Here is a 56,114-nt window from a genome sequence, read left to right on the forward strand (position 1 = left end):
GATACTGTCGGGTGAAGGAAAAATATTGAAGTGAAATCTCACTGAATATGACTGCGTTTTTCTGACCTCGGTTATTCGGGAGATGCTTCTCGACTGGGCTGGAAATGACGGGTGTAGGTTTGCAGTTGGCGACTTTCAGGTCTAAGGACAAAACGCTTGCAGATCCGGTAGGTGCTGCAAGGTTTAGCTCACCCGGCGTTTTGGACGTTGGCAGCAGTATGACTATTCATAAGCTCAGTTTCCATTGAACTCTTCAAACTTTTCAAAAAACGCATAGAGCGCTACACCGCCGGCAACCGAGACATTCAGAGAGTGTTTCATCCCGAATTGAGGGATCTCCACACTTGCGTCCAGGTGTGGGATTAAATCATCTCCAATGCCGGTGACTTCATTACCCAAAACCAGACAGATTTTCTTTGAAGGAAGTTTGTATTCGTGAAGAAGTGTGCTGGTGGTTGTCTGCTCCAGGCCGATAATTTGATAGCCCTCAGATTTTATTGATACAGCAGCATCAGTCGGTGATTCAATTTGCTTCCACGCTACATTCTCTTCGGCACCGATGGCGGTTTTGGTAATTTCAGGCCGGGGCGGGGTGGGGGTAAATCCCGAAAGCCAGAGCTCCTTAATCCCAAAAGCATCTGCCGAGCGAAATGTGGCACCTACATTGTGAAGGCTGCGGATGTCGTGGAGCCAGAGGATGAAGTGATCCTTGAGTGGGGGTGTTCGCTGAAGGTTTTGCTGTAAAATCTCTTTGGTTGTGAGCTTTTTCAAAACGGAAGAGTGATCGTGTGATTCAAGTTGCTTACCTATTGAGCAGTGAAGGTATTAAAAAATCATCAACAATATATCTTGATCAGATAATAAACTCTTTAATATTCAGAGTACGAAGCCCAACTAAAAAAAGCCTGCGAGGAATTGTCTCACAGGCTTTCTTATATGAATCATAAATTATCAAACAACCTATTCCAGATGACTTCGCAGCATCCAGGCTGTTTTTGAGTGGGTATTCAACCGCTGTGTCAGCAGGTCTATTGTGGCTTCATCTTCACCTTTTTGTGCAGGTTTTAAAGCTTCACGAGCGGTTCGTAACACTTGTTCGTTGCCAACAACCAAACGCCGAACCATTTCCATAGCATCGGGCTGATCTGCATCTTCTTCAATGGATGTCAGCTCACGGTATTCTTTAAATGTTCCGGGAGCTCTGAAACCAAGTGCCCGAATTCTTTCTGCTATTACATCTACTGCTTCGGCCAATTCAGAATACTGCTCTTCAAACTGCTCATGCAGTGAATGAAAAAATTTACCGGTAACATTCCAGTGATAGTTGTGTGTTTTCAAATACAACACATAACTATCGGCCAAAACTCTGGACAGTTCATTTGCAATCGCTCCCCGGTTCACGGTACTTATTCCAATATTTACTTCCTCTTTTACTCTTTCTTCAGTGGTTATCATATTCAATCTCCGTTGTTTTAATAGTTCCTATAGTTTTCGTTTTTCTACTTCAATCTATAAAAACAGTCATTATTTGCCATTGACATTTGTTAAGGAAACGTCTTGATTTTTCTCAAGGTTGATGTAATTTTTCCCTCATTTTCAGATCAGTATTACAATCCATTCAATTTACAATTGATATTCTCCCGCCATTTCGGGCTGATAAATAATTTTCATAATTTTCATTTTTGTTAAACCTGCCGGTACAAACCATTCGATTTCATCACCAACTCTATAACCAATCAACGCGGTTGCAATCGGTGAAAATATTGAAATTTTATTCTTAGCTGAATCAGCTTCATCCGGATACACAATCTGAATTTCGGTCTCTTTATTCTGATTCATAAACTTGAGCTTTACAATCGAATTCATTGTCACTATGTCGGGTGGAATTTCATAGGATTCAACAAGCAGTGCCGAATTAATTTCATTAAGTATACCATCGGCATCATTTTGAAAAACTGTTCTCTTATCCAGTGCTGAATTAAGGGCTTTCGTTATTCTTGTGTGATCAAGTTTTGTTAAAAGTATAGGATTCATGGCTATAAGTATGTTTAATATTAATTTTTGGTTTAAAGCTTTTGGATCAAAGGAATGTTGTTTTTTCAATCCCACAGATTTAATTGTATAAAGAGATTCGGTAAAAATTCTCATCTGCTTTTAGATCATTCCAAGTGATTTCAATGAATTCAGAAGGAAATACTTCAGTACCTACACAAGCTTGAATAACTAATGTTTCTTTAGCAGAAATTTTATAGTGATTCTCTTTCATTAAAATTCCCGGATAGTTGTCTACTTGAATTCCGTCTAAAATAATATTGACATTATTTGCATCAGCTTGTCCGGTATTTCTGATTTTGATTAAACCTGAATCAAAAATCAGATGAATTCTTATCCTTGCAAATTGAAATTGCTTGTTGCCATTATTTTGATCTTTTAATTTGTGGAGTTGATTTTTTATGGACTTGAGACTCAATGTCTTAAATCCAGCCTTAGATGTATTTTTTAATTTCATCGCTGGAGTCAAGGTCCGAGCACGTAATAGAATTAACATGATTGTTCAGAATAGTGTATTCATAATCATTAGTCCTTTATTTAATTTCGTAAACAGTGTGAGATATATTCATTTTTTCAGATTCAATACATGAATACTTCAAAAAGATTTCTATTATTTGTCATTAATTAAAAGTAATCCATCCCAAATCAATGAGATGGATTACAATTGTATTATCACTTTTCAGTGATTAGCCTCTAACATGTTCATCTAATTTTAAGCGGCATTCTCTTTCCTAGACTTTTTCCACTTTTTCTTAACTGGAGAGTCTTCTACAGCTTTCTTCTTCTTTTTTTGTTTTTTCTTTGGTGGTTTGTTTGGGTTTTTATCTCCCAAGTGAATAACCTCATCAGTACTCTTCTCATTTATATGTATACAAGCCAAATTCATTGAGCTGGTAAAACCAATAAGTGTTTCTTGGCAAATTATCTTACTATTTATTTTACATTTTAAGTTCGAAGTGTTTTCAAATTGAAAACTGTGGATGCTGAGTTTGAATTATTCAGCACATTTCTAATTTTTAAACTGCTGTACAGAGCTTTTAAACTGATTAACCTCCATAAGATTTGCACTTCTACTTTCAGAAATGGCAAATAAAAGGAATCAGTATTGTGGAAAAGCTGGTATTGAATATGAATGGAACTGATATTCACTTCAAATTATCAGCAAAAATTAGTGCATAATATCCTTTCCAACTGATAAGCAGGAACCGTACCCAATTAGATTTGTTTACCGGGTACGGTAAAAATGAGGTAGGTTACAATCTCTCCGAGAAATCTTTTTATCATACCTATCCCATATCTAATATTTAATTTCTTAAACGAGATGAGATTGGTGATCAATAGTATGAAACAACCAATCAGAATTGATATTTGAACCCTGGAAAGTTCCATTTTTTTACAAAAAAATTGCTTCAGATGAGTTTCTCTTATCCAATCATATCCCTATTTATATTAAAGAGCAAGTATATCTGGAAAGATTATATTGTTCATCAGACACAAATATGTAAATAAGATTAAAATATTGAGAGGTAAACATCATGTACACAGACCTTGCAGATGCGGTTGAATCACTTAAGGAACAGGGCTATACTCATGTTTTTGGGTTAGAAGAAGATTGTATTAAATGCAATTCATTAGAAACAGAATTTAACCCTGATGAACTGACAATCGTCGAGTCTCATTTTTTTGACCAGGGAACAGATCCGGGAAGTGAATCTAGCGTACATGCCATCACAACTGAATCAGGAGTTAAAGGATTGTTGATCGTTTCCTACGGCATGTATGTGGATCGGGCAAAGGCAGCCATCATCGACCAGCTTATAAAAAATTCGGAATAGAAAAGCCCGTGAGATTATCACAGGCTTAACTTCATGGTTTTAGAAATCTATCCCTCTTTCACGAGATCAGCTCCTTTTTCACCGATCATTAGAACAGCAGCATTGATATTTCCGGATGGTATGGTTGGCATCACCGAAGCATCAATCACCCGAAGGTTATTTATGCCACGAACACGCAACTGTGGATCAACCACGGCCAAATCATCTTTGCCTATACGGGCTGTTCCGCTGTAATGGAAGCCTGTGTTCCCATTTGTCCGTATATAATCAAGCAACCCTTCATCACTATTTCCGGCAGGCCCTGGTTCAATCTCTTCAACCATTAATTCCTGCGGCATCGCATCCGCAATTCGCTTGGCAATTTTCATGCCCTCTAAGATGGTGCGGACATCTTCCTCTTCACTTAGATGGTTAAAAAGAATTGAGGGACTTGCTTTTGGATCCGAAGAAGTAATTCGCACTCTGCCACGACTTTCCGGTCGGTTTTGGTACATTCCCAACCGGAATCCCGAGAATTTTGCAAGATCCCAGCCTTTGTCTCCTGGCATAAATGGAAGAAAGTGAAGGTGCAGGGCTGGGGCTTCCACATCCGGCCGGGTTTTTACATACGCGCCGGCAAGGGATGCGCCAATCGTTAGCGGCCCGTTACGCGGGCCGAGATAATAATTGATCCGGGCCAACATTTGCTGAAACATGGTTCCCACTTGTTTGTTTAAGGTGTATTTACTGGATGTTGTGTATTTGCGGTCTACCTGCATGTGATCAATCAGGTTTTCACCAACACCCTTTAGTTCGTGCACTATCTCTATTCCATTCTCCTTTAAAAGATCTGCAGGACCGATACCTGATAACTGAGCAGCTGCGGTGTTTGAAGAGCACCTGCACTCAAAATCACCTCACGTTTTGCTTGTGCATGATACAGTTCGCCATCACGTTCATAGCTGACACCTACAGCCGTTTTTCCTTCAAAATCAACCTTTGTGACATACGCTTCCGTAAGAATTGTGAAATTTGGATGCTTGCGATTTGGTTTGATATATCCAGCTGATGTGGATGAACGGCGTCCTTTCCAGGTTGCTAAATCCCAGTAGCCAGCTCCTTCAATGTTGGGGCGATTAAAGTCGTTATTCCTGGGAATATTCAGAGTGGTTACGGCTGTATCAATATACGCATCTGCCAATGGATTCTTCCATCGTGCAAGTTCCACTCCAATCGGGCCGTCACCTCCGTGATATTCATCTTCACCGCGATGATCACGTTCACTTTTTTTAAAATAGGGCAGTACATCGCGATAACCCCATCCATCTGCACCTTCTTTTTCCCAAGTATTGTAGTCGAATGATGATCCGCGAACATGCACGAGTCCGTTAATTGCACTAGATCCACCAAGCAGTTTTCCATGTGGTAACGGATACGTATTATTCTTTAAACCGGGTTCGTTTTCTGTTTGATGGTTCCACCGCATATACTTTTCGTTGAAAAGTATCTTGGCAAAACCCAGCGGAATTTTGGACCAGTAACTGTTATCCTCCGGACCGGCTTCAAGCAATAAAACTTCTTTGTCAGGGTCTTCTGAAAGCCGGGCAGCAACAATTGCACCGGCCGATCCGGCGCCTACAATGATATAATCATATAACCTTGCTATTTTTTGATCGGGATTTTTCATTTTCCATAATCTACCTCTTCACTTAATGTTAAATATTTATGCAATTATTTAACATTAAACTAAGAAGAGTGGCCGCTATTCTCCTTGACATCTGCTAAGAAAAACTCTTGATATATCTCAATAAAAAACCTGAAGTTTCTAGTTTCAGGCTTTTTCCATTCGTTTATGAGAATCAATTATTACTTCGCAAATAACCCATTACGGCTGAAAGGTGCATTTTCATCCAGTACAAAAAAGACCAGGTCGGAATCTTCCCTGCTGATTAGATCCAATTGCTCATCTTTGATTACGACTGAATCTCCCTTTTTAACAATTTCGTCACTGTTTTCAATTTTGATATTTCCGCTGAATACATATAAAAGACCGGTTTTGCCGTTTAGGTTTGGCGATTGCAGGGAGTTTTCTTTTTCAAGCCGCACATCATAAAAGAGTACTTCACTTCTGAATTTCATCGGGGCCTCCGAGCGTTCAGAGCCGGCAAGCAATCGCCATTGGTTCAGGCTATAGGTTTGGTCCGGTTCGTGAAACTGAATCATGGGTTTCAAGCCGTCTGCTTGGGGGCGGATGAAAATTTACAGCATTTCCACGGTTTCACCGCCTTCGCGAACTCCTTCTTCGTGGTATATTCCACTTCCGGCATTCATCAGCATGAAGTACTTGTTGTGGATACCCAGATCATTTTCATCACTGTCTTTGTGAAGCATGGTTCCTTTCCGCAAGTACGATAAAATCTCCTCGTTTTGATGCATATGCATCGGCACCAGGGCACCGGCTTCAAGTGTGGCATGTTCCAGCCGTCCGATCTGGGCAAGACCGTGGTCGTTCCATTCGGGAAGCAATCGGCCTAAGGGTAAAAATCGTGATGTAAAAGGCCCGCGGCTTACTTTTCTGCGCGTATTCGCCTTGGAGATATGAATCATTTTTCATCCTCCAATTCCTGCAGCAATCCTTCCAGATCCAGCGGCTCGGTAACCATCTTTACGGAACCATCGACGGTATATTCCCATTCTTGTCTGGGTCGATCACGGTAAAGTTCTACTCCATTGCCATCCGGATCGTTAAGATAAATGGCTTCCGAAACTCCGTGGTCACTGGCACCGCTGATAGGGTAGCCCTCATCGATTAATCGCTTTAGAATGATGGCCAGATCTTTCCGAGTGGGATACAAAAAAGCAGTGTGATATAAACCGGCACTATTTCGCGGTCAGGGCCGACCTCCTTTACTGTGCCAGGTATTCAAACCAATATGATGGTGATAACCGCCTGCCGATAGAAATGCAGCCTGATCGCCGTACATGGTAGTCAGATCAAATCCCAGTAGGTCGCGATAAAATTCAAGTGCACGATTCAGGACCGATACTTTCAAATGGACGTGCCCAATCGATGTTTTTGGTGGTGCTGTATAGTTCTCATTCATGATCTGTTTTTTTTAAAGAAAGAAAATTATGGGTTCACGAAGTTTTTGATGAATGTATCAAGTCCGGTAGGTTTGCGTCCAAGCAGCTTCTCCATATCATCAAAAGTGAAATCGAGTGCTCCGTTGACGAATGTCTCGGCGGTCATCACACTCATGGCAATTTGATCTTCAGGTAAACCGATTTCTTGCAGAGTTTTTTCAAATTCTGAAATAGGGACATCAGTATAGGTGATTTCCTTGCCGGAAGATTCACTTAGCAAGCCAGCAATCTCATCAAGGGTGTAGGCTTTGCCTGATGTAATTTCATAGATGCTGTTTTTATGTTTTCCGGAATTTTTCAGTCCGTTTGCTAATGCTTCGCCCATTTCTGAACGCAGTGCCAGGTTGATGGCTTTGCCATCTGATGGAAAAGCCCACTGTCCGGTTTCCATTGCATTGCCTAGGAATAGCGGCAGAAATTCCATATAAAAGGTGTTGCGGTAAATGGTATAGGGAATACCGGATTCCTGAATGAGCTTTTCAGTTTCGGCATGATCCGGCGAAAGCGGACTCAACTCTTTATCCGCTTGAACAATGCTCGTATAAAAAATCTGCTTTACATCCGCTTTCTTTGCAGCCTCTATGACGTTTTTGTGCTGCCCTATCCGTCCTTCCAGTGAGCTGGAAGAAATTAACAACAGTGTTTCAATTCCCTGAACGGCTTTTTCAATGGATGAGTAATCGGTATAATCACCGACCCTGATTTCCACACCTTTTTGTTTTAGTTCGGCACCTTTTTCTTCGCTTCGGACAAGTCCTGCAATTTCGGCATCGGGTTTTTTGTCTAGTAATAAATCAATGGTTTGAGTTCCTAAATGTCCGTTGGCTCCAGTAATGAGTATCATAGCAATTTTAAATCTTTATATGTTGAATATTCAGTTTGAAAGCAGTCTTTGTATTCAGGTTGTTATCTGCATTCCTAACAATTTTAATGGTTAATATGTGCCGGTTCTAGTTGGTTTAAGAGTCTGAGAGACCTTGAAACCGGCTGTTTTCAAAAGCTCTGAGATATTATGCAGGGCATCCTGATCATCACCGGAAATAATAACCCGTGGCATTAACCCTTGTTTTAATACCGTCACGATTTTGGAATAGGGAAGACGACTTTGTAATCTGTCGGATACGATTGGGCTATCTTCGTCAACATTGCCGTCAATATGCATTACGATTTTTTGAATAGCTACATTGTGTATTTTTTCAGCAATCTCCTTTTCATTGGCCTTTGGGATATCCAGAATAATGATGTCAGCTTCCCAGCTACATTCATATGCACAGTCCATGATCTTTACTTCTGCTTTCGGGTGCTCCGTATAGATCGTCTCTGCTAAAGAGTCTAATTTCGTACCAAATAGCAGCAGTCGATAATTTCCTGATATAATTCCCTTTGCAAGAGCAGAACCCAAATCTCCTCCGGCACCTATAATTGCAATCGTTTGTTTAGTAATAGGCATAGTGATTGTTCTGTTTGCAGTTCCATTTTGTACTACAAACTTACCTCATCACTACTTTCTTTCCATTGATATACGATAAGAAAATCTCTTGATATATGTCAAGAACAGGATTTGAGAAGCAGTAACTCAACCACTGAAATTTCCGCGTACCCAGCTCAGTGTTTCAGGGCTCATCCCCAAATAAGAAGCCACTAAATTTAATGGCACCCGGTTCATGAATTCTGGATTTTGTTTAATCAGGCGGGCATATTTCTCTTCTGCGGTGAGTCCCAATGCATTTTCCACACGCTGCTGAAGAGCTGCATATGCATTCTGAAGTATAACCCGGTGATAGCGTTCGTAGGAGGGGATTTCTTTCAGAAGCTTTTCATGATTTTCCCTGTCGAGCATAAGAAGTTCACTGTCTTCCAAAATCTCAATATTTAACCGGGTTGGTTTTGCTGTAAAGAAACTATGCAGGTTTGCCAACCACCAACCGGTGAATGCAAAACGAATGACATGTTTGTTACCTGATGAATCCACGGTGTATGAATAAAGAGAACCTTTCTCAACAAAAGCCAACTCTCTGCAAACATCTCCCTCTTGCAGTAGAAATTGCCGTTTGAGCATCCTTTTTGGGCGGAAATTGTTTTTGCACATTTCCCACTCCTCATCCGTCAGAGAAACGATTTCGTTGATGCTGCTTCGGAGCTGCTCATACATATTGATTCAGGTTTTTAATGGAGTAATTTTATATAAAATAAATAAAAATACCTGAACTGTGGTTACAATTTCAGAACGGAGTAGGATGGTCTACACTACGGCGCGTCGAATGAAGTCAAACAAATATTGTTTAAACTATTCAGTATTTACGAAGTAGAGTTCAGTAGGGTTATAGTTGAGAAATTGGCATGATGCATAAGCTCACGCAGGAAAAGCAAACCTGCGGCGAATTCTCGATTTTCCGGAATTCCGAGTAACTTAGCAGGTGTGCCGTATGCTACATCAGCAAGGCAATTAAAAAGACGCTCAACATCATCAACTTTAAAGTTTGATACATCCTTATCTGATGCAATTCCGGCAATTTTTTGGAACAATAGTTCGGATGTGACCAGAGTACGGTGAGCCGGCAATGACGGGATTACCGGCTCCAATTCATCTTCGATGCTTGCTATGGCAGCTTCAAGTTCAATCGCAGTTGCAGGTTCACTCTGTATATGATGTTTTATGTGCTGCATGGATCCCACTTTTAGATCCATATTGTTTGATTTTTTGATCACCCTGAGCATGATGTCATCATCTTTTAAAAAGAGAACGGAAAGAGGGCCGTCATTTAGGAGAGGTTGAATGATATGTTTTGAGAGGCTATCCATTTTGTAGTGCAACAACTTAAATATTGAGTAACCCCCCAAAGATTCTAAAATTTTGGGGGTCTTACGTTGACTAGAAATTTGTAGATTAAACCCGAATTTCAGGCAATCGCTTTTCGATCTTTTCCCGCTTTGATTCCAACCAAGGGGGAAGGATTAGTTTCTGCCCAAGTTTATCGGGTTCTTCATCCACATCATAGCCCGGTCCGTCCGTAGCAATTTCGAACAAGACACCGCCCGGAGACCGAAAATAGACCGAGTGGAACCAGTGCCGGTCGATGACATCTGAGGGATGAAGTCCCATATCGATGATTTTTTGGCGCAGCTCTTTTAGTTCGTCATCATCAGAAGCCCGAAAGGCAACATGGTGAACGATGCCTCGTCCGTTTGACGATGGTTTGTGTTCTCCTTCTTCGATAATGACTGAACCGCCGATTGGGGCATCCGTTGTGTAATGCCATCGATTCTCTTCCCGGGCGGTTTCCTCAAATCCAAACAGGTTTGTTAACACTTGTGCTGTTGATTCATGTTCACTCAAAAGGAGTGTAGTTCCGCGAAATCCCCGGATGCCATACTCGGCAGGCACAGATCCTTTTTCCCAACCGGGCAGTGAATCAACCTGTTCATCAAATACAAGCTCAAGCCCCATCAGGTCCGGATCTTTGAACCCGATCGCCTGTTGACCGAAACGGTCATACGGCCCGTCAAAATCGATTCCCTCTTCGCCAAAATGCTCAGCCCAATAATCAATTGAGCCGGATGGAACGGCTAAGGCTACCGTTACAGCTTCACCCAAACCGGGTTTACCCTGAATGGCCATCTGCCAGGGAAAAAAGGTTAGACCGGATCCCGGTGAGCCATTCGCATTTCCATAAAAGAGGTGATAGGTGCCGGGATCATCCTGATTGACGGATTTTTTAACAAGCCGCATTCCCAGCTTTTTAACATAGAATTCAGCATTCCGCTGGGCATCGCCGGAAATTGCTGTAATGTGGTGGATTCCTTTTTTGTTGGTTTTCATAATTTAAAGATTTAATACTGTCTGTTTAGTTTAATATTAAACTAATTACACTTGCGCTGGGTTCCATTGACATTTATCAATTTCATGAAACGTCTTCTAAAATATGGTGAGTTCGATTTTAGAATCTTGAAAACGATTCTCACTTCTAAGTGTTAAGGATGGACCTTTTCTATGCTTTTGCATTTATATTATATCGCTCTCTCGAAAAAATAAAAAAAGCAGATAAACTGGAAGGGATGCCTACTGTAGAATGTGTTGTATGATAGGAGATATTAGTTTTAGATCATTCGTCAATTTGATCGAGGTAACAATTTGAACGTGGATCTTCTTTTTAAAATCCAGTAGGGCTTGTTAGAATAAGAATATATCAAACTTATTTCTTCTTAGATCGCTTTTGATCATTAAATTCTGGAAGCCTTCCAAAATGATCCAGGTACATTGCAATGCTCACATACTCCTCTTTCAGACATTCCCCTTTCTGTTTCCAGTTAAAAACATGGTCATTCTCGGTTAACGGAAAGGAATTTACACAGATGTAAACCCTGCTGAAGAAATCCCGTACCTCTGTGTGTTTAAATCTAACGCGTTCAGCACCACCATGGACACCATTTATTCCTTCCATTGCTTTTTTGAATTGGTACAGTCTTCCGAGTACTCCCTTTTTGGATATAGAAACCCCTACATAAATGATCTCTTCGATGAAACGAAATGGTTGCCCCGAAATATCTTGATCAGACAGTGCAATGTAGTAAACCCCTGGTTGTTTAATTTGAGGTATTGTTCTTCTGCTTTTCCACTTTGTCCACTTCATGAATTACTAATTAACAGTGATTAAAATTATACGAAAGCATGCAAGAACAATAAAAAATTGATCAATCTAAAAAAATGATGCAACGATTTATTGGGAATATCCTTGAGCTGGCATCAGTCACAGTACAAATTGCCGTTGGGAAAACAGTGCGGAACATCCTATTTTTACATGTCTAAATAATTACCGAAAAAATTGTTCGATGGATAGCAGTAGAAATACTGCTATTTCTGTTTTAACTAAGTTAAACCGATGTAAATGTAAGTATGAAGAAAAATTATCTGTCCCAGGAAGGATACGAGAAGCTTGATAAAGAACTAAGAGATTTGAAAACCCGCGGCCGAAAAGAGATTGCAGAGGAGATTGCAGAAGCGAGAGCCAAGGGTGACCTGAGTGAGAATGCGGAGTACGATGCAGCAAAAGAGGCGCAGGGAATGCTGGAGAAACGAATCGCCGAGCTGGAGAACACTCTTGCCACATCAAGCATTATTGATGATAAAGATATCGACGACACCAAAGCGTACCTGCTCTCAACCGTCACTATTCTGAACAAGAAGACGAATAAGGAGATGAAGTACACGCTTGTTTCGAAGGACGAAGCGGACTTTAAAGCCGGTAAAATTTCCGTTGATTCACCGATTGGTCAGGGAATTCTCGGTAAAGAGGTTGGAGACGTTGTTGAAATCGACGTACCGGCCGGTACACTGGAACTGGAAATAAAAAAAATAGAGCGACTATAATATGAAAGTAGGAGTAATTGGAACCGGGTATGTAGGGCTGGTCTCGGGAACCTGCTTTGCCGACAGCGGCAACGATGTGATCTGCGTGGACATCGACGAGAAGAAAGTGGAGAGAATGCGAAACGGCGAAGTACCGATCTATGAGCCGGGCCTGAACCGTGTTTTTGACCGGTCGATCCGCGAAAAACGACTCTCTTTTACCACCGACCTGGAAGATGCCTTTCAGAAAAGCGACATCATTTTTCTATGCCTGCCAACGCCTCCGGGCGCCGATGGCCAGGCCGACCTGAGCTTTGTGCTGAATGTGGCTGAAGATCTGGGGGACCTGTTCAACAAGTACCCCGGCTACAAAGTGATCGTAAACAAAAGCACGGTTCCGGTGGGAACAGCTGATAAGGTTCGTGAGAAGATCGCGGCCAAAACCGATGCCGAGTTTGACGTAGTCTCAAACCCTGAGTTTTTGAGAGAGGGAGCCGCTGTGGAAGACTTTATGTATCCCGAGCGCGTAGTTGTGGGAACGAGCAGCGAGAAAGCGGCCGATATGATGAAAACCCTCTATGAGCCGTTTGTGCGCAGCGGGAACCCGATTATCATTATGGACGAGCGCAGCAGTGAGCTGACCAAGTATGCCGCCAACGCCATGCTGGCCACTAAAATCACCTTTATGAACGAAATTGCCAATATTTGCGAGCGCGTAGGGGCCAACGTGGATAATGTTCGCCGCGGAATTGGTACGGACTCACGTATCGGTAAGCGATTCCTGTTTGCCGGAATCGGGTATGGCGGAAGTTGTTTTCCGAAAGATGTTCAGGCGATTCACCATACGGCCGGAGAGCATGGATATGACTTTAAGATTCTGGATTCGGTGATGAAGGTCAACGAATCCCAAAAGGTCTCCATCGTGGAAAAGATGAAGAAGCACTACGGTGACTCTCTAAAAGGGAAAACCGTAGGCGTGTGGGGTTTGTCGTTCAAGCCGGAAACCGATGACATTCGCGAAGCACCCTCACTCTACATTACCGATGCACTTGGTAAGCTGGGAGTGAAGATGAAGGCGTACGATCCGGAAGCGATCGAAACCTTTAAGGAGGCGGCCACAGAGGATGCACTGAATAACATAGAGTTCGCCAGTGATCGCGATGCCGTTCTGGATGGTGTTGACGCCCTGGTGATCTGCACCGAGTGGAACGAGTTTCGCCGTCCGGATCTGGAGAACTTCTCCAAGATGATGAAGGAGCCGGTGATTTTTGACGGACGAAACCTTTACGATCTGGAGAGGGCAAAAGCAGCCGGCCTTACCTACATTAGCGTGGGACGGCCAAGCGTCAACACATAGTATTTAATACCGAGTGTATCTGGATAAAATCGGATACACTCTTTTTTTTAATTGTATAAAAACTCAAACCATTGAGTAAACGTGTTCTCATAACCGGCGGTGCAGGATTTTTGGGCTCTCACCTGTGCGACCGGTTTTTCAATGAAGGCTGGGATGTGATCTGTATGGATAACCTCCTGACCGGTGCAAAGTCTAACATTGCACACCTGATCGGAGAAGATCGCTTCTCGTTCATCAAACATGATGTAACTAACTACATTGTAGTGGAGGGCGATTTGGACCTGATTCTGCACTTTGCATCACCGGCATCACCCATCGACTATCTCGAGATGCCGATCCAAACGCTGAAAGTCGGGTCACTCGGGACACATAAGGCTCTTGGTCTGGCGAAAGCTAAAAATGCAAAATTCCTGCTTGCATCCACCAGTGAAGTATACGGAGATCCGAAAATTCACCCTCAGAATGAAGACTACTGGGGCAACGTGAACCCTGTGGGAACCCGTGGAGTGTATGATGAAGCCAAACGTTTTGCTGAAGCGATGACGATGGCCTATCACCGGTTCCACGGAATTGATACGGGAATTGTGCGAATTTTTAATACGTATGGTTCTCGTATGAGGTTGCGTGACGGACGCGCACTGCCGACGTTTTTTCGCCAGGCCCTGCAGGGGGAGCCGATTACCGTTTTTGGGGATGGTTCACAAACGCGCTCATTCACCTACGTGGACGACCTGGTTGAGGGAATTTATCGGCTGGCGATGAGTGATGAAGTCTACCCGGTAAATATTGGTAATCCGGAGGAGATTACGATTCTGGACTTTGCAAAAGAGATTATTGATATCACCGGAAGCAACAGTAAAATTGTTTTTAAAGAGCTTCCGGAAGATGACCCTCAAGTCCGGCAGCCCGATGTCAGTAAAGTTCTTAAGGTGCTGGATTGGGAACCGAAAGTGAGCCGCAGGGAAGGTTTGATGAAAACCATGAAGTATTTTAAGGAACAAGTTGGGTGAATTATGTCTAAAAAAAGACTGATTGATCTCTACGCTTACCGGATTATAAACGGAGGTGTTGAGTTTCTGCTCTTTAAACGTGCGAAGGGAAAAATCTATGAAGGGCAGTGGAGAATGATAGGCGGCAAGGTTCATCCCGAAGAAACATATTGGCAGGGCGCACTTCGTGAGCTGAAAGAGGAGACCGGCCTGACGCCGGTAACGTTCTGGACATTGCCATCGGTCAATACGTTTTATGAGCACAATAGTGACACCGTTCATCAAATCCCCGCATTTGCCGCGGAGCTTCAGCCGGATTCTTTGCCAAATCTGGATGATGAACATACCGAGTACAGGTGGTTTACGTTAAAGGAGGCAACAGAGCAGGTTACTTGGCCGGAACAGCAGAGGCTGCTTGGATTGGCCCACAGATTGATAACAGAAAATAAAATATTGAAAGATTGGCACGTCTCAATTCCTTCGTCTTAATTGCAGTTCTATTTACATTTTTTCTGATCCCGGCTGATTCCATCGGTCAGAGCCGAAGCTACGAGCTGATTCCCGCTCCCGATCTTTGGTACAACGATGTTGACGGCATTCGGGTGGGAGTTCGGCTGAAGGGACAGGTTCCCGGTACGTTTGAAGATGGACCTCACCGATTAGACGGAGGGGTCTGGCTTAGCACCTGGTTTCCCGATCTGCCTGTTTCTTATTATCTCTCCTATATAAACCCAATAGACCGCTGGTCCGATTTTGGCAGTGAGGCAAACTATCAGCTGATCAGCTCCATTCGAACCGGATATTACCGTCACGGCATTGCCTTGAATAAACGGTGGCAGGAGGGGTTTGATGAGAGGAGATATAGAGAAGTGCATTTTTTTAACTCTTTGGAGAGGAGATTTGATTTGGAGTACACAGCCTTTCCAAACCTCTGGAGCGATCGGACCAAGCTGAAATCAACACTCTCAGCTGAAGTCAAAAATGACAATGGACTCGGGTGGTATCGCTTCAACGCCGCTGCAATGGTGCAATATCTGGATGATTCATTTGTACAAATCCGGGGTGAGTTTCGACAGGATATTCCTCTTCATGAATATTGGGGTTTTAAAGTGCGGCTTTTTACAGGGATCTCATCTGAGAACACCGCACCGGAATATCTCTTTTCGCGAAGCAAGGCACCGGCGCATGAAACCATATTCAACGGTGTGACTCGGGCAAAAGGTACAATTCCGCAGCCATGGATGGAGAGCGGAAATTTTCAAATTTCGGGAGGGGCAAACCTGAGAGGGTATGCCTGGCAGGACATAAATAGTTTTTACAGTAATAATCCGGACGAGTTTGTTGTTCCGTTTCTGTTAAACTCAATTGCTGCTGTAAATGCAGAGTTTGACTATTATAACCCGATTGGAGTGGCATTCAACCGAATTCCTTATGCCGGAGATTTTCTCTCCTTCCGCTCGTATCTCTTCTTTGATGCGGGGCGATCCCTCCAGGTAATCGATGACGAACCCGATACACTTTTTGCAGATGCCGGAGCCGGTTTTTCACTCTCTTTGAATATTCCTGACTATCTTGGGAAACCTCGAGGATTTGTACTGAAATATGAGATTCCTTTCTGGTTGTCGGAGCCGGGAACTGAAGAGGAATTTAAACTCCGTCATCTCCTATCATTTGGAGCAGTTATTACGTTTTAGATCTATATGAAGAAGGTTCTGTTCATCTTGCTGCCGGTGCTTTTTTTAGCATCATGTACAACAACCCGGTGGGTAGTGACGGAACAGCATGCCGTTGATGAGAGAGCTGAACCTCGAATTGTGCTGAAGCAAACTACGTTTGTATTCGAAGAGGAGCCAACCGTTGACAATCCCATCGCCACATTTTCACTTTACAACATCGAAGACCGAGAGTATCCGGAACGGATCAGGGTAGAGAGAACCGTACAGAGATACAAACCGAAATGGGGCTTTGTTCTGCTGGGTCTGGCGGGGGCAACCGTTGCGGGGTTAGCGGCAAACTCCGGGATACTTCTGTCAAATCCATCCACGGCGCAACAGCTGGGGCTGAATTTAACAGCAGGTCTTATGGGCGTATTGTCATTTACAAATTTGCAGCCTGCGGGTGAACCGATTTACACCGGTGAGACTAAATTGATGAGACAGAGCGGAACCGAGGTTTTCAGGGATTCTGTGCGATATCAGCCCGAGGAGGAACTTGTAGCTGATTTGAAGATTTCACTGAGAGACAGTCTGCTGTTTAGTCAGGATGACGTGCCTCTTGACGATGGATTACTTGAACTGAATCTTGGGTCCTTCAGTGATGATCTTACCGGTCAGTTAGATGAAAATTCGGTCATTGAGATAGAGTTGGGGTTTGAGGGTCAGACAAGCCGATTCGCAGTCCCTGTGAACCGTTTTTTAGCACCTTATCTAAATGTGGAAGTCCTGGTAGCATCCCTGCGCAGCAACCCTGAACAGGATGATGTGAACATCGTAACGGAAGTAGGGCAGGGGAGTTTTCTGGAAATTGTGGAGAATGAGCATGAAAGATTTTTCAAAGTCCGATATGAAGAGAATGAATATTACATAGACAGAGATGCCGGTGTGATTGAGTGGCTGAGCACAGCCGAATCGGGACCGGCACTTGTGTTTGAATTTGCGGAGCTTCCCTTTGGTGAGATCGACGTGGAGCGCGCTATGCCGGTACTGAAACCCAACAATCCCTCCGACCGCAGCCTGGTCATAACAAATGGGATCAACAACGATCTGCTGCCGCGTCAATATTTGGAGAGAGATCATCAACTGTTTGAAGCGTACATGAAAAATACGCTGAGGCTTCAAGACAATCAGATCTCTCGAATTTCAGGTGCAGATCCGATAGGTGGTTTGCGAAATGCGGATCGTATGAATGGGGAAGGATCACTCTACATCTACCTGAGCGGTGTAGCCACTGTAAAATCGGTGAACGGGAGATCAGAGATATTTTTAACTCACAGAGAAAATGAGATCTCTTTAAGTACTCTTTTTGAAAGAATTACCCGTATCAATCCTGGAGCACTTTTTCTGTTTGTGGACCTCGATTATATCAACGGAGATCAACAAGATGGTGAGAGTTTTTTACGAAGCGGAGAGAGCGGACTGCTTCAGCGAACTGCGAACACGATTGTGAGAGAGTTGCCCAACTCCGCAATTCTATTCAGTAACAAGCCGGGACAGCGATCCAACATCTACACCGGTATTATTGACGGCAACCGGCGCCATACGATCTTTAACTATTATTGGGCAGAGGCAATTCAACAGCGAAAAACGAGAATGTCTGATCTTGTCAACCACCTGGATCGGAATGTGGATTACACCTCGCGAAGACTTCATGACTCGCCTCAGGAGATTCAGGCGTTTGGGAATCTGACACTCAATCTGGCACGATGATCACCGGATGGATCTACATTATTTTAAGTGCAGCCGCCTCCGTACTGATTGCTCACTTTTTGAAAGTTGTAGAGAATCGCAATCTTAGTACAGTTAGGGTCTTAACGATTAACTACCTGGTCGCAACCGCTATTGCTTTCTCCTCTTCGGGTTTCACCGGGGCTGTTCAGCTCCAGACTGGCGAGGGATTTGTTGCCATAATGATGGCTGTGGTGGTTGGGGTGATATTTATTGCCAACTTCTTCATCTACAGCAAATCGGTGTACCACAACGGAGTTGGGATTAGTGTTGCGGCGATGCGGATCTCACTCATCATTCCGGTTTTACTCTCTACCTTGTGGTACCTCGAGGTTCTCTCCACCGTTCAGTGGGCTGGGGTGATACTCGTATTTATCACCCTTTTTCTGCTTCTACCAAACAAGAGAAAAATGTTGAGAGAGCCGTTCAGCGTAGCTTGGCTGCTGGTTCTTCTGTTTATCGGGACAGGCTTGGGCGATGGGTCACTTAAAATATATGAGCAGGAGTTTTCGACCTTACTGAATAAAGAACAATTCATGGGGTTCGTTTTTCTGTCTGCGTTTCTGATCGGTTTGGTGATTATGACCGCAAGGCGAAGCTGGGGGGGTAAAAAAATGGAGTGGGTGATGGGAATTGCCGTGGGAATTCCGAACCTCTACACGGCCATATTTTTGATCGAAGCACTGGAACGGATGAACGGAGCCATTGTTTACAGTAGTGTAAATGTATTGACAGTGCTTGGTGGGACGCTGCTCGGTATCATAAAATGGGGGGATAAACTGACCAGGATTCAGTGGGTTGGGATCATTTTAACTGTAATTACAATTCTATTGTTGATTTAATATGAGTTTAATCGAAGAGATCAGACAAAAAGCCTCAAATCTGAACAAACGTGTGGTTCTGCCAGAGGCGGAAAGGGATATTCGTGTGCTGAAAGCCGCTGCAATGTTGAGCGGTATGGGACTTGCGAAGCCAATACTGCTGGGGGAGAAGGAAAAAATAGAGAACCTTGCTAAAGAGCAGGGTGTTGAACTGCCCGATTCGGTGGAAATTAAGCCGTACCGGAACTCAGTGTTTGATGAAAAAAAGTTCAGATATTTTGAAAAGAAGCTTGCCCACAAAAATCCAACCAAAGAGCAGATCCAGGAGATCAGTTTGAACCCGCTTTTTACTGCCGGCTGGATGCTCGATACCGGTAAAGCGGATGCTGCGGTTGCCGGATCGGTGGCCTCAACCGGCGAGGTGATCGTATCCGCATTGCGAACGGTGGGGGTTGCCGAAGGGTCTGAACTTGTTTCAAGCACCTTTCTGATGGAAATGCCCGATGGTAAGGTGTTCACATATGCCGATTGTGCTGTGGTTCCATATCCGGAATCTGATCAGCTGGCATCTATTGCGCTCGATGCCGGAGATACCCACCGGCTGCTGACCGGGGCTGAACCGCTCATCGCGTTTCTGTCATTCTCAACCAAAGGGAGTGCAAAACACGAAAGAGTGGAGCTGGTTCAGCAAGCTTATCAAAAAGCGAAAGCGGCCAAACCGAACTGGAAAATGGACGGTGAACTTCAGTTTGACACAGCTTTTGTAGATTCGGTAGCAAAACGAAAAGCTCCCGACTCTGAAGTTGGTGGCAATGCAAACGTGTTTATTTTTCCAAATCTGGATGCCGGAAACATTGCCTATAAAATTACTGAGCGTCTGGCTGGTGCAACGGCAACCGGGCCCATTCTACAGGGACTTTCCAAACCCTACATGGATCTGTCGCGCGGCTGTTCAGTAGATGATATTGTGAACACAGCTTGTGTGGCTTCGCTGATTAGTCAGAAATCGTCCTAATTTGTTTCCTACTATCGGCTTTATAGCTTCATTCGATTGGAGATTAAACGGGTAAAATGCGTTCTTTATAGCGGTCGGGTTTTGCTTTAAGATCGCATCTATTTTGCTTATCTTTATCTGTTCCAAATAAGAATAGATGAGCATTGACCCGTCCTGAACGAATTTCAGGCATTCAATGGGTGTTATTCGACCAGAAATAGATAACTGTAAAAGTTTCAAAACAACAAAACATGAGTGAGACGAAAGCTCTAGAATCAATGATCGGTGAGGAGTACAAATATGGCTTCACCACCGATGTTGAGTATGAAGATTTTCCAACCGGAATTAATGAAGATGTCGTACGGCTGATCTCCGAGAAGAAGAACGAGCCGGAGTGGATGACGGAGTTCCGTCTGAAGGCTTTTCGGGCATGGAAGGAGATGGAAGAACCGGATTGGTTCAATGCCACGTATGAGAAGCCAAAATTTGATAAGCTTCAGTACTACTCTGCTCCAAAAAATAAACCTAAACTCGACAGTTTAGATGATGTAGATCCAAAAATTCGTGAAACCTACGAAAAGCTGGGCATTCCACTTGAAGAGCAGAAAGCTCTTGCGGGAGTTGCGGTGGATGCTGTATTTGACAGTGTATCGATCTTCACCACATTTAAAGAGAAACTTGCTGAAGCTGGTGTAATTTTTTGCTCCATTTCCGAAGCGATTCAGAATCACCCCGAACTTGTGAAGAAGTATATGGGGTCGGTTGTGCCGGCACGCGATAATTTTTACGCTGCCCTGAACTCCGCAGTATTTTCTGACGGGTCGTTCTGCTATGTGCCAAAAGACACGATCTGCCCGATGGAACTCTCAACATACTTCCGGATCAACAATATGAACTCCGGACAATTTGAGCGGACGCTGATTATTGCGGAAGAGAATAGTCATGTAAGCTACCTGGAAGGCTGTACCGCACCGATGTATGATGAGCATCAGCTGCACGCTGCCGTTGTTGAACTCGTAGCACTGGAAAATGCAGAGATTAAATACTCAACAATTCAGAACTGGTACTCCGGTGATGAAGATGGAAAAGGTGGAATCTACAACTTCGTAACCAAGCGTGGTGCTTGTCGTGGAGATAACTCCAAGATCTCCTGGACTCAGCTCGAAACCGGTTCAGCCGTTACTCTGAAATATCCAAGCGTGATATTGCAGGGAGACAATTCGGTCGGTGAGTTTTACTCGGTTGCTGTTACCAATAACCGTCAGCAGGCGGATACCGGAACCAAAATGATTCACCTTGGAAAGAACACCAAGAGTACAATTATCTCTAAAGGAATCTCAGCCGGTAAGTCGGACAACAGCTATCGCGGACAGGTGAAATTCAGCAAGAAGGCTGATAACGCCCGAAACTATTCGCAGTGCGACTCTATGCTGATTGGGCAGACTTGCGGGGCACATACGTTTCCGTACATCGAATCTGCAAACCCAACGGCAAAGGTTGAGCACGAAGCGACAACGTCGCGGGTGGGCGAGGATCAGATTTTCTACCTGCAGCAGCGTGGTCTCAGTGAAGATGATGCCATATCACTGATTGTGAACGGCTTTGCCAAAGAAGTTCTGAAAGAGCTCCCGATGGAGTTCGCGGTTGAAGCCAACAAGCTTCTCGGCATCAAACTGGAAGGTAGTGTAGGGTAAAATAATTCTCCCTCTTGAGGGGAGTACTCCGACAGTTTTTGTCGGAGGGAGGGGTGTTTGGAAACAAGGAAGTCACATTAAACGCACCCCTTGTCTGCCGCTGAACGCTTGCAGACCTGTCCTCTCAGAAGAGGGGATTTTAACATTTTAAAATCAAACAAAACAAAATCATACAACTGTGTTAGAATTAAAAGATTTACATGTTGAAGTTGAGGGTGAAGGGATTGAAATCCTGAAGGGAGTAAACCTCAAAGTGAAAAAAGGAGAAATTCACGCCATTATGGGGCCTAACGGAAGCGGTAAGAGTACCCTTTCCAAAGTAGTGGCCGGCCACCCGGAGTACGAAGTAACCAAAGGTGACATTCTTTTTGAAGGTGAAAGCATTTTGGAACTCGATCCGGATGAAAGAGCGCACAAAGGTGTATTCCTCGCGTTTCAATACCCGGTGGAAGTTCCCGGTGTAACCAACAACACGCTGCTGCGAGAGTCGTATAACACTATTGCAGCATCCATGGGGCGGGAAGAGTTAGACCCTCTTGAGTTTGAAGATTACATCAAAGACAAACTGGATTTGGTTCAGATGGATCCCGAGTTTTTGAACAGAAGTGTAAATACCGGTTTCTCAGGCGGCGAGAAGAAACGAAATGAAATTTTCCAGATGGCGGTACTTCAGCCAAAGCTGTCACTTCTTGACGAAACAGACTCCGGCCTAGATATCGATGCATTGAAAATTGTATCCAACGGAATTAACCAGCTGCATGGAGAGGATGACGCTGTAGTTCTGATTACTCACTATCAGCGCTTGCTTAACTACATCACCCCGGATTATGTGCATGTGATGATGGGCGGTAAGATTGTAAAAAGTGGTGAGAAAGAGCTGGCCCTTGAGCTTGAGGAGAAAGGCTACGATTGGCTGGAAGATCTTGCAACCGTAAACGGAGAGGCGAAGTAATGGCACATCCTACCAAGGTTGAACCATCATTTTTGCACCGGCTGGCAAAGCACTCACCGGAGAGTGAGAACTGGGCCGGGATTCGTGAACAGAGCCTGAAAGATCTGAATACCACTAATTTTCCACATCGTAAGATTGAGGAGTGGAGATTTACCGATCTGAAACCGTTCACAAGAACCGATTTTGTACCGCTTAGTGAAGCGGATACACTTCCTGCTACCGATATTGAACAATATTATATTCCTGAATCTGACCGAAGCCGTTTGGTTTTTATCAACGGTACATTTCAGGAGAAGTATTCGTCCATCGGCGGACTCGGGAAAGGGGTTACTTTCGGTAATCTGTCCGATTTTGCTGATCACGATGCGGTTGAGGAGTACCTGAACAAGTTAGTCAATTACGAAGAGGACGTGTTTGTACCCTTTAACGGATTGATGTTCGAAGACGGTGCTTTCATCCATCTGGAGAAAGGAGCCAACGCAGAAGCTCCGATCCAGGTTTTGAATCTCTACACCGATTCTAAGCAGGCCTACATTGCAACTCCGAGAATGCTGGTGGTGGCAGAAGAGGAGTCGGATGTGACGATTATTGAAGATCACATCGGGCTGTCTGAAAATACCTATATGACTGTTCCGGTTTGTGAGGTGAAGGCTAAGCAGAAAGCTCACATTCACCACGTCCGTATACAGCGGGACAGCCGAAGCGCGCTGCATGTATCCCGACCGATCGCCTATGTTGAAAAAAACGCCGAGTATCACTCCTATACGATCACTTTGGGTGCAAAACTTTCTCGTAATGAGCCGCGTGTGGTTCAGGAAGACGAGGAAGTGGACTTCACCCTGGACGGACTGGTACTGATTGATGGAGATCAGATTGCAGATACACACTCTGTAATGGATCATCGATTTTCTCATGCAAACAGCCATCAGCTTCATAAAGTTGTAGTAAATGGCAAGGCGCACAGTATTTTCAACGGTAAGATTTTTGTTCGCCGGGATGCTCAGAAGATCGATTCGTTTCAGGAGAACAGAAACCTGCTTCTTTCAGAAGACGGTCTGGTGAACACCAAGCCGCAGCTCGAAATCTTTGCGGATGATGTTCTCTGTTCGCACGGAGCGACAATCGGACAGCTTGACCCTGAAGAGGTGTTCTACCTCCAGAGCCGGGGTATGACCGAAGAGAAAGCGAAAGAGGTCTTAACCTACGCTTTTGCTCTCGAAACCATTGAAAATATGAAAGTGGAATCTGTGCACCAGCTTCTGATAGATGAAGTGTACAGATACACCAAAGCAAACAGTGTTGCGAAAGTAACCGCTTAAATTTTCCTCATCCTGAGAAATCGGGAGCAGTGAGGAAAATGAAAGAGAGTGTGCTGAATATCTGAATACAGTTGTTGAGCACACTCCATTTATATTCTCTTCAAATAGATTGAAGACTTTAAACACTATGGCACAAGCAGTGAAAAACATACCGGAAATCGATTTTGAGAAGATCCGAAAGGATTTTCCGGTTCTTGAGCAGGAGGTCAACGGTAAAGCGTTGGTCTATCTTGACAATGCTGCGTCCAGCCAGATGCCTCTGCAGGTTGCCAGGCGCATCGATGATTACCATCGACACGAACACGCCAATGTGCATCGAGGTATTCACACGCTCAGCCAGAAAGCAACAGATGCATTTGAATTGACCCGAAAGAAAGTCAGGGATTTTATTCATGCAGATTCTGAGAATGAAATCGTCTATACCACCGGTACCACCGACTCGATCAACCTGGTAGCGAATAGCTATGGCGGTTCAGTTCTGAAGGAGGGAGACGAAATTATTCTCTCCGAGATGGAGCACCACGCTAATATTGTGCCTTGGCAGATGATTGCTGACCGTACCGGTGCCAATATCAAGATTATTCCGGTAACGGATTCCGGTGACCTGGATATGAATGCGTACAAATCCCTGCTGAGCAACAGAACAAAAATTGTAGCTGTGGTTCATGTCTCCAATGCTCTTGGAACTGTAAATCCGGTTAAAGAGATCACGAAACTCGCTCATGAACAAGATGCTGTAGTATTGATCGACGGGGCACAATCGATTCCGCATCAAGCCATCGATGTGCAGGATATTGGATGCGACTTTTTCGCATTTTCTGCACATAAGATGTGCGGTCCCACAGGGTTTGGCATTCTGTACGGAAAAATGGATCTGCTCGAACAGATGCCCCCATACAGAGGCGGCGGCGACATGATTGACAAAGTCTCATTTGAAGAGACTACATTTAATGTACCGCCATTTCGGTTTGAAGCCGGAACGCCTCCAATTTCGGCCGGTATCGGGCTGGGGTCTGCAATCGACTATTTGAACGGAATTGGAATGGATCATATCGCCCGGCGAGAAGAGCAGCTGGTAGATTACGCCGTACAGGAATTGAAAAAAATTGATGGGTTACGATTTATCGGTGATTCCGAAAAACGGGCCTCCGTCTGTTCATTTATAATTGAAGGAGTTCACGCAACGGATATTGGTACTATTTTGGACAAGCAGGGGATCGCCGTGAGAACGGGACACCATTGTGCGCAGCCGATTTTGAAACGTTTTAATGTTCCATCAACTGCAAGAGCTTCATTCTCTTTTTACAACACAGAAGAGGATGTTGACCGGCTTGTTGAAGGCGTCCGATATGCGAAGAGTTTTTTTGAGTAGTGTCTCATTTATATCTAAACCAATTTTAAATAATCTCTCTTTATAACCGTTTCCAATACAAAAAAGGTGATAAGTTATGCCAAAGATTAAAGAAATAGAACGAACGCCAAATCCCGATGCCATGCGTTTTGTGTTGGGAGAACCTCTCACAAATGGTGTTACCAAATCTTTTGAGAATAGTGGAGAAGCTGAGCACGATGAACTGGCTAAAGCGCTGTTTGATATTGAGCATGTGATCAATGTCTACTATGTGGACAAATATATTACTGTCACACAGGATGGAAATGCGGTTTGGTCTGAACTGCTTCGTAAACTTGCCCCTCCAATCCGAGAGGCAAAACCTCAGATGGATCTGACGGAAGATGAAGAGGTTCACGCGACTAAAGAGGTACAGGATTCCGACGACCCGCGACTTGTACAAATTAATCAAATGCTGGATGAACAGGTCCGGCCATACTTGCTTGCGGATGGCGGTGGATTGAAAGTACTTGGCCTCGATGGCAACAGGCTGAAAGTTCACTATCAGGGTGCATGCGGAACATGCCCTACGGCAACTTCAGGAACACTTTACGCCATCGAAAGCATGGTGAAACGAATCGATCCTGAAATTCAGGTGATATCCGTTTAGAATTTAGTTGAAGTACGTTTTTCATAAAAAAGCAGGTAAACCATGTCCATTTCAATCAGTGATCGTGCCGCAGAGCGAATCCATCAGATACGTAAAGAGCAGAGTATCTCTGAGAACACTCCTCTACGTGTATCCGTTGTGAGCGGAGGCTGCTCCGGTTTGACTTATGATCTCGATTTTGATTCTCAAAAGGAGATCACAAAAGAGGATAAGGAGTTTGAAGAGCACGGGATTAAAGTTGTAGTTGATACGAGAAGTTTTCTCTATCTGGCCGGAACACGGCTGGATTATACTGACGGGCTTGATGGACAGGGATTTCATTTTAACAATCCAAATGCCGTACGTAGTTGCTCCTGCGGAGAATCATTTTCACTTTAAAATCTTAGTAGCGGGTAGAAAGCATTAAGTACCTGCTTGCTACTTCTACTCCATCACCTGCTACTCAATATTTAACATTCATGTCAGAAATCGTCAACAAAGTAAAACAGTCTAAACTTGAAACCGTAGATCTGGAAAAGATTGCGGCAGGATTGAAAGTTTTTGAACTGGATATTAAGGAGTTTCTGTTTCAGGGCTTGATTTTGAAAGAGAAAGAGTATCGAGAACAGCTGGAAAAACACGACTGGACGCAATACAAGGATGGATTTTTGGCGGTGCACTGCTCCACAGATGCGATTGTTCCTAAGTGGGCCTACATGCTCGTGGTTCAGCACGCGTATGAATATGCTGATGATATTCTATTTGGAAGCAGGGAAGAGGTTTTGGACGAGCTTCTTATCAGAAAATTATCTGATGTGGAGTGGGAGCAGTACCGGGATAAATTTGTACTGCTCAAAGGATGCAGCAAAATGGACATCAGCTCAGATGTTTATATGGAAGCAACCAAACGGCTTATGCCCTACGTTAAAAAGTTGATGTATGGCGAAGCTTGCTCCAATGTTCCCATCTTCAGGCAGAAAAAGTAGCATATTTACGACTTTCCGTCATCCGACATTTTTCTGGTTTTGGCGATAGAGCGGCTTAATATGATGACGGGAACCAATCCCACCAGAATTATGGCCAGCGCCGCGCCAGACGACTCTGCAAGCCTCTCGTCGGATGCCAGCCTGTAAACCTGTACGGCCAGCGTGTCAAAGTTGAATGGGCGCACAATCAGTGTTGCCGGGAGCTCTTTGATTACGTCTACCACAACCAGCATGATGGCGGCGAACAGACTGCCGGACATCATAGGCATGTGAATTTTCCGGAGAATCTTTCCAAAACTGTACCCCATCCCTTCGGCGGCTTCATCCATGTTATGGGTGATTTTTCCGAGACTCGCTTCAACGGTATTATAAGCAACCGCTAAAAATCGCACTACATAAGCAAAAATGAGGGCGAATATGGTGCCGCTGAGAATGAGTCCTGATGAGATGCCGACATTTTCCCGAAGCCAGCTATCAATGCTGTTATCAACCCAGCCAAAAGGAATGAGTATACCCACTGCAATGACAGATCCCGGTATGGCATAACCCATCGATCCGATTCTGGTTGAGATTTTAGTCAGGTAGTTCGGATTGAGACGAACACCGTATGCCATAATCAATGCAACCAACAGGGCAAAAATTCCGGCAATGGATGCAACCATGATGGTATTGATGCTAAATTGAATAAACCGGGAATCAACAGCCTTACTGAAGTTGGAGATCATCATTTCAGTTAAAATGGCCACGGGTATAAAAAATCCAATCAAAACCGTAAGTGAACAGAATAGAGTAGCACCCCAGGCTTTCCATCCCTTCAGGTTATATACCGAGAGTCGTTTGAAACGGCCGGTGCCACCTTGTTGAATGTTGATTTTACTCCTGCTGAGCCGTTCAATCAGGATGAGGAATAGGATAAATAGTAACAGGAAACCGGAGAGTTGGGCTGCTGCGGCTCGTTCCCCTAAACCGAACCACGTTCGGTAGATACCTGTTGTAAAGGTTTGTACTCCAAAATAATCAACTGTACCGAAGTCGTTTAATGTTTCCATCAGAGCAAGAGCCATTCCGGCGGCAATGGATGGCCGTGCCAATGGCAGTGCGATTTTGTAGAAGCTCTGCAAAGGAGTTGCTCCCAGGCTTCGGCTCGCTTCAAGGAGGGAGGAGGACTGTTCCAAAAATGCCGCCCTTGTGAGCAGATAGACATAAGGGAAAAAGACGAATGACATCATAATAATGGCGCCGCCTATAGAACGAACATTTGGGAAATAGTAATCGCCGAGGCCCCATCCGGTAAGATCCCTGAGCAGCGACTGTAACGGCCCGGTGTAGGTCAGAAAATCGGTGTAGGTGTATGCCATCAGGTATGCGGGAACAGCCATGGGGAGAATCAACATCCAGTTGAACCATTTGCTGCCGGGAAACCGGCACATGGTTACCAGCCAGGCGGAACCGACTCCAATAATGAAAACTCCCGTTCCTACACCGACCATCAGCAGAAACGAATTTTTTACATACTCCGGCAGCACAGTGGAAGCAAGGTGTTGCCAGATATCGCCGCTTGGAATAAATATATTGGCTGCAACGGTTACGATCGGGATTGAAACCAGAAGAGCGATGATAACGGTCCAGATATTCCACCATCCGGAGCCTGAGCCATTTGAGGTTTTACTGTTAAACAGTCGGTTTTTTTTTGTCAACTCAATCAGATTCTGAATCATATACTAAACGCCCAATCCGACTTTGTTTTTTCAAATTCATGTTTTAATACAGCATTGGCCGCGTGGTAACCGCACATTCCATGCACACCGCCACCCGGAGGAGTGGATGATGAACAGAAGTAGAGTCCCTGAGATGGAATTTTATACGGATTGATCAGGCTTACGGGCCGTGAAAACAGTTGAGAGATATCCTGGCGTCCTCCATTGATATCGCCGCCTACATAGTTCTCATTGTATGTTTCAAAATCAGCGGTATTCATGGTTACTTTGGAATCTATAACATCCCGAAATCCGGGCGCAAACCGCTCAATTTGATCCTCAATTTGATTAGTCATATCTCTTTTTGAGCCATTTGGAACGTGGCAATAAGCCCAAAGGGTGTGTCTGTCATCAGGAGTTCTGCTGTCGTCGAACAGACTCTGCTGGGCAACCAACACAAACGGATTTTCAGAGTGAACGCCTTCCGATATCTCTTTTTCAGATGCAGCAATTTCCTCAAATGTGCCGCCTAAGTGAACCGTTCCTGCTTTTGCACAGTTTGGGTCACTCCAAGGGACAGGTTCTTTTAGAATGTAATCGACTTTAAATACACCTGAACCGTAGGTGAAACCTTCCAATTTTCTTCGATAGGATGGCGGCAATTTATCCCCGGCAATTCGTGCAACCTGCAACGGAGTCAAATCAAACAGAACCGCCTTGGATTCGGGCAGTTGGTTAAGATTTTTAATTCTGTGACCGGTCTCGATCTCACCTCCAAGCAACTCAAAATAGGATGTCATAGCGTTTGCTATCATCTGTGAACCACCTTTTGGCAGAGGCCATCCGCCGGTGTGTGCTGCTGCGTAAAAAACCAATCCGATAGCAGTTGTAGCCGGTAAATTGAGAGGCAGAATGCTATGAGCGGCCATTCCGGCAAAGAGTGCCTTCGACTTTACTGTTTTAAAATATTTTTGAAAGATGGAAGCCGGCAGTAGACCTTTCAAACCAAAGGATGCCATTGCCAGAGGGTTTCTCGGTATAGATAGTGGTCCCAGAAAATCCTTCGTCAATCCATCCCAATGATCCACAATCGGTTCAACAATCGATCGATACCGATTTTCATCTTGGTTTAATAGAAAAGCTGTTTCGAACAGATCTCGGCTCAAAAGTGCTGCTTCCCCGCAATCCAGGGGATGCGCAGCGGCAAAATCAGGGTGAATCCATTCAAGGCCGTGTGCTTCAAGCGGGAGCTTTTTTAAAAACGGTGAGGAAGCGGCCATTGGATGAATGGCAGAGCAGATATCGTGTTTACAACCATCGGACATTAGCTCTTTGGTTCTCATGCCGCCGCCAACGGTTTTTTCTGCTTCAATAATTTTTACCCGTAAACCTTCCAGTGACAAACGAATTCCTGCAGCCAACCCATTTGGACCGGAGCCGATTATTACTGCGTCGTATTTTTGGTTTGCTGAACTCAACGGATGAATTTTTATTCAATCTAAATAGATACTCTAAAGGTAAGCAAACTACACTCAAACCTGAAGTGAAATGAGAGCCTGATTGGACTGAATATGGATTGAATAGAATCAAAGATTGCAGATCAAACGTTTGTCTTGAGCTTGCGTCTAAACAGTAGATGAACTTCTCATATTAACCGATAGGTATAAGCCATGAAAAAAACAGGAATCGTGATCATTGTACTCAGTCTGTTTGTAATTACCTCACAAGCACAAAATATGCAGGGACAACATTCCATGATGAGCAGTCCGGGAATTCAGCAAATCGTTGTTATGTATGGCGATCAGCTGGATATAACAGATGATCAGCTATCTGAAATTATAGCAAAGCAGCTTGAATATCGTGAAACGATGCGCAATGCCCGCATGCAGTCAAATCGAGCAAACCGTGGTCAGCAAGAGCAGCAGGGTGAAAATTACCGGGCACAGCACAGTCAATCCATTCTGCGTTCAGTTTTAACTGAGAGTCAGATGGGTAAACTGAATGAACTGATGAAAGATCGCGCAAATTTCTCACACCGTTATACAACTATTCGTCACAAGGAGATCGTGGACAGAAGCGGATTAGAAGGTGAAAAGAGAGATGCAGTACTGGAGATGATGAATCGACATGCGGAACAGAGGAAAGAGCTTCAACTTCAAAGAATTGAAAATCCTCAATCAATGAGCGCCGATGATCGCCGTCAGATGATGAACACAATGCGTGATGATATGCAGGAACTCCGTTCAATCTTAACAGTGGAGGAATACGAAAATTTAATGCAATTTATGGGGCGAGGGCAGGATCGGCCAAACAGTCGCATGAACCAAAGACCGAATAACCGTCGCCAGAACTGATAAGTTAAAATAAGCCTCAGCACGGTGTAGAATTGATGGGCATTACAGATGATTTTAAAAAAGAGTTACCCAGGCTCTATCCAAGGCTCCATCGTGCAATGAGTGCTTATTTGGCGGGAAGTGATCTTGATCCTGAAGACATTACACAGGAGGCATTTCTGAAAGCGTATCGATCGGTCGGCAAGTTTAAAGGAGAATCGGGATTTTACACCTGGATATACTCCATCGCCAGAAATCTTTGTATTGATCATTTCAGAAAGCAGAAAAATGAACCCGATAAAAGCTCGATACCGGTTGATGAGTTTGAAATTGAATCAGATGAGTTTAAATCGGCAGATAAACGTGAAGAGATACTGCTGCTTCGGAAGGCGATTGCTCAACTTCCGGAACTGTTACGAACAGTGGTAATTATGAAAACCGTGGATGGACTTACCTATCCGGAAATTTCCGAAATACTGGATGTAAATGAACAGACAATTAAAAACAGAATGTTCCGTGCACGTAAAGAGCTGGCAGGTATATTGAAAAAAATGGGAGTGGATCAGATATGAAACTGTATGACATGAATGAACAAAACGAGCGGAAAAAGCTGGAACTGATGATCAACCGGGCTGCTGACGGTGAGCTCACTGAGCAGGAGATATCAACTCTTAATCAACAGCTTCAGGGGTATCCCGACCTGTTGGAGAATTATCATGACATTCTCGCCTTACCGGATCTGAAGAGCGCGTATGACAGGATTAATATTCACCCTTCCGATTATCAGACAAAAATCGATCGACTCATCAGCCGAATGGAAGAGGATGGTCTGAAGAACTTTGCGGAGGCATCCATTTTCTGGTTCAAACGTTATGCGTTTGCAGCTTCTGTTGCTGCGTTAGCCCTTGTATCGGGGTTCTATTTAATAACGGACAATACAGGTGATAATGAAATGGCTGTGGAGCAGCTACTCTATCCCGACGATGGGGGCGATGCCGAAACCTATGTACTCTATCTCAACGAATATTTTGATTGATTATGCTCATGAATACTAAAACAAAAGTTATACTCTCATTTATTACAGTGTTTTTGCTGGGCGGCATTTCCGGCTATCTGGTTCGGGATACACTTTTAGTAAAGGAACAGTATGCCCATAGCGAAAGGTTTTCCGGGAATGAAGACAGGAACGGCACTCGGTTCGAGAATGAACAGGAGAGGCGAGAACATCGACAACGGATGCGGGAACGCGCACAAAATCGCCTTATTGAATATCTAAGTCTCGAGGAGAATCAACAGGAGGAGTTTTTCTCACTTTTGCACACCTACCACACCGATATTCGAGACTCGGTTCGAACCATTCGTGATCTTGAGGATTCATTTATTCGAGAACATTATGATGAGTTCAAAATAGATCTGTCTGACCTTCTAAATCAGCAGCAACTGAATAGAATGGATCGATTTTTTCATCCCGATTCAGTCCGGTATAACAGAGCAAACAGAGATCACAGAAATTAAACCACCCTCATAAGAGCTGATTCCACACAAAATCATATTCAATTTTTCTGCTTCGATGTAAACGCTTACATTGTTATATAAAACAGATCATCCGGAGACTGTTTGCCGGTCTGTTTAATTGACAATTTTTGAAAAAAAACACGATATGCTAACTCATCTGCTCAATCGAAGACTACTATCACTTTTAGCCCTGTTCTTTACAATTACCCTGATTGGCTGCACATCTGATCAGACTGAATCTACTGCGAAGGTGGCTGAACCCACACCCCCCGAGTGGTCGGTTGACGCCAACATCTACGAAGTAAACATCAGACAGTTCTCTCCTGAAGGCACGTTTGAAGCATTTACGGAAGATATTCCTCGCTTAAAAGAGATGGGCGTAGAAATTTTATGGCTTATGCCAATACATCCGATTGGTGAAGTAAACCGGAAAGGCACGCTGGGAAGCTACTACAGTATTGTAGACTACACGGAGGTGAATCCGGAGTTTGGAACAAAGGAAGATCTGAAAAACCTGGTGAATTCCGCCCATGAACATGACATGAAAGTGATCATCGATTGGGTAGCCAATCACACCGCGTGGGATGCTGTTTGGACAGAAACCAATCCGGAGTATTATGAAACAGATGAAGATGGCAATTTCTTTCCTCCGGTAGAGGACTGGGAAGATGTAATTCAGCTCGATGTAGAAAACCGCGATATGTGGGAAGCGATGATTCAGGCGATGGAGTATTGGGTTCGCGATTACGGAATTGACGGTTTCCGTGCTGATGTGGCCTACATGGTTCCAACAGAATTTTGGATTACTGCGCGGGAACGGTTAGATCAAATCAAGCCTGTATTTATGCTTGCTGAGGCCGAAGAACCAGAACTGCATCAGGCATTTGATATGAGTTACGCCTGGGATTATGCATCTACAATACGAAGCATTGGGGCGGGAGAAGCCGGCTTGAGCGCACTCGATGAATCACTCAATGAGAATTTTGAGCGGTTCAGAAAACAGGATTACCGAATGTTTTTTACCACCAATCATGATGAGAACTCATGGACGGGAAGTGACCGGGATATGTATGGTGCCAATTTTGAAAATTTCGCCGTCCTTTCTGCAACGGTTTGGGGAATGCCGCTTATTTACAACGGACAGGAGAGTGGCTTGAACAAACAGCTTGAATTTTTTGAGAAGGATGAAATTGAGTGGGGCAACTATCAGTATGAAGATTTTTATAAAACCTTGCTCCGGCTGAAGCGTGATAATCCCGCTCTGCATAATGGCCGGGCCGGCGGTGATTACCAAAAAATGCATACAGACAACGATGACCAGATCTTTGCATACAAGCGTGTGAAAGAGGATAATCAGGTGTTTGTGATCTTGAACTTTGCGGATGAAGAGACCGGTTTTTCATTTGCATCCGGTGAGCAGGGAGAGTGGTTTGATCTATTCAGGGGAACGGATATCACCGTGCCGGCTGAATTTAGCGTACCTGCAAACGGCTACTATGTTTTGACCCGATAATTACCAGACATCTTAATCATAAAATCTACCATTCATGAGTGTTACACCGAAACCTCGTCCCAGACTTAGTTTTTGGGAAATATGGAATATGAGCTTTGGTTTCCTTGGAATTCAGTTCGGCTTTGCGCTCCAGAACGCCAACGTAAGCCGAATATTTGAAACACTTGGAGCCAATATTGATGCGATCCCAATTCTTTGGATTGCAGCACCCGTTACGGGATTGGTTGTCCAGCCAATCATCGGTTATTTCAGTGACCGAACATGGACGCGGCTGGGCAGGCGTCGTCCTTACTTTTTGTGGGGGGCTATTTTTGCTTCTGCAGGATTGATCATTATGCCGAATTCGCCTTATTTGTGGGTTGCAGCCGGTATGCTTTGGATTCTGGATGCTTCGATCAACATATCGATGGAGCCGTTCCGTGCATTTGTTGGTGATATGTTGCCATCCGAGCAGCGAACCAAAGGATTTGCCATGCAGAGTTTCTTTATCGGAACAGGTGCCGTTGTGGCGTCTGCACTGCCATGGATGATGACTAACTGGTTTGGCATTGCAAATACAGCTCCGGAAGGTATGATTCCGCCATCCGTCAAATGGTCATTCTACATTGGAGGAGCCGTATTTCTGTTAGCTGTTCTCTGGACGGTAACGCGAACCCGGGAATACTCCCCGGAAGAATTGGAAGCTTTTGAGGCTTATGAAGATGAACAGATTGATGATGCTGAAGAGGTAAAACGGGAAGTGCCGATAGAAGCGGGTGAAGGCGGTAAGAAGGTGACGTTTGGAATCATCTTTACCCTGCTGGGGATCGTGGCAACAGCGGGTGTCTACTTCGGCGGTTACGATGCGGAACTTTATATTGTGTCAGTCGGGATTGCTGTATTAGGTGTAGTCTCTTTTCTGGCCGGATTCATACAGCAGAGCGGAAAAACAGACCAGGGTTTGGTTGTTGTTGTACACGATTTTCTTCATATGCCCAAAACAATGGTGCAGTTGGCTGTTGTACAGTTTTTCTCCTGGTTTGCACTCTTTTCACTATGGATTTATACCACAGCAGCGGTAACATCGCATATCTATGGAACCAGTGATACCACATCGGCTCTCTATAATCAGGGGGCGGACTGGGTAGGAATTCTGTTTGCTGTTTACAATGGATTTGCTGCAGTTGTAGCCTTCGGCCTGGCACCTCTTGCCAAGCTGACCAGCCGAAAAATTGTGCACGCCATTGCGCTGATTGCCGGAGGAATCAGTCTCATCGGGATCTACTTTATGTCGTCTCCCAACATGCTGATTATCTCCATGCTTGGAATCGGATTTGCGTGGGCGAGTATTTTGGCAATGCCATATGCGATTTTAGCAGGTTCGCTACCGGCCAAAAAAATGGGGCTCTATATGGGAATTTTCAACTTCTTTATTGTGATCCCCCAAATTCTGGCCGCAAGCTTACTCGGTTTTGCCACCCGTAACTGGTTTGGCGGAGAAGCGATCTACTCCCTCATGCTTGGAGGTGCTGCAATGATCGTGGCAGCCGCTTCTATGTATTTTGTGGATGATGTGGACGATCCTGACACCGCAAACTTGCCATAAAGGCAAATTTCAATACCCGTCAGTATCTGAATTCTGACGGGTTTCTTCTTAATCAGATGGTTTATCCGGTTATCATTCATATCTTACAGCCGGAACATTATTAAGCCTCACGTACCCTATTCAATTACGCATCACATGAGACTCGATCCAAAATATTTCAACCTGTTTATCGTCATTTTGGCGTTTCTCACGGTTTTGGTGATAATCTTCGGAACCATACGATACACGCAAAATCAGGCCAGAGATTTTAGGCAAGCAGTATCGGACGTTCCGCTGGATACGCTCTCTTTTCAAACCTATCAATATGAAGCTGAGACGATCCGTCTTTCCGATTTCCGTGACTCTCCGGTCATCATTCAATTTTGGTCTACCTGGTCGGGCAAATCGCTCGCCGTCAACTCGTTTCTTGAGGACTATATAAGAGATCATCCGGACCTTATTGTTTTAGCAGCCGCAATCCGGGACGACGAAACACTTATCAACAATCATATCAACAGCGAAAAGCGAGGGTTTATCTATGTGGAAGGCACACCGTTTTTCCAGGAACTTTTGGTGCCGGGTGTTCCGTCTCAAATCCTGATCGGACCGGATGGCAAACTGTTTGATACCCAGGTCGGGGATGATGTGTTTTCCCTGGATGATAAACTGAACCGATTGATGAATGAGTAATCAGGGTGTTTTTGTATCACTAAATGGTAATATCATGCCAAAGGAGAGTGCACGGATTCCGGCAGACTCTTCGGCAGTTCGTTACGGAACCGGCTGTTTTGAAACGTTTAGGACAGATGCAGGAAAGTTTTTCAAACTGGGGGATCATATTGATCGTCTGAACCGCGGAATTGATTATTTAAGCTTCGGGCAAATTGCACCGGTTATTGAAAACGATTTGAAAGAGCAGATACTCAAACTACTTGAGAAAAACGATCTACCCGATTCATCTGCAAAGGTGAGAGTTCAATTTTTGCTGGACGAAAAGTCAGGGTATAATGTGGATGAAAATCCTGCTCACAGCGTGTTGATCACCGTGTCGGAGCTGAAGCCACAACGAGAAATGGTGAGTCTTGCGACGGTAAAAACGATAGTCATTCCAACAAGTTCCCGGCCCACTGAACTGAAGCTTAGTAATATGCTCCACTACAGGCAGGCATGGCGTGAAGCTAGTCAGCATGGCGCAAATGATGCTTTGATGCTTACACAAGATGGTTTTGTCGCAGAAACATCCATCGCAAACCTGTTCTGGATCAAAGAGAATACCGTGTTTACACCCGACACGGCTTGTGATATTTTGCCCGGAGTGATGAGAAATTGTGTTATTGGATTTATTTCAGATCAACTGGGTTTGAATGTTCAAGAGGGGAAGTATCGGCTTGATGAATTGAATAAAGCAGAAACTGTTTGGATCACAAATAGCGTAAGAGAAATTCAATTCGTGCGAAGTATCGATGGTCAGGAATTTGATACAGATTCTGAATTTTGTAATAAACTTCTATCAGATTTTGAACGATTAAAAGAAGAAAAATTACGTTGAAATCACCATCGTTTGATACCATTGAGCAGGTTGAATCCTTCCTGCTATCAGTTCCCAAATTCAGCACTTCAGGACGCTCAGCTGCTAATTTCAGTTTGGACAGGATGCTCATGTTTTGTGAACGTATGGGAAATCCTGAAAAAAGGGTGCCGATGATTCACGTAGCGGGCACAAACGGAAAAGGAACTACATGCCAGATGCTTGCTTCCATCTATCAACAAGCGGGGTACAAGACCGGTCTTTACACCTCTCCACATCTGCTTGATGTGCGGGATCGTTTCAGAATAGATGCCAAAAATATACCGGATGACGACCTGCTAGAATTTTTTCAGTTACATGGGGATTACGTTGTTGAAGAAAAGCTCACATTTTTTGAGCTGACAACCGGAATTGCCTTCTGGTACTTTGCAGAGCAAGATGCGGACATTGCAGTAATTGAAACCGGATTAGGCGGTAAGCTGGATGCCACCAATGTGATCGATTCAGAGATTGCCGTGATTACATCTATCGGGATGGACCACGCCGATATTTTGGGGGATTCGATAGAACTTATCGCTGCAGAGAAGGCGGGGATCATCAAACCCGGAAAACCTGTTGTTATAGGTATTTTAAAGGATGAGGCGTTAAGGGTTATTAGTAAAATCTCTTCTGGTCAGTCATCACGAATTCTAAAAGCGGAACAAATAAAGCCAAAGTTAGAGGGAGGTCAGTTTGTTCTTTCTGATGGTGCTCAAAAACTTGAAATATCCGCAGAAGGAAGAAAAGCGATCGACCGGGTGAATATTGCTATGAGCCGATTAGTTGTGATGGCGCTGCAACAGAAATTTCCGGTGAATGATCGGCAGTTTGTTGAAGGTGTTGAACAGATGAAGGACAGATTTGCTCACCATGCTCATTTCGAAAAATTGAAAACCGATCAAAATTGGTATTTTGATGGCGCACACAATGCGGAAGCTGTTGAAATTTTGGTGGAAGAGTTGAAGAGAATCGACCATCCGGATAAGTGGAATATAGTTCTCAGTTTTATGAAGGATAAACTATCTCCGGAAGTTGCAGGTCAGTGGATGCCATTCAAAAAAATCTATCTGTTTGAACAGGAGGGAGATCGTGCTGCAAAACTTCAACAAATGAAGGAATTTTTTCCTCATGCAAAAACTTTACATCAAAACAGTATCGGAGATTTCTTATCATCGGAGACTCTGAAAAGAGAATTAGTAATTTTTAGCGGAAGTTTTTACTTTTACAATACTGTAAGGCACTGGATGGGAACAGAAGCCGACTAAAAAATAATCTTTCCGCTCTAAGCAGAACTACAAATCCCTCTTTGCGTATATCAGCTACTACGTTGAGCGCTACTCCAAATGAAATTTCACAAGAATTAAAATCTCATTATGTCGGACAGTCAAACCGATAAGAATCGTCACATCGACCTGGATTCTCTACATTCGAAAACAGTTAAGGATCTGAAGGAAATTGCCAAATCGATCGGAATTCGTGGTGTATCTGCACTTAAAAAGCAGGCCATTATTGATCGAATCCGAAAAGAGGTCTCTACCGGAAGTAACCGGCCGGCCCAAAAACAGGATCAGGCAAAATCTGAACAGCCAGTGCAAAGTGCCTCATATGGAAGTAAGGCACATATTCAGACCTATGATCAGGATGCAAATAAAGGGCGATCAAAAAGAGATAATCAGCAGCATGGTGGCCGAAGAAAGAAAAAACCTCAGAACAAAAAGCATGTAAGCAATGTGCTGCCCGAATCGGATGCACCGACTCTTCAGGAGCGGCTCGATGAAATTACCCCACAGCTGGGTAAATTTTTGTTGAATGAGGGAACTCTTGAAATTTTGCCTGACGGATATGGTTTTTTACGATCAGTCAACTACAACTATAAGGCGAGTCCAGACGATATTTATGTATCTCCCTCTCAAATTAAGCGTTTTCGCCTGAAACAGGGGGATTGTGTGATTGGAATAATTCGTCCTCCTAAGGTGGGAGAGCGCTATTTTGCTCTTTTACGGGTTGAGGGAGTGAATGGAAAAATTCCAACGGATATGGATAATCGCGGTGATTTTGAGGATCTGCTGCCGGTCTATCCTGATATGAGATTTAAACTTGAGAACAACCCGTCGGAATACACAACACGACTGATTGATCTTTTTGCCCCTATTGGTAAAGGCCAGCGTGGTTTGATTGTAGCCCAGCCTAAAACGGGTAAGACTACCATTTTGAGAAATATTGCCAATGCGGTTAACCGAAATCATCCCGACACCAAAGTCATTATTCTTCTGGTAGATGAACGTCCCGAAGAGGTGACAGAGATGGAGCGCACCGTAGAAAACGCGGAAGTTGTTGCTTCCACGTTTGATGAGAAGCCGGAAAATCACGTCGGGCTTTCTGAGATTGTGTTTGAAAAAGCAAAACGTCTTGTGGAAAGCGGTCAGGATGTACTTCTTCTGATGGACTCCATCACCCGCCTTGGACGCGCTTACAACGTTGCTACAGGCAACTCCGGACGAACCATGACAGGTGGTATTGATTCGGAAGCATTGAAGGCGCCTCGTCAGCTTTTCAGCTCTGCACGAAATATTGAGGGAGGCGGAAGCCTCACTATTATCGCTACTGCATTGGTTGACACCGGATCGAGGATGGACGATGTGATTTTTGAGGAGTTTAAAGGAACCGGTAACATGGAGCTGGTATTGGATCGCCGGCTTGCCGAACGCAGAATTTTTCCTGCAATTGATATTTTTAAGAGTGGTACACGGCGAGAAGAGCTCATTGTACCGGATGAGGAGAGAGAAAAAGTTGTACTGCTTCGCCGCTATCTGAATAACCACAACGCTTTTGAGGCGATGGAATTCCTTCTCGACAAGATGAAGGGAACCCGAAGCAATGAAGAATTCCTTATTTCTATGAACAAATAGCGAAACTTTAAACCCCGTCAGACCGCTTCCGCGGTCAGACGGGTATGACGCTACAGTACTCTCATCTCTATAATAAGACCTGAAAGTATGAGAGCTAAGCGAACTTCTTTCAGCGTCTGACCCAAGCCTCCTCGTCCGACGGCTCTAAGGAAGATCAGGCTATGAAAGTGAAAACTCGCAGCCGTCATACGAGTTTTTTGGCTAGCTCAGAGGTAACGAATTGGAAAATAACGTAGATGATTACTCGACCGTCGAGTGAACGTTGTCAGATCTTTTAGACGCTGACAAGTTCGGGCTTCTACCCATCCTTCAATATATATCTTCGCTTCTCATCGAGCGACAATTGACCGGTTTTCTTGTAGAGTGAGTGATAGAAGTACATGGTCGCTTTTTCCTGATATGCCTTTCTGAGAATCAGTTTTTTTGTCTGTTGAACCTGAGCTGAATCCAAAACGGTTTGAGGATGAGAGGGACGATTCAGGTGAAATTCAGTAGGTATCAGATCTCCCATAAAGTATGACACTGCCTGAGAATCTTCTATCCGAACAATGGAGTGGCCGGGTGTGTGCCCGCCGGTTTTGATCATTTCTACGCCGGGGGTAACTATATACTCATCATCTTCAACAAAATGGAGGCGTTTTTCGGCAACCAGTTTGTAAAGTTCATCCAGGCGGTAGTCGGCACCGATCAGTTCGGGCTGCTGGTCGATCTGAGTTAAAGCATAGTCCCATTCGTCCGAATGGACGTAGTAAACTGCATTGGGAAAGGTAGGCCTGGTTTCAAACCTATCGTTTACAAAGGTTGATCCTGCCACGTGGTCGAAGTGAAGATGACTGAGAATCACATGGTCGATATCCTCGGGCCTTAAGCCAAAAATCTTCAGATTTGTTATTACGTTGGAGGTGTCCTCAAATTTGCTTGTATGATCGAGACCCCAGCCGAGGCCCGGATCAATGATAATATTCTGTTCACCTGTTGAAATAAGAAGCGGGTCGATACCCAGGGCAGAGGAGTACTTTCCAAGGTTTGGGTCTTCCATCGGGTTTTTAAGCCTTTTTGGATCCATTTTTTGGATGGTGCCATCTTCAAAGAGTTCAAAAAATCCCTCACTTAGCTGCTCTATCGTGAATGTCTCTTTTATCATGATGAATAAATATAAAAAAATAGAGTGCTCCAGTTTTTGAAACCGAAAGCACTCTGTGTTAAAACTGATCGTCAAGATAGTGACAATCGTAAAATATAGAAATGACGGGTTGTCAGAATATTGCGATAAAATCCGTTGGATTATAACTTATTGCACATCAATTCGAATTGGCAACATTGCCCAGTTGTGACCACTTGGCTGATTCAATAACTGTTGAATTGTTTGTGTCTCTTCAAGGATATTATCGGGCATCCAGGAAGTTAACATGGCGTGCATTTTGGCGTTGGCTGACCCGAAGAGCGACTCAAACAGATCCTGAGCTTTTGGGTAGGTATCGATTTTATATTCATCAATACCGGCCATCTCTGCAGCTATCTCAATAGCTCGGTCCAGGTCTCCAACTTCATCAACAAGTCCGGCATCAAGTGCTGCCACGCCGGTGTATACACGTCCCTGCGCCACTTCGTGAACCTCATCCCGGGTCATTCCACGTGCATTAGCAACCCGGTTCAAGAACGTTTCATAGCCGTTTTCAACGTTTTGCTGAATAATTCGCCGTTCAGCCGGAGTGAATGGTCGGGTAAGATTTAGAAGATCGGCATATTCGTGAGTTTTAATTGTCTCATACTCAATTCCTATTTTGTCTGAGATCAGCTCTTCAGCATTGAACAGCAGGTTGAAAATTCCGATAGATCCCGTAATGGTATTCTGGCCGGCCAGCACTCGATCGGCCCCCATGGCCATGTAATATCCGCCTGATGCCGCAACTGTTCCCATGGATGCAACCACCGGTTTCTCATCAGATGCTGATTTAATATAGTGCCATAGCAGATCAGAACTGGTTGCAGATCCTCCGGGGCTGTCGATGTGTACAACAATCGCTTTCACATTATCATCCTCAACAACACTCTCAATCTGTTTTTTAAGCTTCTTAGGGGTGATGCCTGCTGAACCAAACGGAGAGTCTGAAAGGTCCGGGAGAATCATCCCACTGGAGTAAATAATGGCAACTTTGTCGGAGGTATCGGGTTGATCCAGGCCGGCACTTTTCGGTGTTACACGAGAGTATCTGGCAAAAGCAACCGTTTTCAGGTCATCATCCTCATCAATTTCAAGCCGTTGTTTAATGATTGTTTCGACCTCATCATCAAACGCAAAGGCATCAATTAAACCGTTCTCCAATGCAAAATTTAATCGATCGACGGGAGGGGAGTTCAGAAGCTCATTCACTTCATCAAAAGACTTTCCGGTACGTTTTACCACAGCTTCAACAAACGTATTGGTTGCGGAGTCCAATATCTCTCTGCTCTGCTGAATGCTCTCCGGTGAGGCCGATTCGTTGATGTAAGGTTCAACGGCTGACTTGTATTTTCCTACACGGAAAATTTCCGGTTCGATACCGATTTTATCCAGCATTTTTGTGTAGAAGCTAAATTGACCAACAAAACCATCGAACTCAAAATTTGTGGATGGCGGTGAGAAAATACTGTCGGCCAGTGTTGCCAGAAAGTAAGCTTTTTCATTCATGCCAATATCGTCCGTGCTAAAGTAGAGTGGTTTTCCACTCTCTTTATACTCTTCAAAATATTTGTAGGCGGTTTCCAGATTTGCCCAGGAAGCCACAACCTGATTTGTTTTTACCCAAACAGCTTCAATTTTGTCATCGGTCGCAGCTTTTTTGAGATTTGACTTCAAATTTTGCAGCGACATTCTGTTTTTAGCACCCGGATTAAACAGCTCCTCAATCGGATCATCAGATACTCTGGCAGGAATATTTCCTTTTATATCCATGGTGAGAACAGTATTTGAACGGATGTAGGGTTCCGGTTCGGAAGAACTGCTGATCAACGTTGCAAAGAGAATCAAGACCAGGATGAGTACTCCGAGAATCGTGCCTAAAATTGAGGCGAGAAAAGTTTTAAAAAATTGCATTATCTGACGGTTTACTTATTATTTTTAAATTACATGAATGAGGACAATCCATCTGTTGTTGGGTGAACTTACTAAATCTAAAAATTCATTCCACGCTAAACTCCTACGAAATATGAAAGATTTTGATGCATTAATTATTGGTTCAGGTCATAATGGGCTGGTTACCGGCTGCTACCTGGCAAAAGCCGGCTACAGAGTAGGGGTTTTAGAACGCAGGGACACTGTTGGCGGAGCGGTTTGTACGGAAACGATGTTTCAGTCGGAGGAAAATCCAAATGGATTCCGGATGGACGTAGGATCGTCTGTGCATATTATGATTCATCAAACCGGAATTTTGGAGGAGCTGGAACTGACCGACTATGGACTTGAGTACATCGAGATGGATCCGTTTATGAGTTATCCTGTGCCTGAGGGCAAAGGAGTAATCCACTTTCATAAAGACCTGGAAAAGACATTGGACTCGATTGCCCAAGTGGCACCGGAAGACGTGGAGAACTACCGGGAATTTATCGAATTTTGGGGGCGCATCAACAAAGGTGTTTTGAAGGCGTTTATGGTGCCACCCACCGGTAAAAATATCTTTATGGAGATGGCAAAAGGTCAAGTTCGGGATGGCTCTATGTTTAAAAAAGGGGAGCAGATCGATGGGTTGCAGAAAATTTTAGGCAGCTATGGAAGTGTGGTCGATAAAGCTTTTGAGAACCCCCACTTAAAGGCAGCATTAATTTGGTTTGCTGCACAGTCGGGGCCGCTGCCGGATCAGTCGGCGACGGGTGATTTTGTTGGTTGGCAGTCGATGCTGCACGAAAGTGGAGCGAAGCACCCGAAGGGTGGAAGCGGAATGCTCACGCAGGCAATGAAAAAGTTGATTGAAGCTCATGGAGGAGAGGTAATTGCAAACAGTCCGGTGCAAAAAATCGATATTCAGAACGGTAAGGCGGTAGGTGCTTTTACGGAATCGGGAGACTATTACAAAGCAGATCTGATTGTATCGAACGCTCACGTTCAAACAACTATGCTGAAACTGGTTGGACGAGAGCACCTGGATGATTCACTCTTCAAAAAGGTGGAAAATATTCAGGTGGGTAATGGTTTTGGAATGGTGATTCGTTGCGCTGTAGAAGAGCTTCCTCAGTATAGTGCTGCACCTGATGACCCGATTATTCACAACGGTATGCAGTTGTTGGCTCCATCGGTAGACTACATGAACCGGGCTATTGGAGATTACACAAAAGGTTTGCCGCCTGAGGATCCTGCCGTGCTGGCAATGACGTTTTCAAAAATTGATCCTGAAGTGGCCAAAGACGGAAAGCACACGCTCTTTGCCTGGGCTCAATGGCATCCATACGAATTGTCAAACGGTGAAAAATGGGATAATATTCGAGAACGGGAAGCTGAAAAAATTTATGGAGTTGTTGAAAAATATGCCCCAAACATGAAAGGAAAGCTGATAGATTGGTATATTCAGTCCCCGCTGGATATTGAACGGAAGCATGGACTTCTGCGCGGTAACGTGATGCATGTGGAGATGAATTTTGATCAGATGTTCATGTTCAGGCCTACACCTGAACTGAGCCGGTATGAGACACCAATTGAAAATCTCTTTTTGTCTAGTGCTTCCTGCCATCCGGGCGGTGGTGTGTTTGGGGCTGCGGGATACAACGCAGCTCACGTTATTTTAAAGAAATCAAAAAAGAAACTATTCGGAGTTAAACGTTGAAAAACCATTTCCCAAGCTCGTATTTGGAGATAAATCTACCCGCTATTTCACAAAATATTGAAGCAATTAAACAGCGTGTTCCAGATAAGCAGTTTCTGGCTGTTGTAAAATGCAATGCCTACAGCCATGGTGTTGTAGATGTTGCCAAACATATTCAGGATCAGGTTGATTGGTTTGCCGTGGCAAGTGTAGATGAGGGCATTGAATTGCGAAGGAGCAATATCACCAAACCTATACTGGTTTTTGGGATTCCTACTTATGAAACAGCAGCAGCATATCAAACTCATAACCTGACGGCTACTGTGAGCCACATCAGCCATTTTTCCATTTTGATGGACGGTACGGATTACCACCTCAATTTCGATACGGGAATGGGGCGGCTGGGATTTTCACCGGAGCAGGCGAAAGAAGTGCGTCAGCAGGCGGTACTCAATCAGAGACTGACATGCAGCGGAATCTACTCTCACTTTGCTACGGCAGATGATCCGGGCTCTGATTTTGTCGGAGTACAGCACAGTCGTTTTATGGATATTATCAAGCATTTTGAGGAGATTCCGATTAAACATATCTGCAACACAGGTGCATCTACTAATTATGACCTGGAGCCTTTTGATATGATTCGGATCGGTTTGGGGATGCTTGGGTATAATCCCGGTCTAACTCGCCACAACTGGCTTAAGCCGGTCTTAAACTGGGAGACGAAGGTTGGGGTGGTTCGGCCCATCAAGAAAGGGGAAACGGTTAGTTATGGAGCGAGGTGGACATGCCCCGAGGATGGCTACCTTGCAACGATTCCGGTTGGGTATGGCGATGGAATTCCAAGATCGCTCAGTAATAAATTGAAAGTGGCAATCAATGGAAATCTCTATCCACAGGTGGGAAGTGTAACCATGGATTATATCATGGTTTTTCTGGGGGATGATAAACTATCACCTGAAACGGATGTTACATTGATGGGAGGAGATGCACTGAATGCCGCAGATTGGGCAGAGTTGGTAGGGACCAATATTCACGAAATTCTGACCAACCTTAAAGGTCGTTTTGTACGCAACTACCTAAAATATTGACATAAAAAAAGGAAGTGATTTCTGATCACTTCCTTTTTTAAGATCGTATCAATTACTTTAGTCAATGATATCCAGAACAATCAGGTCGTATTGAAGAACAGAGTTTTTGTAATCTTCATTGGCAGTACCGTTGGGTAAATCAGCAAAGCCCTGTTCAGGTTGTACAATCAGTGTGCGCCTTTCACCTTCTTTCATCCCAATTACCCCTTGTCTCAAACCGTATGTATATGCCAACTGTATGTTATAGCGAAACACACTGGGGTTTAGCTGAATATTGCTTATACGTACTGTTGTGGGTTCAACACTGGAATCGTTGTAGGTACTGTAAATAATATCGCCCTCAAGAGTTCTTAGGGTAATAAAGAGAAGGATATCATCCCTAACTGTTACGGTTCCAACACCGTCGCCCTCTTCATGAATATAAGCAGTAATTCCCTCTTCAATTTCAACAGCTTCCAGCCCTTCGTAATCGTAAGCAGCAGGAACGGTAGAGAAGTCAGGTGGCGGAATGTAGAACGGATCATCATTATCGCAGGATGCGATGGAAAAAAAGAGTAGAACTGATCCGATTGCGATTTTTAATGGGGTTAATTTCATGTATAAAACCTGATTTCTGAATTAGATTAAATTTCAATCACGTGCAAAGGTAACGGTATTTCGGGAATCATTAAACTTCATCTTTCAAAGATTTACTCTGTAGATCAGTCAGATTCGCCAAACGCTTTTTCTAACGCACGCTTGCGCTGTTTATTTGCGATTTTACTTAAAAAGATGGCGAACTGATAGAGAAACAGAAGTGGAATGGCAATCATTAGTTGTGAAACAGGATCCGGTGGCGTTAAAAAAGCGGCAACGATCATCACTGCAATAATGGCATGACGCCTGTAGGTTTTCATAATTTCAGGCGTTAAGAGCCCGACTTTGGAGAGGTAGTAACTCACCACCGGTATCTGAAAAATTACACCGCATGCCAGAGTCCACATGGCAACGGATGTAAAATATTCGTTGATGTCGAATTCGTTACTGATCACGCTGTCAATGATAAACTGGGTAAAGAACTGAACGGCAAATGGGACCAGAATAAAATATCCGAACATAATCCCCACTAAAAAGAAAAAGGTGATGAACATTGCGTTCAAAAATGTTTTGATCTTCTCGCCGGTTTCGAGAGCCGGTTCCACAAACGACCACATCTGATAGATAAACAGGGGAGACCCGATGATTCCCCCCGTAAGGATAAGCGTGCCCCAATAGGTGAAAAACTGCCCGGGAAGCCGGCGTGAGATCAGAGAGAGATCAACTGCGTCAACCGGCATGATGTTGTACATGAAAAAATCGGCCCGGGCAGGTCCCAGAATGAGCTGAGTGATGATAAAATCGCGAAAGTAGAAAGCGATAATTACACCGGCCAAAACGCCGACAAGTCCCTTGAGAATTCTCCAGCGAAGTTCCTCAAGGTGATCCAGAAACGACATGCTTGCGGTTGGATCCTCTTTGGGTGGTTTGGCTTTGGGCAGTATTTTACCCATGATATTTCGCTTTGTACCACCTTTTTCGTTGCTCATTCGGTCAGACTTCTCCGATTGTTGTTAAATTCATACCGGAAACTTTAGGCTGTCACAAAGTCGTAAAGGGGAAATTTTTCGCACATCTCCCGTACACTCTGCTTCACTTTTTTGCGGTTCGATTCATCTTCAGGTTTTTGAAGTACCTGATCAATCAGATTTACCACTTCACGAAATTGATCTTCCTTAAACCCGCGTGTTGTGAGGGCAGGGGTGCCAATTCGAATACCCGATGTTACGAACGGACTTTCCGTATCGAAGGGGACCATATTTTTATTAACGGTAATTCCGGCGTCATCCAACGCCTCTTCAGCAATTTTACCTGTTAACCCTTTGCTTCGCAGATCTACAAGAATCAGGTGATTGTCCGTGCCGCCGCTCACAAGTGTGTATCCCCGGTTCGAAAATTCCTCTGCCATAACCCTTGCGTTTAACTTGACCTGTTTTTGATACTCTTTGAATTCCGGTTTCAGAGCTTCACCAAAAGCAACGGCTTTAGCAGCAATAACATGCATAAGCGGACCGCCCTGGCTTCCGGGAAAAACTGCAGAGTCAAGCACCTCACTCCAATTTTTTGTCCTGCCCGACTTTCTTGCAACCACACCCAGTGTGTTCTCACCATCCTTTCCGATGAGGATCATTCCACCGCGGGGACCGCGTAACGTTTTATGTGTGGTTGTGGTAACTACATCACAAATCTGCAGGGGATCGTTCAATTCACCCGCTGCTATTAATCCTGCTGTATGAGCCATGTCCATCCATAAGATCGCTCCCACCTCGTCAGCGATATCGCGGAATGCCTGATAATCAAAATCACGTGGATAGGCGCTCGCCCCGATGGAGATCATTTTGGGCTGAACTTCTCTGGCTTTTTCACGTACTTTGTTCATATCGATACGGCCGGTCTCTTTGTCAACACCGTAGAACTCTGCATTGTAGGTAATTCCCGAGAAATTTACGGGTGAACCGTGAGTCAGATGTCCACCGTGTGCCAGGTCGAGGCCTAACAGGGTTTCTCCGGGTTTCATCATCGCAAGGTAAACCGCTGCATTTGCGGATGCTCCGGAATGTGGCTGTACGTTAACCCAGTCGGCGTTGAAAAGTTTTTTAGCACGCTCGCGAGCCAGATCCTCTACCTCATCAACAAATTCACAACCGCCGTAATAACGTTTACCGGGATAACCTTCTGCATATTTATTGGTTAAGACCGAGCCCATTGCAGAGATGGTGGCCTGAGAGGCGAAGTTCTCAGAAGCGATTAGTTCAAAATTGTAGTTCTGTCGATCCGTTTCCTGTTTCAGATATCCAAACAGTTCGGGGTCCTGATTCTTTAGGTTATCCATAGTCTGCTACTTATCTGTTAAAGAATGAATTTTGTTTACACGTCTTTCGTGGCGCCCGCCTTCAAATTCTGTTTTGAACCATGTTGAAAGGACATCTTCAAGTGTTTCATCAGAAAGCTCGCGTCCGGGCAGGCAGAGAATATTGGCATTGTTGTGCTGGCGGGTTAATACTGCTGATTGATGACTGTAGACTAACGCGCCGCGTACATTGGGATATTTATTTGCCGTCATGCACATTCCCTGACCACTTCCGCAGATGAGCACTCCTAACTCGTGATCGCCATTATTTACTTTTTCAGCTACATGTATAGCGTAATCGGGATAGTCTACAGAATCGGGCGAGTGCGTTCCGAAGTCGAGCGGTTCATGACCAATTTTTTTCAGGATCTCTTTCGCTTTCTCTTTGGCTTCGTATCCGGCGTGGTCACTGGCAATAGGTACAATCATGAGGATGTTTTGAGCTTTAAGTTTCAGGCTCTAAATATCTCGAAAAAATAGATGAGGAAAAAATGGAATAGCACTAATAAATGTGACATTATCATTCAAATGGTCTAGCGAAGGAAGTACGGATAGTATCTGCCGTCATGCTGCCAAATACACCGATTCCACCATCTATATTGTAGAGCAGATTTGGAATTTCGCCGGGCGATAGGGTTGAGCCCCCCAATTGTACCTCTTGTGAGCGAATAACATCGGCCAGATTTTTATCCACGGAAAGTGTAACAACCAAATTATCTCCATAAAATGCTACACCAATCCATGGAAACCGTAAAAGTACCGTACCGTCCGGCTGGGGCTCAAAGTTTCCTTCATTTATAAGACCGGATGAATTTCGGACATATTCATTGATATCGATATCTTCATCATCTTCAACTACACTTAAGTAGAATGGAGTAAGGTTTTCAATTGCCGGATCGAGAGAAATAGAATTAAACACAAATACATTTTGTCCGTCAGAGGTCTGCTGAATTCTGTCCAGTACAATTTCTAACTGATTTTCACTCTGGTAAACCACACTTTCCGGAATATCGTTAATTACCTCAACCTGATCCGGTACAGTTGTGACGGCTCGAATTTCTTCAGGACGATTGTTGAAAACCACATCAAGCTGATATTGAGTGAGTGGCTTAACCCGGTAACTCTGTACCAATGGGAAGTAGACACCGGGTTGATCGATAAGTTCAGCATATTCAAAAACCTCTTCCGGATTCCCGTCATCATCCAGCCTGGAAACCAGAACCGTTGCATTACTGATTGCACTGTTTTCAAAACTGTACTCTGAGTTGGCAGGTAGTGTGCTGCTTACATAGATATCCGGCAATCGCTCACCGGCCGTCATGTAGCCTTCAACAACAACATATTCCTGATAGTCATCCTGTTCATATTGTTCACAGGAAAAAAATACGATTGTTGAAAGCAACAGTATGGAAAGTATTTTCAGTTTCTTCATCATCAGAAATTAACCGTATAAGAAATTGATGGAATAATGGGTAAAAGCTGAACATCCTGCCGTTCTACAGGGTTTTCATCAAAATCATAGTTGTAGAACCAGATATTCCTTCTGGAGTAGGCGTTGATAACCTGAAATTGCCATTCGGCATCTCCTAAATTGAAGAACCTCCCTTCTCGACTAAACGAAAAATCAAGCCTGTGATAGCTGGGTAGTCTGGATGCATTGACCTTGCCAACCGTGAAGATATCCCGCTCTGCACTTCCCCAGGGGACACCATTGAGCTGAGTACGACCAAGCGGTTCTGTGTAAGGCTGGCCGCTTGCAAAGTTAAAGACCGTAGAAAATGACCAACGATCAGAAATTTGATAGGTAGCTACGATATTTGCATCGTGCTTGCGGTCGTATTTTGGAGGATAGAACCGGCCTCTTTCCGGGTTATCAAGTATTTCGGTGTTAAAACCGGGGAATTTCCGTTGAGTAATTCCGAACGTATATCCCATAAAACCGGTAAACCGTCCACGTTGTTTTTCCAGAAACAGCTCGATGCCATACGCATATCCCTCACCAAAACGGAACAGGTCGGTGTAGTCAAGCCCCGCTGCATCACTCACAAAAGGGTCTAGCTCAAATAGGTCGCGCATGGTTCTGAAGTAAAATTCAACATCAAATCCGTAGCCGTCAAAAGGGATCGTTTTAAAGCCCAGAACAAATTGATCTCCAAAGGAGGGAGGTACCCCGTCGTCAGATGTTAACCATATGTCGAAACCGGAGAAAGCTTCGTTGGTTATCAGTGTTAAGTATTGATAGTATCGGCCGTAGGCAGTCTGAATTCTAAGATTGGAAAAGGGTCTGTGTTCAATAGAAAACCGGGGTTCAAGACGATGAAAGTTCCCCTCTGAAAATGAATTTAAACGAATGCCGCCATTGATTTTCCAGCGATCAGACGGTCTCCACTCATTTTGCAGATATGCAGAGAGATAGGTAGACTGAATGCGATTTGTGAAGGTGGACTGATTGTCAAATCGATCGGCGTATTTGAGCGTCAAAATTCCTGACCATATACCCGCTGAGAGCGTGTTACGGTCGTTGATCAGGTATTCCAGGTCGGATTTTAGTGAAAAATCATAGATCTTATTATCACTTTCGAATGGTGTACCGCCAATTTCAAAACCGGGCTGATTAAAATACCTGGAGCCGGTTACCGTAGCCGAACCGAAAAGTCGATCTGAAAGTATTCGCCGCCATTTACCGCTGATTGTTTGATTTCCATAATTGAGCCGGATCTGTGCATCCTCTTGAAATGGGAGGGAGACACTGTCGTTTCCACTGTAGAGAGCCAATGAAAAGCGATCGTCATCGGTGGCATCAAAATTAATTTTCCCGTTGATATCGTAGAAGTAGAATTTGTCGGGCACTGTATCTACAGACTGCCGCAACACTGCAAGTACAGGTTCGAGGGTTGATCTGCGAACAGCAAGCATCCAGGAGCCTCTGCTGTACGGGCCTTCTACCGATGCCCGAGAGGCAAGGAGTCCTAAACTGACTGTCCCGGTCGTCTCATTTCGGTTTCCGTCTTTATTAAAAACGGTAAGCACAGATCCCAGGCGTCCTCCATACTCAGCCGGGTATCCGCCCTTGTAGAGACGGACATCTTTTACTGCATCCGGATTGAACGTTGAGAAGAATCCGAAAAAATGCGAGGGATTGTAAACCGTAGTCTCATCGAGCAGGATTAAGGTTTGATCCGGTCCGCCGCCGCGAATATAGAGCCCGCTCGAAAAGTCGGAAGCGGCTTTAACTCCCGGCAGGAGTTGTACTGAACGAAAAACATCCGGTTCTATAATTGATGGCACTTCTTTTATTAACTCTGTGGAAACCTGTGCACGCCCGATGTTTCTCTGTTCTTCCCTTTCAGCGGTAGATTCTACCACAAGTTCCTGAAGTTGGATTCCCTCAGGAACCAACTCAATATTTAATCGTAGATTTTCACCCTCACTGAGAGAAATTTCTCTTTCAAACCTTTGGTAACCAATAAAGGTGGCAATGAGTGTATAGGTGCCCGGCTCTATATTTGTGATGCTGTAATATCCTGACGTATTGCTTGATGTACCGCGATTGGTTTCCAGAAGAGCGATATTGGCTGCGATCAGGGTTTCACCGGTTTGGCTGTCGGTAATGTACCCGTTAATCGATCCGTTAGACTGTGCAAATAGAGCCGTTTGGGTAAATAAGAGGATGATGAACAGTAATAAAAATCGATTCACAGTAGTTATTTTATGGACTCTCTGTGTTTATAAAATGTTAAAAGAGAGAAGAATTATTTATCTCAAATAGTTCCGGAACAGGAGTGGTAATTCATCAAAATGAGTAGGTAAACTGTTCTTAGAAGATACAGGATAATAAGATTTACTGAACTGAAAGATAGAAAACATAGATACGAATTGTGTGTTCAATTCGTTACCTTGTAACAAGATCTTTGACATACTGGGGCTGTACCGGATTCGACGGGTTGAGTACAATTGCAGGCTGCATGCCGAGATTGTCCGATGAATCTCGTTAATCATTCATCATGGAATAAAAGTAGTTGACAACAATTACTCTTACAGACTCGCAGCATAAACTGACGAGTCCGTTCCTTTGGGGTCTTGCCAGTAGGCCCCTCTGCGAGCGCCGATAAAACTGGCTTTTCCGAAGGGCGTTTCTGCCGCGTGGCTGGAGAACTTAATGCAGGATAGGGTGGAGTTGCTTTGCTATTGAGCACTGCTTCATCCGAAACCTTAATCAATAGCTAAGCATGTAGATGCTTGACGATTTACCTTCTCGGACCGGGGTTCGACTCCCCGCAGCTCCACATTTGTTTTAAAAAAGCTCTTAATCGAAAGGTTAAGAGCTTTTTCTTTTTTCAACAATCATTAAAATTGAAAATATCGTGTAAGGATCTTCACGTATTTGTTTCTTACAAATAAAAAGGAGATCAAATCATGAGAAGAGAACTTATACTTTCCAACCTGAGAATTGAACTGAGAAGAAAGCAAGCTTCTTACCTTTCAGAAAAGCGAGCAATTAGCCTGATTGCAGACTTTTTAGATAAAATGTCTATTGTACACTCTTCCCAAATCAGAAACTGGCAACGTGAATTCTTTTTGTCGGAAATGGAGCGAAATGATGACAAATCAAAAGAGGATCTGCTCCAAGCCAAATCTGCGTTGACGTTTTTATACACGATTGTACTTAAGAAAGGCAGAGGAATTGATTTATCCGATCATCGGGATGAATTTGAAACAGATCCAGGTATATTAAAAATCACCGGATAAAATGTGAAGCCTATAAAAACTTGCCTTTAGTCCATCGACATCGGGTTGTTCTCCGCAATGTCTTTGTACATCAAATACTCTTCGGGGGTAATATCTGCAAAAAGATAATTGAGTGGATCTACTGCTTTTCCATTGTAGTGTACTTCGTAGTGGAGGTGAGGTCCATTTGTCATACCGGATTCACCTGAAAATCCAATCAACTGACCACGTTCAATTTTTGCACCTGTTTTTATTCCATCAGCAAAACCGGACATGTGTGCATACCGGCTCACATAGCCAAACCCATGATCGATCTCAACTAAAAGACCGTAATTTCCACGTCTTCCTGCATATTTGACTGTGCCTTCTCCGGTTGAGTAGATATCTGTTCCAATATTTGCCCGGAAGTCAATTCCTTCGTGCATTCTTCGGTATTTGAGTACCGGGTGAATTCTTGGGCCGTAACCGCTAAGCAGAATTCCGTTTACCGGTCGGATGGCAGGAACATGCTTTAATCTTTCCTGATTCTCATTGTAGTATGATTTAATCTCATCGAACGACATTTTTTGAATACCAAGTCGTCGTTCCAAGTTATCAAGGCGGGATGCCGTCCAGCGGAGAATTTCAGACGCGTCATCGCTATATAGATCGAAGTCGGAATAGGGGTCTGTACCACCAGTACCGGCCATGCGTTCGTCCTCGGTAATTGGGTTTAATCCCAACACCGAACGATACATCTCATTATCCAATTCGGCAATTGAACTCAATTCAGTTTCAAGCTCTGTGATGGATATGCGGGTTGTTTCAAGCTGTTCAAGAAGTGCTTTGTTTTCTGCCTTTAATGCAATTTCCGCCGGTGATCCGATGAAGTTGGAAAGTACAATGATGGCAACGCTGGCCATTACGATACCGTTTATGGCCCAAAAAGAGAGAGCATTAAATATCTTTTTCCTTTTATCGTAAACAACGGGAACAAACTCGCACTTCTCGTTGTCGTAGTAAAAATGGTTGATATCAGACATATTTAGAGCAGTTGTAAATCAGCGGCAATAAGTTAGCACATTCCTTTTCCATTTAAAAGAGTGATTTGTAGAGGCTTTGTTACGAATTTTTTTTTGAATTAACCTACTCGAAATCTCCTTCGAAGTATTCAATCGCTCTTTTGGGCATATCTCCCCGGTTTTTTTTCTCAGCAATATGTTTTTTTACTTTTTTCTGAAATGCTTTTGCAGCATCATAGCCGTAATGTTTTAGCAAATAGTTCATAGCAATAACTTCTGCAATGACGGTAATATTTTTACCGGGGGTAATAGGCAGGTGAATTAACGGTATATCTGTTCCTAAAATTCCAATCGTATCATTATCAAGTCCTGTACGATCAACTTTGTCTGTATTGTCCCAATAGGTAAGTTCTAAAACAACTTCCAGTCGTTTTTGATATCGAATGGATCGAATTCCAAACATCGACATCACATCAACCACACCAAGGCCGCGGATCTCCATAAAGTGTTTGTTCATTTCGGTGGCAGAAGCCATCAATACATTGCTTTTCTTTGTGAGCATTACAACATCATCGGAAACCAGGCGGTGTCCACGTTCAACCAGATCAAGGGCAACTTCACTCTTTCCGATTCCGGATTTACCGGCGATCAGAATTCCAATTCCATAGACATCAACCATTGTGCCGTGAAGCATGGTTTGAACGGCAAATAGATCTTCGAGAAAGTCTCGAAGCTGATACATGAACTTCGTCGTTTCTACTTCAGTGCGGTAGACTGGTACCTTGTGCTCTTCAGCAAGCTTGAGCGCTTTATCAGGTAGATTGTTGCTGTCGGTCAAAAAAATGACGGGTAAATCAAAAGAGACAAGCTGTTTAAAAGCCTTTAACATCTCCGTTTCACTTAAATTGCGAAGGAATCTGCACTCTGTGTTACCAATTATTTGTATTCGCTGGTAGGTAAAGAGATCAACATAACCGGCAAGCGCCAAACCGGGTCGGTGCAAGTCGGCTTCAACAACAAAATTTTCTTTCGCAAACTCTTGAGCAGCAACGGGTGATAATTCAATCCGTATCGTTTCTTTTAAACGCTCAACTAAAGAGTGAACGTCTACTTTTTCTCGTCTCGGTATGGCTTCCTGATTTTCGAAAAGCATTGAAAGGATTGTGAAGTGAATAATAAAAAACCTGCCGACAATAAGATAATCGGCAGGTTTAATTTAGGAAAAATCAGTGGTGTTCGAAGTGTTTGGTTTTATATTTTCTTAGCTGACGTACAGCAGTATCGACCGCCATCCCAATTGCCTGCTCATAAGAGGGCGCTTCTTCACTCACATTGATGAGGGTTTTAGGAACTTTTACGTTCAATTCAGCAATTGCCGGATTGTCGTCATCTTGACCGGGTTGCAGTACGATGTCGCAAACAATAATTTTATCAAAAAACTGCTCCAGTTTTTCAACTGAGCTTAAACTAAACTCTTTTAAATCCTGGCTGCAGTCGAAGTGTCTTGCTGTGAAAGTCGTTTTCATTATTTCCTCCAATTAAGGTTTATTTTTCTGCCCGTGGATGGGCTTTACTGTAAACATTCTTTAGTCTTTCTACGCTGGTGT

General features: G+C 44.1%; 57 protein-coding genes, 1 other RNA gene and 1 pseudogene. 30 read left to right on the forward strand and 29 right to left on the reverse strand.

Annotated features, from left to right (window positions below):
- Positions 1-234: 234 nt before the first annotated feature.
- The 4 genes from BG260_RS11840 to BG260_RS11855 form a co-directional block, all read right to left on the reverse strand.
- The gene (locus BG260_RS11840) at positions 235-771 is read right to left on the reverse strand and encodes an RNA methyltransferase (protein WP_083750294.1); all 537 of its coding nucleotides are present in this window, start codon (positions 769-771) and stop codon (positions 235-237) included.
- 189 nt (positions 772-960) lie between these two features.
- On the reverse strand, positions 961-1,455 hold the full coding sequence (locus BG260_RS11845) for a Dps family protein (RefSeq protein ID WP_069132961.1): 495 nt from the start codon (positions 1,453-1,455) through the stop codon (positions 961-963).
- Between the two features lie 168 nt (positions 1,456-1,623).
- Positions 1,624-2,103: a nucleoside diphosphate kinase regulator gene (gene rnk / locus BG260_RS11850; RefSeq protein ID WP_176719490.1), complete on the reverse strand. Its 480-nt coding sequence runs from the start codon at positions 2,101-2,103 to the stop codon at positions 1,624-1,626.
- Between the two features lie 10 nt (positions 2,104-2,113).
- Entirely contained in the window at positions 2,114-2,548 is a 435-nt protein-coding gene (locus tag BG260_RS11855) for a hypothetical protein (protein ID WP_141691594.1), read from the reverse strand.
- Between the two features lie 1,039 nt (positions 2,549-3,587).
- On the opposite strand from BG260_RS11855, the gene BG260_RS11860 reads away from it, so the two are divergent.
- Positions 3,588-3,887, forward strand: a complete 300-nt coding sequence (locus BG260_RS11860; protein WP_069132965.1) for a hypothetical protein — start codon at positions 3,588-3,590, stop codon at positions 3,885-3,887.
- Between the two features lie 47 nt (positions 3,888-3,934).
- On the opposite strand, the gene BG260_RS14300 is transcribed toward BG260_RS11860, so the two are convergent.
- From BG260_RS14300 to BG260_RS11910, 11 genes and pseudogenes are all read right to left on the reverse strand, one after another.
- Positions 3,935-4,687 carry a GMC family oxidoreductase gene (locus tag BG260_RS14300; protein ID WP_218089770.1) on the reverse strand — a complete coding sequence of 251 codons (753 nt, stop codon included), beginning with the start codon at positions 4,685-4,687 and terminating at the stop codon, positions 3,935-3,937.
- A gap of 20 nt (positions 4,688-4,707) precedes the next feature.
- Positions 4,708-5,553: a GMC family oxidoreductase gene (locus BG260_RS14305; RefSeq protein ID WP_218089771.1), complete on the reverse strand. Its 846-nt coding sequence runs from the start codon at positions 5,551-5,553 to the stop codon at positions 4,708-4,710.
- Between the two features lie 179 nt (positions 5,554-5,732).
- Positions 5,733-6,089, reverse strand: coding sequence for a pirin family protein (locus BG260_RS11870; protein ID WP_069132968.1), 357 nt, complete (start codon positions 6,087-6,089; stop codon positions 5,733-5,735).
- Between the two features lie 36 nt (positions 6,090-6,125).
- Positions 6,126-6,473, reverse strand: coding sequence for a pirin family protein (locus BG260_RS11875; RefSeq protein WP_069132970.1), 348 nt, complete (start codon positions 6,471-6,473; stop codon positions 6,126-6,128).
- A pseudogene (locus BG260_RS11880) lies at positions 6,470-6,970 on the reverse strand (VOC family protein). The gene BG260_RS11875 and the pseudogene BG260_RS11880 overlap by 4 nt, the downstream one beginning before the upstream one ends.
- A 26-nt stretch (positions 6,971-6,996) precedes the next feature.
- Positions 6,997-7,854, reverse strand: a complete 858-nt coding sequence (locus BG260_RS11885) for an SDR family oxidoreductase (RefSeq protein ID WP_069132972.1) — start codon at positions 7,852-7,854, stop codon at positions 6,997-6,999.
- Positions 7,855-7,944: 90 nt separating this feature from the next.
- Complete coding sequence (locus tag BG260_RS11890) at positions 7,945-8,460, reverse strand: NAD(P)-binding domain-containing protein (RefSeq protein WP_069132973.1); 516 nt, start codon at positions 8,458-8,460, stop codon at positions 7,945-7,947.
- A gap of 126 nt (positions 8,461-8,586) precedes the next feature.
- Complete coding sequence (locus tag BG260_RS11895; protein WP_069132975.1) at positions 8,587-9,162, reverse strand: Crp/Fnr family transcriptional regulator; 576 nt, start codon at positions 9,160-9,162, stop codon at positions 8,587-8,589.
- Between the two features lie 146 nt (positions 9,163-9,308).
- Positions 9,309-9,812: a hypothetical protein gene (locus BG260_RS11900; RefSeq protein WP_069132977.1), complete on the reverse strand. Its 504-nt coding sequence runs from the start codon at positions 9,810-9,812 to the stop codon at positions 9,309-9,311.
- A gap of 85 nt (positions 9,813-9,897) precedes the next feature.
- Entirely contained in the window at positions 9,898-10,830 is a 933-nt protein-coding gene (locus tag BG260_RS11905) for a ring-cleaving dioxygenase (RefSeq protein WP_069132979.1), read from the reverse strand.
- Between the two features lie 373 nt (positions 10,831-11,203).
- Entirely contained in the window at positions 11,204-11,641 is a 438-nt protein-coding gene (locus BG260_RS11910) for a class-II aminoacyl-tRNA synthetase family protein (RefSeq protein WP_069132981.1), read from the reverse strand.
- Positions 11,642-11,904: 263 nt separating this feature from the next.
- Here BG260_RS11910 and greA point away from each other — a divergent pair, with 263 nt between their 5' ends.
- From greA to BG260_RS11950, 8 genes are all read left to right on the forward strand, one after another.
- Entirely contained in the window at positions 11,905-12,378 is a 474-nt protein-coding gene (gene greA / locus BG260_RS11915) for a transcription elongation factor GreA (RefSeq protein WP_069132983.1), read from the forward strand.
- Position 12,379: 1 nt separating this feature from the next.
- Positions 12,380-13,714, forward strand: coding sequence for a UDP-glucose dehydrogenase family protein (locus BG260_RS11920; protein WP_069132985.1), 1,335 nt, complete (start codon positions 12,380-12,382; stop codon positions 13,712-13,714).
- Between the two features lie 71 nt (positions 13,715-13,785).
- Entirely contained in the window at positions 13,786-14,724 is a 939-nt protein-coding gene (locus tag BG260_RS11925) for a UDP-glucuronic acid decarboxylase family protein (RefSeq protein WP_069132987.1), read from the forward strand.
- Between the two features lie 3 nt (positions 14,725-14,727).
- Positions 14,728-15,192 (forward strand): NUDIX domain-containing protein, encoded by a 465-nt coding sequence (locus BG260_RS11930; protein ID WP_069132989.1) that lies wholly within the window; start codon positions 14,728-14,730, stop codon positions 15,190-15,192.
- A complete protein-coding gene (locus BG260_RS11935) occupies positions 15,165-16,397 on the forward strand; it encodes a BamA/TamA family outer membrane protein (RefSeq protein ID WP_069132991.1) in 1,233 nt (410 codons plus the stop codon). Before BG260_RS11930 ends, BG260_RS11935 begins: the two co-directional genes overlap by 28 nt.
- Positions 16,398-16,403: 6 nt before the next feature.
- Complete coding sequence (locus BG260_RS11940) at positions 16,404-18,128, forward strand: hypothetical protein (protein ID WP_141691595.1); 1,725 nt, start codon at positions 16,404-16,406, stop codon at positions 18,126-18,128.
- Positions 18,125-18,988, forward strand: a complete 864-nt coding sequence (locus BG260_RS11945) for a DMT family transporter (protein ID WP_069132995.1) — start codon at positions 18,125-18,127, stop codon at positions 18,986-18,988. Before BG260_RS11940 ends, BG260_RS11945 begins: the two co-directional genes overlap by 4 nt.
- A gap of 1 nt (position 18,989) precedes the next feature.
- A complete protein-coding gene (locus tag BG260_RS11950) occupies positions 18,990-19,982 on the forward strand; it encodes a phosphotransacetylase (RefSeq protein ID WP_069132997.1) in 993 nt (330 codons plus the stop codon).
- A gap of 43 nt (positions 19,983-20,025) precedes the next feature.
- Here BG260_RS11950 and BG260_RS14490 read toward each other — a convergent pair whose 3' ends face one another.
- The gene (locus BG260_RS14490; protein WP_281179605.1) at positions 20,026-20,154 is read right to left on the reverse strand and encodes a hypothetical protein; all 129 of its coding nucleotides are present in this window, start codon (positions 20,152-20,154) and stop codon (positions 20,026-20,028) included.
- Between the two features lie 58 nt (positions 20,155-20,212).
- Here BG260_RS14490 and sufB point away from each other — a divergent pair, with 58 nt between their 5' ends.
- The 7 genes from sufB (at position 20,213) to BG260_RS11985 (ending at position 26,891) form a co-directional block, all read left to right on the forward strand.
- Complete coding sequence (gene sufB / locus BG260_RS11955; protein WP_069132999.1) at positions 20,213-21,655, forward strand: Fe-S cluster assembly protein SufB; 1,443 nt, start codon at positions 20,213-20,215, stop codon at positions 21,653-21,655.
- Between the two features lie 178 nt (positions 21,656-21,833).
- Positions 21,834-22,607: a Fe-S cluster assembly ATPase SufC gene (gene sufC, locus BG260_RS11960; protein WP_069133001.1), complete on the forward strand. Its 774-nt coding sequence runs from the start codon at positions 21,834-21,836 to the stop codon at positions 22,605-22,607.
- Positions 22,607-23,926, forward strand: a complete 1,320-nt coding sequence (sufD, locus tag BG260_RS11965) for a Fe-S cluster assembly protein SufD (protein WP_069133003.1) — start codon at positions 22,607-22,609, stop codon at positions 23,924-23,926. Before sufC ends, sufD begins: the two co-directional genes overlap by 1 nt.
- 127 nt (positions 23,927-24,053) lie before the next feature.
- Entirely contained in the window at positions 24,054-25,298 is a 1,245-nt protein-coding gene (locus tag BG260_RS11970; RefSeq protein ID WP_069133005.1) for a cysteine desulfurase, read from the forward strand.
- A gap of 76 nt (positions 25,299-25,374) precedes the next feature.
- Positions 25,375-25,926, forward strand: a complete 552-nt coding sequence (locus BG260_RS11975; RefSeq protein ID WP_069133007.1) for a NifU family protein — start codon at positions 25,375-25,377, stop codon at positions 25,924-25,926.
- Positions 25,927-25,968: 42 nt separating this feature from the next.
- On the forward strand, positions 25,969-26,304 hold the full coding sequence (locus BG260_RS11980) for a HesB/IscA family protein (RefSeq protein ID WP_069133009.1): 336 nt from the start codon (positions 25,969-25,971) through the stop codon (positions 26,302-26,304).
- Between the two features lie 80 nt (positions 26,305-26,384).
- On the forward strand, positions 26,385-26,891 hold the full coding sequence (locus BG260_RS11985; RefSeq protein ID WP_069133011.1) for a DUF2480 family protein: 507 nt from the start codon (positions 26,385-26,387) through the stop codon (positions 26,889-26,891).
- A 5-nt stretch (positions 26,892-26,896) separates the two neighbouring features.
- Here BG260_RS11985 and BG260_RS11990 read toward each other — a convergent pair whose 3' ends face one another.
- Together BG260_RS11990 and BG260_RS11995 are read right to left on the reverse strand one after the other, a co-directional pair.
- Positions 26,897-28,609, reverse strand: a complete 1,713-nt coding sequence (locus BG260_RS11990; RefSeq protein ID WP_069133013.1) for an ABC transporter permease — start codon at positions 28,607-28,609, stop codon at positions 26,897-26,899.
- Positions 28,606-30,066 (reverse strand): phytoene desaturase family protein, encoded by a 1,461-nt coding sequence (locus BG260_RS11995; protein ID WP_069133015.1) that lies wholly within the window; start codon positions 30,064-30,066, stop codon positions 28,606-28,608. The genes BG260_RS11990 and BG260_RS11995 overlap by 4 nt, the downstream gene beginning before the upstream one ends.
- A gap of 192 nt (positions 30,067-30,258) precedes the next feature.
- Between BG260_RS11995 and BG260_RS12000 the strand changes: the two genes are divergently transcribed.
- The 10 genes from BG260_RS12000 (at position 30,259) to rho (ending at position 39,989) form a co-directional block, all read left to right on the forward strand.
- Positions 30,259-30,942, forward strand: a complete 684-nt coding sequence (locus tag BG260_RS12000; protein ID WP_069133017.1) for a hypothetical protein — start codon at positions 30,259-30,261, stop codon at positions 30,940-30,942.
- A gap of 35 nt (positions 30,943-30,977) precedes the next feature.
- On the forward strand, positions 30,978-31,493 hold the full coding sequence (locus BG260_RS12005) for an RNA polymerase sigma factor (protein ID WP_069133019.1): 516 nt from the start codon (positions 30,978-30,980) through the stop codon (positions 31,491-31,493).
- Between the two features lie 11 nt (positions 31,494-31,504).
- Positions 31,505-31,957 carry a hypothetical protein gene (locus tag BG260_RS12010; protein ID WP_141691596.1) on the forward strand — a complete coding sequence of 151 codons (453 nt, stop codon included), beginning with the start codon at positions 31,505-31,507 and terminating at the stop codon, positions 31,955-31,957.
- 8 nt (positions 31,958-31,965) lie between these two features.
- Positions 31,966-32,436: a hypothetical protein gene (locus tag BG260_RS12015; protein ID WP_141691597.1), complete on the forward strand. Its 471-nt coding sequence runs from the start codon at positions 31,966-31,968 to the stop codon at positions 32,434-32,436.
- 145 nt (positions 32,437-32,581) lie between these two features.
- Entirely contained in the window at positions 32,582-33,949 is a 1,368-nt protein-coding gene (locus BG260_RS12020; RefSeq protein ID WP_069133025.1) for an alpha-amylase family glycosyl hydrolase, read from the forward strand.
- 34 nt (positions 33,950-33,983) lie between these two features.
- The gene (locus BG260_RS12025; protein WP_069133027.1) at positions 33,984-35,534 is read left to right on the forward strand and encodes an MFS transporter; all 1,551 of its coding nucleotides are present in this window, start codon (positions 33,984-33,986) and stop codon (positions 35,532-35,534) included.
- A gap of 135 nt (positions 35,535-35,669) precedes the next feature.
- Positions 35,670-36,203 (forward strand): TlpA family protein disulfide reductase, encoded by a 534-nt coding sequence (locus tag BG260_RS12030; protein ID WP_069133029.1) that lies wholly within the window; start codon positions 35,670-35,672, stop codon positions 36,201-36,203.
- Positions 36,196-37,062: an aminotransferase class IV gene (locus tag BG260_RS12035; protein WP_069133031.1), complete on the forward strand. Its 867-nt coding sequence runs from the start codon at positions 36,196-36,198 to the stop codon at positions 37,060-37,062. The genes BG260_RS12030 and BG260_RS12035 overlap by 8 nt, the downstream gene beginning before the upstream one ends.
- Complete coding sequence (locus BG260_RS12040; RefSeq protein WP_083750296.1) at positions 37,059-38,345, forward strand: bifunctional folylpolyglutamate synthase/dihydrofolate synthase; 1,287 nt, start codon at positions 37,059-37,061, stop codon at positions 38,343-38,345. The genes BG260_RS12035 and BG260_RS12040 overlap by 4 nt, the downstream gene beginning before the upstream one ends.
- Before the next feature lie 108 nt (positions 38,346-38,453).
- Positions 38,454-39,989, forward strand: coding sequence for a transcription termination factor Rho (gene rho / locus BG260_RS12045; protein WP_176719491.1), 1,536 nt, complete (start codon positions 38,454-38,456; stop codon positions 39,987-39,989).
- A gap of 298 nt (positions 39,990-40,287) precedes the next feature.
- Here rho and BG260_RS12050 read toward each other — a convergent pair whose 3' ends face one another.
- Both BG260_RS12050 and sppA read right to left on the reverse strand, forming a co-directional pair.
- Positions 40,288-41,133, reverse strand: a complete 846-nt coding sequence (locus BG260_RS12050) for an MBL fold metallo-hydrolase (RefSeq protein ID WP_069133033.1) — start codon at positions 41,131-41,133, stop codon at positions 40,288-40,290.
- 147 nt (positions 41,134-41,280) lie between these two features.
- Positions 41,281-43,065, reverse strand: coding sequence for a signal peptide peptidase SppA (gene sppA / locus BG260_RS12055; RefSeq protein ID WP_069133035.1), 1,785 nt, complete (start codon positions 43,063-43,065; stop codon positions 41,281-41,283).
- Between the two features lie 112 nt (positions 43,066-43,177).
- Between sppA and BG260_RS12060 the strand changes: the two genes are divergently transcribed.
- Both BG260_RS12060 and alr read left to right on the forward strand, forming a co-directional pair.
- Complete coding sequence (locus BG260_RS12060) at positions 43,178-44,785, forward strand: phytoene desaturase family protein (RefSeq protein ID WP_069133037.1); 1,608 nt, start codon at positions 43,178-43,180, stop codon at positions 44,783-44,785.
- A 23-nt stretch (positions 44,786-44,808) separates the two neighbouring features.
- Positions 44,809-45,852 carry an alanine racemase gene (gene alr, locus BG260_RS12065; RefSeq protein WP_069133039.1) on the forward strand — a complete coding sequence of 348 codons (1,044 nt, stop codon included), beginning with the start codon at positions 44,809-44,811 and terminating at the stop codon, positions 45,850-45,852.
- A 57-nt stretch (positions 45,853-45,909) separates the two neighbouring features.
- Here the strand turns inward: alr and BG260_RS12070 are convergent, their stop codons facing one another.
- The 6 genes from BG260_RS12070 to BG260_RS12095 all read right to left on the reverse strand — a co-directional run bounded on the left by BG260_RS12070 (position 45,910) and on the right by BG260_RS12095 (position 52,477).
- Complete coding sequence (locus BG260_RS12070) at positions 45,910-46,449, reverse strand: FKBP-type peptidyl-prolyl cis-trans isomerase (protein ID WP_069133041.1); 540 nt, start codon at positions 46,447-46,449, stop codon at positions 45,910-45,912.
- 104 nt (positions 46,450-46,553) lie between these two features.
- Complete coding sequence (gene tatC, locus BG260_RS12075) at positions 46,554-47,417, reverse strand: twin-arginine translocase subunit TatC (protein ID WP_245683963.1); 864 nt, start codon at positions 47,415-47,417, stop codon at positions 46,554-46,556.
- 44 nt (positions 47,418-47,461) lie between these two features.
- Complete coding sequence (gene glyA / locus BG260_RS12080) at positions 47,462-48,760, reverse strand: serine hydroxymethyltransferase (RefSeq protein WP_069133043.1); 1,299 nt, start codon at positions 48,758-48,760, stop codon at positions 47,462-47,464.
- Between the two features lie 6 nt (positions 48,761-48,766).
- On the reverse strand, positions 48,767-49,207 hold the full coding sequence (gene rpiB, locus BG260_RS12085) for a ribose 5-phosphate isomerase B (protein ID WP_069133045.1): 441 nt from the start codon (positions 49,205-49,207) through the stop codon (positions 48,767-48,769).
- 91 nt (positions 49,208-49,298) lie between these two features.
- The gene (locus tag BG260_RS12090; RefSeq protein WP_083750298.1) at positions 49,299-50,213 is read right to left on the reverse strand and encodes a DUF4249 family protein; all 915 of its coding nucleotides are present in this window, start codon (positions 50,211-50,213) and stop codon (positions 49,299-49,301) included.
- Positions 50,213-52,477, reverse strand: coding sequence for a TonB-dependent receptor (locus tag BG260_RS12095; RefSeq protein ID WP_069133047.1), 2,265 nt, complete (start codon positions 52,475-52,477; stop codon positions 50,213-50,215). The genes BG260_RS12090 and BG260_RS12095 overlap by 1 nt, the downstream gene beginning before the upstream one ends.
- Positions 52,478-52,699: 222 nt before the next feature.
- On the opposite strand from BG260_RS12095, the gene ssrA reads away from it, so the two are divergent.
- Positions 52,700-53,067, forward strand: a transfer-messenger RNA (tmRNA) gene (ssrA, locus tag BG260_RS12100).
- A gap of 127 nt (positions 53,068-53,194) precedes the next feature.
- A complete protein-coding gene (locus BG260_RS12105) occupies positions 53,195-53,527 on the forward strand; it encodes a hypothetical protein (RefSeq protein ID WP_069133049.1) in 333 nt (110 codons plus the stop codon).
- A gap of 26 nt (positions 53,528-53,553) precedes the next feature.
- On the opposite strand, the gene BG260_RS12110 is transcribed toward BG260_RS12105, so the two are convergent.
- From BG260_RS12110 to hpf, 3 genes are all read right to left on the reverse strand, one after another.
- Positions 53,554-54,528 carry a M23 family metallopeptidase gene (locus BG260_RS12110; protein WP_069133051.1) on the reverse strand — a complete coding sequence of 325 codons (975 nt, stop codon included), beginning with the start codon at positions 54,526-54,528 and terminating at the stop codon, positions 53,554-53,556.
- A gap of 103 nt (positions 54,529-54,631) precedes the next feature.
- Positions 54,632-55,660: an HPr(Ser) kinase/phosphatase gene (gene hprK, locus BG260_RS12115; RefSeq protein WP_069133053.1), complete on the reverse strand. Its 1,029-nt coding sequence runs from the start codon at positions 55,658-55,660 to the stop codon at positions 54,632-54,634.
- Between the two features lie 73 nt (positions 55,661-55,733).
- Positions 55,734-56,033: a ribosome hibernation-promoting factor, HPF/YfiA family gene (gene hpf / locus BG260_RS12120; protein ID WP_069133056.1), complete on the reverse strand. Its 300-nt coding sequence runs from the start codon at positions 56,031-56,033 to the stop codon at positions 55,734-55,736.
- Between the last annotated feature and the right edge of the window lie 81 nt (positions 56,034-56,114).

It is taken from the genome of Rhodohalobacter halophilus, from assembly GCF_001715195.1.
GTDB lineage: Bacteria > Bacteroidota > Rhodothermia > Balneolales > Balneolaceae > Rhodohalobacter > Rhodohalobacter halophilus.

Excerpts from the sequence above, each read along its gene's own strand:
- BG260_RS11845 (WP_069132961.1), bottom strand. The coding sequence starts at position 1,455 with ATGATAACCACTGAAGAAAGAGTAAAAGAGGAAGTAAATATTGGAATA.
- BG260_RS11855 (WP_141691594.1), bottom strand. The coding sequence starts at position 2,548 with ATGTTAATTCTATTACGTGCTCGGACCTTGACTCCAGCGATGAAATTA.
- BG260_RS11860 (WP_069132965.1), top strand. The coding sequence starts at position 3,588 with ATGTACACAGACCTTGCAGATGCGGTTGAATCACTTAAGGAACAGGGC.
- BG260_RS14305 (WP_218089771.1), bottom strand. The coding sequence starts at position 5,553 with ATGAAAAATCCCGATCAAAAAATAGCAAGGTTATATGATTATATCATT.
- BG260_RS11870 (WP_069132968.1), bottom strand. The coding sequence starts at position 6,089 with ATGATTCAGTTTCACGAACCGGACCAAACCTATAGCCTGAACCAATGG.
- BG260_RS11875 (WP_069132970.1), bottom strand. The coding sequence starts at position 6,473 with ATGATTCATATCTCCAAGGCGAATACGCGCAGAAAAGTAAGCCGCGGG.
- BG260_RS11885 (WP_069132972.1), bottom strand. The coding sequence starts at position 7,854 with ATGATACTCATTACTGGAGCCAACGGACATTTAGGAACTCAAACCATT.
- BG260_RS11890 (WP_069132973.1), bottom strand. The coding sequence starts at position 8,460 with ATGCCTATTACTAAACAAACGATTGCAATTATAGGTGCCGGAGGAGAT.
- BG260_RS11895 (WP_069132975.1), bottom strand. The coding sequence starts at position 9,162 with ATGTATGAGCAGCTCCGAAGCAGCATCAACGAAATCGTTTCTCTGACG.
- BG260_RS11900 (WP_069132977.1), bottom strand. The coding sequence starts at position 9,812 with ATGGATAGCCTCTCAAAACATATCATTCAACCTCTCCTAAATGACGGC.
- BG260_RS11905 (WP_069132979.1), bottom strand. The coding sequence starts at position 10,830 with ATGAAAACCAACAAAAAAGGAATCCACCACATTACAGCAATTTCCGGC.
- BG260_RS11910 (WP_069132981.1), bottom strand. The coding sequence starts at position 11,641 with ATGAAGTGGACAAAGTGGAAAAGCAGAAGAACAATACCTCAAATTAAA.
- greA (WP_069132983.1), top strand. The coding sequence starts at position 11,905 with ATGAAGAAAAATTATCTGTCCCAGGAAGGATACGAGAAGCTTGATAAA.
- BG260_RS11920 (WP_069132985.1), top strand. The coding sequence starts at position 12,380 with ATGAAAGTAGGAGTAATTGGAACCGGGTATGTAGGGCTGGTCTCGGGA.
- BG260_RS11930 (WP_069132989.1), top strand. The coding sequence starts at position 14,728 with ATGTCTAAAAAAAGACTGATTGATCTCTACGCTTACCGGATTATAAAC.
- BG260_RS11940 (WP_141691595.1), top strand. The coding sequence starts at position 16,404 with ATGAAGAAGGTTCTGTTCATCTTGCTGCCGGTGCTTTTTTTAGCATCA.
- BG260_RS11945 (WP_069132995.1), top strand. The coding sequence starts at position 18,125 with ATGATCACCGGATGGATCTACATTATTTTAAGTGCAGCCGCCTCCGTA.
- BG260_RS11950 (WP_069132997.1), top strand. The coding sequence starts at position 18,990 with ATGAGTTTAATCGAAGAGATCAGACAAAAAGCCTCAAATCTGAACAAA.
- BG260_RS14490 (WP_281179605.1), bottom strand. The coding sequence starts at position 20,154 with ATGCCTGAAATTCGTTCAGGACGGGTCAATGCTCATCTATTCTTATTT.
- sufB (WP_069132999.1), top strand. The coding sequence starts at position 20,213 with ATGAGTGAGACGAAAGCTCTAGAATCAATGATCGGTGAGGAGTACAAA.
- sufD (WP_069133003.1), top strand. The coding sequence starts at position 22,607 with ATGGCACATCCTACCAAGGTTGAACCATCATTTTTGCACCGGCTGGCA.
- BG260_RS11970 (WP_069133005.1), top strand. The coding sequence starts at position 24,054 with ATGGCACAAGCAGTGAAAAACATACCGGAAATCGATTTTGAGAAGATC.
- BG260_RS11975 (WP_069133007.1), top strand. The coding sequence starts at position 25,375 with ATGCCAAAGATTAAAGAAATAGAACGAACGCCAAATCCCGATGCCATG.
- BG260_RS11980 (WP_069133009.1), top strand. The coding sequence starts at position 25,969 with ATGTCCATTTCAATCAGTGATCGTGCCGCAGAGCGAATCCATCAGATA.
- BG260_RS11985 (WP_069133011.1), top strand. The coding sequence starts at position 26,385 with ATGTCAGAAATCGTCAACAAAGTAAAACAGTCTAAACTTGAAACCGTA.
- BG260_RS11990 (WP_069133013.1), bottom strand. The coding sequence starts at position 28,609 with ATGATTCAGAATCTGATTGAGTTGACAAAAAAAAACCGACTGTTTAAC.
- BG260_RS12000 (WP_069133017.1), top strand. The coding sequence starts at position 30,259 with ATGAAAAAAACAGGAATCGTGATCATTGTACTCAGTCTGTTTGTAATT.
- BG260_RS12005 (WP_069133019.1), top strand. The coding sequence starts at position 30,978 with ATGGGCATTACAGATGATTTTAAAAAAGAGTTACCCAGGCTCTATCCA.
- BG260_RS12010 (WP_141691596.1), top strand. The coding sequence starts at position 31,505 with ATGAATGAACAAAACGAGCGGAAAAAGCTGGAACTGATGATCAACCGG.
- BG260_RS12015 (WP_141691597.1), top strand. The coding sequence starts at position 31,966 with ATGAATACTAAAACAAAAGTTATACTCTCATTTATTACAGTGTTTTTG.
- BG260_RS12020 (WP_069133025.1), top strand. The coding sequence starts at position 32,582 with ATGCTAACTCATCTGCTCAATCGAAGACTACTATCACTTTTAGCCCTG.
- BG260_RS12025 (WP_069133027.1), top strand. The coding sequence starts at position 33,984 with ATGAGTGTTACACCGAAACCTCGTCCCAGACTTAGTTTTTGGGAAATA.
- BG260_RS12030 (WP_069133029.1), top strand. The coding sequence starts at position 35,670 with ATGAGACTCGATCCAAAATATTTCAACCTGTTTATCGTCATTTTGGCG.
- BG260_RS12035 (WP_069133031.1), top strand. The coding sequence starts at position 36,196 with ATGAGTAATCAGGGTGTTTTTGTATCACTAAATGGTAATATCATGCCA.
- rho (WP_176719491.1), top strand. The coding sequence starts at position 38,454 with ATGTCGGACAGTCAAACCGATAAGAATCGTCACATCGACCTGGATTCT.
- BG260_RS12050 (WP_069133033.1), bottom strand. The coding sequence starts at position 41,133 with ATGATAAAAGAGACATTCACGATAGAGCAGCTAAGTGAGGGATTTTTT.
- sppA (WP_069133035.1), bottom strand. The coding sequence starts at position 43,065 with ATGCAATTTTTTAAAACTTTTCTCGCCTCAATTTTAGGCACGATTCTC.
- BG260_RS12060 (WP_069133037.1), top strand. The coding sequence starts at position 43,178 with ATGAAAGATTTTGATGCATTAATTATTGGTTCAGGTCATAATGGGCTG.
- BG260_RS12070 (WP_069133041.1), bottom strand. The coding sequence starts at position 46,449 with ATGAAATTAACCCCATTAAAAATCGCAATCGGATCAGTTCTACTCTTT.
- tatC (WP_245683963.1), bottom strand. The coding sequence starts at position 47,417 with ATGAGCAACGAAAAAGGTGGTACAAAGCGAAATATCATGGGTAAAATA.
- glyA (WP_069133043.1), bottom strand. The coding sequence starts at position 48,760 with ATGGATAACCTAAAGAATCAGGACCCCGAACTGTTTGGATATCTGAAA.
- rpiB (WP_069133045.1), bottom strand. The coding sequence starts at position 49,207 with ATGATTGTACCTATTGCCAGTGACCACGCCGGATACGAAGCCAAAGAG.
- BG260_RS12090 (WP_083750298.1), bottom strand. The coding sequence starts at position 50,213 with ATGATGAAGAAACTGAAAATACTTTCCATACTGTTGCTTTCAACAATC.
- BG260_RS12105 (WP_069133049.1), top strand. The coding sequence starts at position 53,195 with ATGAGAAGAGAACTTATACTTTCCAACCTGAGAATTGAACTGAGAAGA.
- BG260_RS12110 (WP_069133051.1), bottom strand. The coding sequence starts at position 54,528 with ATGTCTGATATCAACCATTTTTACTACGACAACGAGAAGTGCGAGTTT.
- hprK (WP_069133053.1), bottom strand. The coding sequence starts at position 55,660 with ATGCTTTTCGAAAATCAGGAAGCCATACCGAGACGAGAAAAAGTAGAC.
- hpf (WP_069133056.1), bottom strand. The coding sequence starts at position 56,033 with ATGAAAACGACTTTCACAGCAAGACACTTCGACTGCAGCCAGGATTTA.